This is a genomic window from Sphingobacterium corticis, from assembly GCF_042684745.1.
Taxonomy (GTDB): domain Bacteria; phylum Bacteroidota; class Bacteroidia; order Sphingobacteriales; family Sphingobacteriaceae; genus Sphingobacterium; species Sphingobacterium corticis.
Genome location: NZ_JBHUMA010000004.1, coordinates 460505 through 518175, shown reverse-complemented (window position 1 = coordinate 518175; position 57671 = coordinate 460505). Strand labels below are relative to the sequence as shown.

The following is a 57671-nucleotide window of genomic DNA, read 5'->3' as shown; positions in this document are numbered from 1 at the left end:
TAAGTAGACCAATCCCATACTCAAAAATACATAAGAAAACTGTAATTTGCTGAATATCGAACAATGATGTATTTTTGTTGCCCGCCTTGTTCCTAAGTTGGGAAAAAATTAAGCATATGATCTTATCTGATAAGCGAATAATGACAGAGATTGAGGAAGGTAGCATCGTCATCGAACCTTTTGATCGTTCCTGTCTGGGTACAAATTCTTACGATGTACATTTGGGTAAATATTTGGCTACCTATCGTGATCGCGTGTTGGACGCAAAAAAACATAATGAGATCGATCATTTCGAAATTCCGGAAGAGGGCTACATTCTTGAACCAAATACCTTATATTTAGGGGTTACATTGGAGTACACCGAAACACATAAACACGTTCCTTTTTTGGAGGGGAAATCCAGCACCGGAAGATTGGGGATTGATATCCATGCAACCGCCGGAAAAGGCGACGTTGGTTTTTGCAACACGTGGACCTTGGAGATCTCTGTGGCGCAGCCGGTTCGCATATATGCAGGAATGCCGATTGGTCAGTTGATTTATTTCGATGTTGAAGGCGATATCGAAACGTTGTACAACACAAAAGGCAACGCGAAATACAACAAGAAAACAGTACGTCCGGTAGAAAGTATGATGTGGAAAAACGCTTTTTAGGTTTTTTCACTGAATTGGCCGTACAAAAACTGATACATGATTTTACTATCTATAGCAAAACGTTTTCGTAAAGATAATCCGCGCTGGGTTATCCTATTGATCGATGCAACGATCGTATTGGTTTGCTATTACTTATCAAACTACGTAATCAACAGCTTCAAAGGGCGATTTGATTATGGGTTAATGCTACAGAAATCCTTTTCTGTAACGGTTTTATATACCATTTCTTTCCTATTCTTCCGAACCTACATGGGTATTGTTCGGCAAACGAGTATTTATGATGCGCGCCGCATCATGGCGGCAACATTTACAGCACTCGCCCTGCTCATGTGCATCTCCCTTGTCGCTCGGAATACGCTAACGCGGGAAGAATTACCTGGTCAATTTCTTCGGTTGTCCTACGCTGTAATTTTCATGCATGCGCTACTTACGACAATTGCTTTGATGGCGGCGCGGGTTTTCTACCGAACGATTTATGAGTCCATTTTCATGCAAGGGCGGAAGTTACAGCGCGTAATGATCGTCGGTGCAGGAAATATGGGGAGCATTACACTCAATATTTTGTGCAACGACATTAAACAAAAATATAAAGTGGTCGCTTTCGCGGATGATAACCCATCCCGAATTGGTAAACTAATCAACGGATATCATATTTTAAGTATCGATGCGTTGAACGATGAAGCGTTGCAGTCGATGGGTGTGGAAGAAGTGATTATTGCGTTGGATGATAACAACAAAGATCGCTTGAATCGTATTACGCAAGTTGTAGAAGCTTGTGACGTGAAACTTAAATTGATGCCTTCCACGGCAAAATTGTTGCAAGGACAGGTGGCGGTGGGACAAATCCGTCCGTTGCAAATTGAGGATTTGCTAGGGCGGGCAGCCATTCAGTTGGACAATCCGATTATTGCCGAAGCGCTTACTGGTCGGGTGGTGCTGGTTACTGGCGGAGCCGGATCGATTGGTAGTGAACTGGTTCGACAAATCGCACTTTCCAGTGATGCCAAGTTGATTGTCCTTGATCAAGCTGAATCCGCTTTGTATGATTTGCAGCAGGAATTGAAAAAAGTTCGAAAGAGTGGCGACAAATTCATTGTTGGAAACGTGCGTGATCGTCAGTTTATGGACAGTGTGTTTCAAAAATATCGTCCGCAGTATGTATTTCACGCGGCAGCATATAAACACGTTCCTCTGATGGAAGCCAATCCGTACGAATCCGTTCGCACCAATGTTTTTGGTACGAAGATGGTCGCCGATTTAGCGAGCCAATATGGCGTGGAGAAATTTGTGATGGTTTCCACGGATAAGGCAGTAAACCCGACCAATGTGATGGGTGCCACTAAACGTATTGCAGAGATTTACGTTTCCGCATTAAACGCGCAAAGTGCCACAAAATATATTGTTACCCGATTCGGTAATGTACTTGGATCTAATGGTTCTGTAATTCCGTTATTTGAGAAGCAACTGAGTGCAGGCGGGCCGTTGACGGTAACGCATGCGGATATCACGCGCTATTTTATGACGATTCCCGAAGCTTGTCAACTAGTACAAGAAGCTGCAATTATGGGTAATGGCGGAGAGGTTTTCGTGTTCGATATGGGCAAGCCAATGCGCATTGTCGATTTAGCTAAGCGGATGATTCGCTTGAAAGGTTATCGCTACCCGGAGGATATTCAGATTGAATTTACGGGTCTTCGTCCGGGTGAAAAAATCTACGAGGAACTGCTTGCTAACAATGAGAATACCATCCAAACGCATCACAAGAAAATTATGATTGCTTTGGTCAATGCACAAGACGCAGCGATCAGCATGATGAAGATTAACGAACTTTGTCAGTATGTAAAGGACATTGATCCCGAAAATGATCAGATGGAATTGGTTTCATATATGAAAGAAATCGTGCCAGAATTTGCTTCGCAGAACTCAAAATTTGAAGATTTGGACGTTCCCACGTCGACTGTAGAATCTGACCGCAAATAATAGTTTTTTCTTTTAGTTATCCTTTGTACATTCGAATATGATCAAGAAGGAGGTTATCGATAAAGTACTGGATGCCGCGCGTATCGATGAGGTGGTGGGGGATTTTGTGCCGTTGAAAAAGCGCGGAACCTCGTTGATCGGAAACTGTCCTTTTCACGATGAAAAGACGCCTTCTTTCCATGTTTCTGTAGGAAAAGGAATCTACAAATGTTTCGGGTGTGGCGCTGGTGGCGATTCGCTTAAATTCGTGATGGAAGTGGAAAAATATTCCTATCCAGAAGCTATACGTTATCTCGCCAACAAATACCACATCGCGATTGAAGAGGTGGAACGCTCGCCTGAGCAAATGGCAAAGCAAGACAAGCGCGAAAGCTTGTATGTGCTGAGCAAATGGGCAAGTCAGTTTTTTGTCGATCAATTATGGGAATCCGACGAAGGTAAATCCATCGGGCTATCGTATTTCAAAGAACGCGGATATCGCGAAGATATCATCCGAAAATTTGCGTTGGGCTATTCGCCCGATCAATGGGAAGCGTTGGTAAATGCTGCCCAGAAAGCAGGTTTTCAAAAAGAATATCTAGCAGAAATAGGATTAGCCATCCAGCGCGACGATAAAAGTATGTACGATCGCTTTCGTGGGCGTGTGCTTTTCCCAATCTTTAACGTCACAGGTCGTGTTATTGGTTTCGGCGGTCGTACGTTAAAAACGGATAAGAAGTTTCCAAAATACGTTAACTCGCCGGAGAGTGAGATTTATCATAAATCAGATGTGCTTTATGGCTTAAGTCTTGCAAAAAAAGCAATTGCCGACGCGGATGTTTGTTATTTGGTGGAAGGCTATGCCGATGTGATTTCCATGCACCAAGCTGGCGTGGAAAATGTCGTTTCTTCTTCAGGAACTTCTTTAACAAGCGGACAAATTCGATTAATATCTCGTTACACGAAAAATGTAATTATTCTTTATGACGGCGACGCGGCCGGAATTAAGGCATCGCTTCGCGGTACGGATATGTTATTGGAGGAAGGTTTGAACGTCAAGGTTTTGCTTTTCCCCGATGGTCACGATCCGGATTCCTACGTGCAAAAGTTTGGTTCATCGCATTTTCGGGAATACATCGACAAACATCCGGAAGATTTCGTTTTCTTCAAAACCAATATCTTATTGAAAGATGCGGGCGACGATCCCGTTAAAAGAGCGGGCGTCATTCGCGACGTGGTGGAAAGTATTGCGCTGATTCCCGACGAAATTAAGGTTTCTCTATATATTCGGCGATGCAGCACCTTGTTGGATATGGAGGAGCGCATTTTGCTTTCCGAGCTCAACAAAATGCGAATCAGCAAAGCGGCTGCCAAGGAGAAGAAAGCGGCGACATCCGCCAGCGAAGAACAACCTCCTGCAGATTTCTTTGCCGCGATGATGGGCGACGAGCTGCCGACCAATCCCGATTTCGCGGGGAAGGTGCTTCCACGTGAAACTAAGCTTTCTCCGGAAATCCTTCAAGAGCGCGAATTGATTCGCATTCTACTGAATTACGGCAATGAACCCGTTACTTGGGATGCGGAAGTGAATAATATGCCGATCGCACCTTATCTGATCAATAATTTCGACGATATCAGTTTCGAGGACAAAGCAAGTGCCTATATTTTTGAAACGTTCAAAACGAAAATGGCCGACTTTGAAATTCCGGAGCCAAAACATTTTATTGCCGATCAAACCGAAGGCGTTGCCGATTTAGCAGTAACACTTATCGCTAGCCGATATGAGCTTAGTCCGAACTGGAACGACGATAAACGCAAGATTTACGTAACTACCGAAAAGGACCATCTCAAAGATTTGGTGACGGAAACGGTGTATCGCTTGAAGAAACGGAAAGTGGAACGGGAGCTTTATAAGATTCGAGAAGAGTTGAAACAGCCGCAGTCGGCTGAGGATTTGGAAATTCTGATGGCCAACTATAAAAAGTACAAAGAAATGGAAATTATGCTGGGCGATTTTCTCGGCAATACCATTGTCAAATAACTACAACCTTAGGAATTTCACTTCGAATGACAACGCAAAAGGAAACAGGGAATTTCGGAGAACAGCAAGCACAAGCTTACTTGCAAAGTTGTGGTTACGAAATATTGGCTGTAAATTGGCAATACAAACATTTGGAAGCAGATATTATCATGCGCGATGGTGCGGTGCTGGTGTTTGTAGAAGTGAAGACACGTAGTTCGGTAAGTTTTGGTCATCCGCAAGAGTTTGTGGATGAAAAGAAGCAAGAACGATTGTTTCGTTTGGCAGAAGTTTACGTCGACGAAGTGGAACATCAGGGAGATATTCGTTTTGATATCGTTTCGATTATTTCAAAAAACGGATTACAAATTGAACATATTAAAGATGCCTTTTGGCACTATTAAATAACTTATATATGAAATTGAATTACTTGGTCGCAGGCTTAATGGCGTGTCTGATTTTCGTAGGTTGTAAAACCCAAAAAGGAAAGTTTGAATTTGTTACGCCGGAATCTGGAACATCCATGTCGAAAGGCGAAAAGGTAAGATTAGCATTGCGGTTCCCGACCGACGCACCGGATTCCGTTGTTTATTCGGTTGATGGCGATATATTGGCAAGTAAAACCGACACATCTTCTGTGGAATTCGATGCCGATAAATTCAATTATGGCAACCGAAGCTTAAGCGCGAAAGTGTATTACGAAGGCAAAGAAGATATTGCGTATACCAATATCCTTATTGTGCCAGCAGCACCAACTGCTTATCAATTTGAAGTCCTAAACACGTATCCGCACGATGAAAATGCATTCACGCAAGGTTTGCAGTACGAAAACGGCGTGCTCTATGAATCGACCGGTATGACAGGTCGTTCCTCGATAAGAAAAGTGGATTTGAAAACAGGAAAAGTGCTTTCGAAAACTGATCTTACTGGCGAAGATTTTGGAGAAGGAATGACGATTGTCGATGATAAAATCATCATGCTAACCTGGGTAAGTGGAAAAGGTTTTGTGTACAATAAGCAAAACTTGAGCTTGGTAAAAACTTTCGATTATGCTAATCCACAACAAGAAGGTTGGGGAATTGCTTATGATGGAAAGCGTTTGATCAAAACGGATGGTTCGGCCTTTCTGTATTTCTTAGATCCCGTTACGTTTCGCCAGTTAGATTCGATTGAAGTGTTCGATAACAACGGTGCTGTTGACTCGCTTAACGAATTGGAATATGTGGATGGAAAGATTTATGCCAATTTATATCACGCCGATCGCGACGAAGTTGTCATCATCAATCCAGAAACGGGCGTAGTGGAAGGACGTATCAATTTTGTAGGATTATATGATGGCAAACGTAAATCCACCGGAACTGAAATGAATGGAATTGCTTACAATCGCGACAGCAAAACCTTTTACGTAACCGGAAAAGATTGGAGCAAATTATTTGAAGTGCGCTTGTCGCCTAGGAACTAAGAAGTAAAATGGGAGATATTATGGGAGATATTAGAAGTTAAGATATCTGACTACTAATATCTAAATACTCACTTCTCAATACTCATATCTAACTTCTAAATACTCATCAAAGCCTCGGAGCATTTTCTTTAGCGGAAAACTTGGGATTACCGACAATCGGCTGAGAAGGATTGGTTTTTTGTTCATCCAAACGATCTGGAAATAAAATGCCTAACAAATGGTCGATCTCATGTTGGAAGATAACTGCCGTGAATCCTTCAACGTTTTCTTCTTTTTGTTCGCCATTCAGGTTTGCATATTGAATGCGAATAGCATAATGGCGCTCTACTTCTTCTCGGCGATCCGGAATGGATAAACATCCCTCCGCTCCGGTACGAATCAGCGTCGATCGCCAAACGATTTTGGGATTGATATAGGCCTCAAATGGCTGTCCTGATTTATCAAATCGTTGCACCCAAATCAATTTTTTATTGATACCCACCTGCGGCGCAGCAATGCCAACGCCGGGATGTGCTTCATCCTGCACCGTTGCCAACATCCGTTTTGCTAAAATGGCCAACAACGGATCCTTCGGATCAACTGTGTCCGATGGTTGCTGCAATACGTGGAGCTGTTTCTCGTCAGTCGTTTGATAAACCTCCATCTTTTCTGCGCTATTGCCGATTAATTCGCGTTCATTTTTGCTGAAAGAAACATAGGTGTTGTTTTGCTGTTGAGCCATGCTAATGCTGGATTGTGCGATGAATATTAAAATTGCGATATAAAATTTGATCTTATGCATGTTGATAAATTTACCTTATTCAAATGTATAGATTTTTTGTCGTATAGCTTCCTGCTCGATAAATCGTATTTTTGCAAAAAAGATATGCGAATACTGGCTTTCGATTATGGGACAAAACGCGTGGGCATTGCTGCAACGGATCCATTGCAAATGATTGCAAGTCCGCTGACTGCCGTGCATCCAAACGATATTTGGACATTCTTGAAGCAATATTTCCAAACAGAGCAAGTGGAAACTTTTGTTGTCGGAAAGCCACGTCAGCTCGACGGCTCCGATTCGGAATCTGCCCAACATGTTGTGGGATTTATTCGGCGATTACAGCGCGAATTTCCAGAAATCGCTGTTGTTGAGGTCGACGAACGGTTTACTTCGAAAATGGCCTCGGCGGCAATTGCACAAAGTGGTATGAGCAAAAAGAAAAGACAGCAAAAGGAAACGGTCGATACGCTATCGGCCACCATCATTTTACAAGATTATTTACAAAGCAAATCCTTTTTTTAATGGCGCTAAAAGACATTTCCTTCTTCGCTGAAGACCTTGATTTTTCCCTAAAGCAAAAACTGAAAGTTCGGCAATGGATCGGCGATACGATCAAAGCGGAAGGTTTTCCGAAGATCGGCGAGCTTAATTTCATTTTCTGTTCGGACGAATATCTGTTGGATATCAATAAACAATATCTGAATCACGATACCTTTACGGATATCGTAACTTTCGATAGTTCGGATGATGAGGATGTTATTTCTGGTGATATCTTTATTTCTGTAGAACGTATTCAAGAAAATGCGCAAAAGTTTGCTGTAAGCGAAGCGGATGAATTGCATCGCGTGATTATTCACGGCGTTTTACACCTTTGCGGTTATTTGGATAAAAAGCCAGCCGACAAGCAATTGATGACCGAAAAAGAAGATCATTATTTAGGCATGCGCGCTTTCTAGAACGCGCTTGAATGGCAAAATAAAACCCGAATAGCGCATCGCTATTCGGGTTTTATTTTTGCTTTATATCTAGCAATGCGATCTAGAAACGCTCGAATTGAGAGAAGAAGAAGTTACCTTCGATTTCTGCGTTTTCATCAGAATCCGATCCGTGAACAGCATTTGCTTCGATAGATTCTGCGTATTTGTTACGAATTGTTCCTTCGTCTGCTTTTTTAGGATCTGTAGCACCGATCAACGTACGGAAATCTTCCACTGCATTTTCCTTTTCCAAGATTGCTGCAACGATAGGTCCAGAAGTCATGAAAGTTACTAAATCATTGTAGAAAGGACGTTCCTTGTGTACTGCGTAGAAATTTCCGGCAGATACATCCGTCAAGTGCACGTATTTCATTGCTACGATCTTGAATCCACCTGCGATAATATCATTTAAAATCGCGCCGATATGACCATTTGCCACTGCGTCCGGCTTGATCATTGTAAAAGTTCTATTTGTTGCCATATAGCTTTAAAAATTTATGCAAAGGTATGAATTTGTTGTAAAAAGTAATGATCGCCCCGCGGAAAATCATTTCGCCTTATTGCAGCGTTGCATCAACTAGATGTGGAAGCATATCCTTTTGGAAAGAAATGAAATTCTTGCGTACATCCGCGTCAGAAACTGCCGTGAAGGCAAATGAAAATACGATGTTCTTGCTGCACTTAATGAGGAACGTTAATTTTTCCTCTGGAACTACAGCACCAATCGTATCATTTTGCATAAAAGAACTTAGCAGCAAAAACTCCAAATCGTCAGACAAAATTTTGAGGTATTCTTGCGCATTCGCGGATTCGCGAATGAATTCCCACCCGATAAATTCATTGCAAACCGTGTAAGTTACACGGCTCACACGTAATATGGTGTTTGCAAGAAAAGTATTTAGATCTCTTTCGCCAACATGCTTATTAAGAATATCCTGCACGTTTTCTTGGATGTAATCCATCAGCACGGCGTGCAGGATCAGCTCTTTGCTGGCAAAATGCTTGTAGAATGTTGCCTTCGCGATACGCGAATGCTTGGCTAATTCGTTGACGCTGGTTTTATTATAGCCATACTTACGAAACAGCTCGCGCGCTGCTTTTTTAATATTTCCTACAATAATATCCGTTTCCATAAGTATTTGACGTTACGTTGGCGGATGACCAAACTAGTTTTTGTTTCTCGTTGATGCTTGTTTACAGCATCTCCGTTTCGAACTGCGATAAGAAGCGCGTATCGTTTTCGGAGAATAAGCGTAAATCGCGGATTTCGTATTTCAAGTTGGTAATACGTTCAATACCCATTCCGAATGCAAATCCGCTGTATTTTTGGCTGTCAATTCCACAGTTTTCCAATACATTCGGATCCACCATACCACAACCTAAAATTTCTACCCAACCGGATTGTTTACACAGTTGACATCCATCGCCTTTACAGATGGTACACGAAATATCCATTTCGGCAGAAGGCTCTGTGAATGGGAAGTAGGATGGACGGAAACGTACTTTCGTGCCTTCCCCGTACAATTCTTGAACAAAGTGGAAAAGCGTTTGTTTTAGATCGGCAAATGAGACATTTTCGTCCACATATAAACCTTCCACTTGGTGGAAGAAGCAGTGTGCACGCGCAGAAATAGCTTCGTTGCGGTAAACTCTTCCCGGCATGATGGCGCGGAACGGTGGCTTTCCAGCTTGCATTAAACGCACTTGAACAGATGAAGTATGCGTACGCAAAGCGATGTCGTTGCCGTCTTGTTTTTTAATAAAAAACGTATCCTGCATATCACGAGCAGGGTGTTCAGGTGGGAAATTTAAAGCGGAGAAATTATGCCAATCGTCCTCAATTTCCGGTCCTTCTGCAACAATAAAACCCAGTTTCTTGAAAATCTCAACAATTTCTTTGCGCACCAAAGAAAGCGGATGTCTTGATCCCAATTGAAAAGCTTCGCCAGGCAATGTCATATCGCCATCGAAAGCTTGTTCTGTCGTTGGTTGATTATCTAAAGCATCCAACGCATTTTTCCATGTCGACTCAGCTAGCACCTTAAACTCGTTAAGTACTTTTCCAAGCGTGCGCTTTTCTTCAGTGGAAACGGTTTTGAATTCCTCAAATAAGGATTTAACAATTCCTTTGGAAACTAAAAATTTAAGACGGAATGCTTCTATATCGGCAACGTTGCTCAAAGAGCTTTGTTGAATTTCTTGCGAATACTGCGTTATTTTATCTTGCAACATGCGCCAAAGATACTGGAAAATATTAAAAATATTGGCAATCCCTTAAAAAGGAAGACCATCATTATCATCATCATTTTCACGGAAATCTACCTTCGATTCTTCAGGTTGCTCACCTGATTCTGAAGGCTTGCCGGAGTTTTGTGGCTCGAAATCAGATCTTCTGCCCAGTAAGTTGAAGCTGTCTGCTACAATTTCTGTTGCAAAGCGGCGAATTCCTTCTTTATCTTCGTAGGTGCGTGTCCTTAACTTTCCCTCGATGTATACCAACTTTCCCTTTTTCAAATATTTAACGGCCAAATCTGCCAATGCACGCCAAAGCACCACATTGTGCCATTCCGTTTGCTCGACTTTCTTGCCGTCTTTGTTGTAAAATTCGGAGGTAGCGAGTGGGAAACTGGCTACAGAAACGTTACCATCTAAATAGCGAATTTCTGGATCTTTACCCAGATGCCCGACTAAAATTACTTTGTTTACACTTGCCATATCAGATAATTTAGGGTTTACTTCGCAATATGATCCCTGCTCAGGAAAGAAAAGATCAGCTTGTGCATAGCTAATGTATCTAAATTTTCTGAGAATGTATAAAACCAGCTCGATTTTTTACTGCGGACTTCCAAGTTTTCAGGCATTTGGTAAAACTGTGCAAAAATATTTTGGTGACTCAAAACTTGTTTGATCGGCGTTGAAATCGGTTGAGGATGTGCGTCGCCGAAATGCGCCACAAATGAAGGGTGGAGTCTTATCTGCTCCGCGTCGGCAGGTTCGTCGGTTTCGATCAGTGGAAACTCGTGTAAGTTTGCCCAAATATCGCCTTCGGCTCGTTTACTCAGCATAATCTCATTGCCTTTTCGCAAAATAAAGTAATGGAAATAGCGATTACGACTTTTTCTGCTTTTGATCTTTTTAGGAAGCGTGTCGATTTGGTTGGTTGCTTTCGCGACGCAGGTATCTTCAAAGATGCAGGTTGGGCATAAAGGCTGTTTGGGTTTACATATTAAAGCGCCAAAATCCATGATCGCCTGATTGTATAATCCGGGCTCCTTTTGATCAATCAACTCATCCGCCAGTTGCTGAAATATTTTCTTTCCGGCCGAACTATTTGTATCTGTATCGATGCCGAAAACTCGTGCTAAAACACGATATACGTTGCCATCAACTACGGCTCGTGCTTCGTTGCTTGAAAAGGATGAAATCGCACTCGCGGTATAGGGGCCAACTCCCGGAAGTTGGATTACATCTTCATAACGCGTTGGGAAAGAACCTTCAAATGCGCTCATGACCATTTTTGCCGCTTTATGCATATTTCTAGCGCGCGAATAATATCCCAATCCCTGCCACAAGCGAAGGATAACATCTTCCTCAGCTTTCGCAAAATCTTCGATCGTTGGGAGCGTTGTTACAAAACTTTGGAAGTAGGGCATGCCTTGCTCGACACGTGTTTGCTGAAGGATAATTTCCGATAGCCAAATCACATAAGGGTCTTGAGTTTGCCGCCAAGGCAATTCTCGCCCATGATCGAGATACCATCCGATAAGTTTTGCTGAAAATGACATGCGGACAAAGGTCGAAAATTCCATGCCGAAATGTTAAACAAGATGTTAAAAAGTGTAAAATCGCCAACCTGCGGATACAGATTCATTAAGTTTGCAGCTGTGTAAAAAAATAGGAGCAAAAACTTATGCTGGAGAAGAAAACTTCTGTACTGATTGTTAGTGGAGACGGAAATCCTAACAAGAAGGTTCAGATTCCCACATTTTTATTGTCTTATTGGAAACATCTGGTGTTTTCATTCGTGGCTTTTATGCTGTTGGGCGTTGTGGGAATTGTGTATTTGGTAAATCATCGTAATGAAAAATTATACGCCGATGTTTATTTGGAAAAAATAGATCAGTTGCGTAAAAAAAATCAACAACTTTCGTTGGAGGAAGCGACTAACCAAACCAATATCAACGATGTCAGACGTTCATTGAATTCGGTGGACAGCACATTAAATCGTATTAACGCCAAAATGCGCAAGCGTGGATTAAAAGCTATCGCCATGAACAATGCCGGGGGGCCTGTAGTGGAGGAAGAAGAAAATCTAGAAGAGCTTGCTAAATTCTATGTGAATATGCTGGCAGATGTGGAAAGTAGGTTGGATGGAGCGCCGTTCGGCCGCCCGCATCACGGTCGTGTCACTTCTCGTTACGGTTATCGCAGAAATCCATTTACTGGTCGCGGTCGCGAAATGCATTCAGGTGTAGATTTGAAAGGGCGCACAGGAGAACCAATCAAGAGTACCGCACGTGGTACGGTGACTTTCGCCGGTTATCAACGTGGTTACGGAAATCTGGTTACTGTTCGTCACGCGAATGGTTACGAAACCAAATATGGACACTTATCGCGCATTCGCGTGAAACGTGGTCAGCGTGTTGATGTTGGCGCTACAGTAGGACTGCTAGGAAGCACAGGAAGAAGTACGGGGCCGCATTTGCATTATGAAGTATTGCTTTCTGGACGTACATTGAATCCTGAAAAATATTTCCAGTTTTAGTCTTACTGGTCAAACCATCAAAAATCGGATTGCATGTTTGCTGCCAAGAAAGATAAAATAAGAAAATTGCATCGCTCAGAAGAACTGTCCATAGAAACAGTGATTGCGCAGGATATTTCTATCGAAGGGCACTTGATAGGCAAAGAAAGCTTGCGCATTGACGGTAAGATAAAGGGTTTCATTCGTACGGCCAAGGGTGTAATTGTTGGTGAATCAGCGTATGTAGAGGGGGATGTAACCTGCGAAACGCTAATCGTTTATGGTCATATCGTCGGGAACGTGCGGTGCAAAACCCTCTTATTGAAATCTGTTGGTACGATAAATGGCGATATGGTAGTTGAGCGTTTCAACGTTGATATGGGTGGGAAGCTTGTCGGTGGTGTTGATGTCGTTACTGCCAACGAACCAAAATTATTAGAAAGCAAGGTAAGTTAAATATTTCTATCCATGTCAACTTCGGCGGCCGCTAATGAACAAACTGTTTTCACGTTACATACCCTGCATCGCGGACGCCTCATTCAAATTCTATTATCCTCATTATTTACGATAGGAATTACTGTTTCTTTAAGTGGAATTGGGGAGATTCCGAAAATCATAATTCTACTGATTTGTCTTCCCTTACTACTTTTCCTCAGCGTTAAATTTAGTCAACAGCCCTCTCAATGGTCGGTCGACGATCAATCGCTCATGGTCGTCAAAGGCTCAAAGCGATGGGTTTTTCCATTTGCTGAACTTACTTACGTTCAAAACCATATCAGATCCGGAGGAAACCTGATCGCCGTTCATAAAAAGGGCGCCTTTCAGCCCGTTCGCTTTTGGCGAAATAAACTTTTCCAATCTGTTGATGAGTTTGATGAACTCATGCAACATCTCCAAAAAATCCAAGTTCCTATTACATTTGGGTAAGTTGTATTGCCTCAGAAGGCAATATTTCATAGCACTTATTTTACGAAGTTCACTCCGCAGATGTATTTTTGTTTTGTAAGTTTGGCTTATGAAGCTACTTACCTCCATTTTCTCCTTATTGTTATTGATCTTCGTTGGAAACGCTGCGCAAGCACAACGTAAAGGTTATTGGCAGCAAGCTGTCGATTATACCATGAACATCGATGTGGATGAAAAGGCCTATCAGTATGATGGTGATATGACCTTATTATATACCAATAATTCTGGTCGATCTCTGCCAAAAGTGTACTTCCATCTTTATTTCAATGCGTTTCAGCCGGGAAGTATGATGGATCATCGTTTGCAGACAATTAGTGATCCGGACGGTCGGATGATGACGAAAGCAGTTGGAACGAATGCGCGCGAAAGTCGAATTTCCCTGCTAAAACCCGATCAAATCGGTTATCAAGAAATCAAATCCTTAACATATAATGGTGCGTCCGCGAAATTCAAAGTGAGCGGTACTATTTTGGAAGTGGAGTTGCCGGCAGTGCTGGCTGATGGAGCCACCGGCGAATTTAAGTTAACTTGGAAAGCGCAAGTGCCAGAGCAGATCCGTCGCAGTGGAAGAAATTCTAGAGAAGGGGTTGCTTTGTCGATGGCACAATGGTATCCGAAAATGGCGCATTTCGACGATTATGGTTGGCATTTGGACGAGTATGTTGCTCGTGAATTTATAGCTCCGTTTGGGAATTTTGATGTCACAATCCATTTAGACAAAGATTATGTTGTCGGAGCTTCCGGAAAGTTGCAGAATCCCAAGGCGGTGAAAGGATATGTTGCAGCAGCGAAGCCGAAGGCAGATAAATCAGGCAAGGTAGCTTGGCATTATAAAGCGAATCAGATTCACGATTTCGTTTGGGCTGCGGATCCGAAAATGCAAGTGGATTCCGCGAAAACGGATGGTGGCGTAACCGTTTACACGGTTTTTTTACCAACGGATAAAGCCGTAGTTGAGAACTGGAAAACGGCGTTGGGATTGGCCACACAATTCTTTGATTACTCATCCAGCAAGTTTGGCGCTTATCCGTGGCCAACTTACACTATTATTCAAGGTGGCGACGGCGGAATGGAATATGGAACGGCGACGCTGATCACCGGCGGTCGCGATTTGAAAGGATTGGTAGGCGTTATATTTCACGAAGCGGCACATTCTTGGTATCAACATCTTTTCGGAATCAATGAAACAGTCGATGAATGGTTTGACGAAGGATTTACCAGTTATGTAGAAGAATTAGCTTTTCAACATTTGTTCGAGAAAAAAGGTGCATCTCAAACAAACCCAATGATCGGTGCATATCGATCATATTATAAATTGGCTTTATCGGGCAAGGAAGAGCCGATGAGCTTGTTAGCAGATTACTACAAAACCAATTACGCGTATTCTAACGCTTCGTATACCAAAGGATCTGTATTGGTGGAGCAACTAGGATATATTATTGGTCAGGAGAATTTAGAAAAGACATTTCTACAATTTTATGAATTGTGGAAATTTAAGCACCCAACGCCGAATGATTTCAAACGCGTTGCTGAGGATGTTTCAGGGATTAATTTAAAGTGGTATTTCAACTTGTTCTTGAATACCACGAGAACGATTGATTATGCTATCGAAGCTACGGCTGATGGAAAATTTGCATTGCGTAACAAAGGCGATTTAGCGATGCCAGTGGATGTTTGGGTCGAATACGAAGATGGAAGTAGGGAATTGTTTTATATTCCGCTTCGCGAAATGCGTGGACAAAAGCCCGCAGAAGGATTTGCGATCTACAACAATATTAAAAGAACTGTTTTAGAAGATTGGTTTTGGACAAAACCAACGTATGCTTTGCCATTATCGAAACCCGCGAAAAGCATCATCATCGATCCATCTCAACGTTTAGCCGATATTGAATCCGGCGATAATATTTGGACAAAGTAATATTTCATAGAATTAGATAAAAGCAAAAGGCTGATTTCTCAATGAAATCAGCCTTTTGCATGTATTAAGAAGTTGGGTTGATTAGTTCAATCCTCTTTTCTTCATCAGATAAATCGGGTTTGGCTCTGCGCCGCGGAATGTGCGGTACATTTCGGCAGGATTTCCTGTGCCACCGCGCTCCAAAATGTTGCGGCGGAATGCACCAGCTGTCGACTGATCATATAAACCTTTTTCTTTAAATGCTGCGAAGGCATCCGAATCCAATACTTCTGACCAGATGTAGCTATAATAACCTGAAGAATAGCCACCCGAGAAGATGTGTTGGAAGTTTGTGGTTCTGTAGCGAGGAATAATCGCATCGATCAAACCAATTTTTTGCATCGCATTCTTTTCGAATACTTCCGCATCCACATCAATGGGTGAAGTAGCCGAATGATAATTCATATCTAACAAGGAAGCTGCTAAATATTCAACCGTTGCAAAACCTTGATCGAATGTGCCTGCTTTTTGCATTTTTTCAATTAACGCGTCAGGAATTACTTCGCCCGTTTCGTAATGCTTAGCATACGATTTCATCACTTCTGGATCAGAAGCCCAATTTTCCATAATTTGCGAAGGTAATTCTACGAAATCACGCGGGACGGAAGTTCCTGATAAGCTTTTGTATTTCACGTTCGACAACAATCCATGCAGAGCATGACCAAACTCGTGGAACAATGTACTTGCTTCATCAAAAGTCAACAAAGCAGGTTTGTCGCCAACCGGTTTCGTGAAGTTACAAACGATCGAAATAACTGGAGCCACGCGCTTTCCATCCTTGTTGTATTGAGAACGGTAAGACGTCATCCAAGCGCCCGAACGTTTAGAATCACGTGGAAAGAAATCGGCATAAAGTACGCCCAAATGCGATCCGTCTTTATCCTTCACTTCGTAAACTTCGACTTCTTCGTGGTACACAGGGACATTGTTCAGTGCAACGAATGTTAATCCATATAATTTATTCGCCGTTTCAAATGCACCTTCGCGCACTTGTGCTAATCCGAAGTAAGGTTTGATTTCCTCCTCGTTTAATGCGTAGCGTTTCACGCGAACTTTCTCGGCATAATATCTCCAATCGTAAGGCGCAACGGCAAATGTATCACCCGCTAACTTGATTTCTGCTTGCAGATCTGCTTCTTCCACCTTCGCTTTTGCTAAAGCAGGTTTCCAAAGTTTGTTCAACAAAGCAAAAACATTGTCTGGATTGCCCGCCATTGATTCTTCCAAAACATAAGCAGCATGTGAAGGATAACCTAAAAGTTTAGCTTTCTCCAAACGAAGGTTCGAAATTTCAATAGCATTTTTCTTGTTGTCGAATTCTCCTCCGTTGTTTCCGCGAAGCTGATAAGCATTCCAAATTTCTTTACGTAGTTCGCGGTTGTCTGCGTATTGCAAGAATGGCATTACCGAAGGATTTGAAAGTGTGAACACCCATTTACCTTCTTTGCCTTTTTGTTTCGCTGTTGCTGCTGCTGCGGCACGAACGTCCTCAGGAAGACCAGCTAGATCTTTTTCATCTTCAATAACCAATTCGTAATTTTTAGCTTCCGCCGGTAAATTTTCGCCGAAAGCATTGGTTAAGGTAGATAACTTCGAATTGATGGATTTTAATTTCTCTTTATTTTCGTCGGAAAGATTCGCTCCCGAGCGCACAAAACCTTTGTAGGTTTCTTCCAATAATTTGCTGTCTTCGGCATCTAAACCCAAATCATCTTTTTGGGCGTATACCGATTTGATGCGCGCAAACAATTTGGCATTTAGCTGAATTTCATCGCGGTGGGCCGAGAGAATCGGAGCCATTTCTGATGAAAGCGCTGTCAACGAGTCCGTTTTATTAGCGGAGTTAAGATTTCCAAAAATAGTTCCTACCTGGCTTAACGCAGAACCTGCATTTTCCAAGGCAACAATTGTGTTCTGGAACGTGGCTTCTTCTTCGTTGTTCGCAATAGAATCGATTTCGATGTTGTGCCTTTTTATCGCTTCATCGAAAGCTGGGCGGAAGTGTTCATCTTTGATCTTGTCAAAAGGAGGAACCTGAAATGGTGTGTCAAAGTTGCCCAACAACGGGTTGTTTGATGAATCACTACGAGTGGATTCTCCACAACCTACCACGATGGATGTTACCACCAAGCAGATAGGAAGTAAACGCTTTTTAATCATTTAACTTGTTATTTTAATGGTCGAAATTTTAAACACAAATGTACTTATTAATTTCAACTGTAACACGTTTGGCGATTAAAGCACATTCTTTCGTTACAACGTAAAAAAATTAGTGTGTTCCCACAAGTTGATAAATCTCCATCATGTAGCCGGCTTCCTCCAACGAAAGCATGAAATTGCCCCATTCAGGATAGGTAAACGTCAATGCTAATTCGGGCAACGGCGTGGGCATCAGCATACGAACGACGCCATCCGGACAAGTAAAAAATTGTTCACGACCTTTGTATTCGTGGACGCCAGCCACAAATCGTCGAAAATCGTCCGCATTAAAAGTAAGTAAAGAATTGTCTTGCCAAATATAATGCGCTTTACAATTTCGGCAATACGTGATGGTAGTTTGCCCGTTACAGGCGAGCAAAGTCGAATGGCACATATTTATATTTATTTAGATCAAATATAAATAATTCATTGGCGCTGTCAAAACATTTTCCACCACGGAGAAGAAATTCCAATATACCAATTACCATTCTTGAATTTTGTGGGATAAGTTCTAATATAATTTCCTTGTCCCGGATCGCCTTTTCCAGTTTCCACATCGAATTGATGTCGATGATAGGGGCAAACTAACTTTCCGTTTTCGCACCATCCTTGCGATAAATCGGCACCAGCGTGCGGACATTTGCTTGATGTTACCTGTAATTTCGCTTCCTCGTAAATCAAGCATAATTTTTTTCCTTCCACCTTCAGTGAAGAAAGACCGTATTCTGCGGGAAGATTAATTTTGTGCCATTTCATACGTAAACGATTTCTTTTGTCATGGTTATATAGAACGTCCTGCCTGTTTTTGTTTTGCAATCATAACCATTTCATATACGAATAAACAAAATCCCGACATAATCGTTCGTATCTATTGATTACCTTTGTTGTACTATGTCGAAGAACTTACAGGTCACCATTGACAAAGATTCCGGATTTTGTTTCGGTGTGGTGTATGCCATTGATATGGCGGAAGAGATTTTGGAGGATGAAGGGCAACTGTATTGCCTTGGCGATATAGTGCACAATGACGAGGAGGTGGCGCGTTTAAAAGCCAAAGGTTTGCAGATTATTGGTCATGAAGATTTGCCTCAACTTCAAAATGCTAAAGTGCTTATTCGCGCACATGGCGAGGCGCCGGAAACCTATCGAATTGCGTTGGAAAATAATATTACGCTTATTGATGCTTCTTGCCCGGTGGTGTTGAAGTTGCAAAATCGTATTAAAACATCCCACGATAGCAACGAAAAGATTTTGATTTTCGGGAAGCATGGGCACGCAGAAGTGATTGGTCTGAAAGGACAAACGAATGATGAAGCCTTGGTGTTCCAAGATATTGCCGAACTAGATGAGGTTGAATTGCCTGAATCATTTACGCTATATAGTCAAACCACGAAAAGCGTCGATAAATTTTATGCGATCAAAGAAGAGTTGATCAATCGCGGTTATCAAGTGAAGGCGAATGATACGATCTGTCGTCAGGTATCCAATCGTTATGAAGATTTGTTGGGTTTTGCTCAATCTTATAATAAGATCGTATTTGTTTCCGGTAAAAAATCTTCCAATGGAAAGGTGCTTTATGACGTATGCAAAAACGCCAATCCGAATAGCTATTTCGTATCGGATGTCGACGAGCTAGATCCGCAGGTTTTCGAAAACGACGATACGGTGGGGATTTGCGGAGCAACATCCACACCAATGTGGTTGATGAAAGCCGTGAAAGAGCGATTGGAAACCTTATAGCATAAGGTCATATTTCTATCAAAATATGGGAGCATTTCTGTCCTGTATTCGATTAATCTTAAATTTGTTTCCACATGGAGAAGAGTGCAAAAAAGGGCATATTGCTGGTGCAATTGGGTACACCCGACCAGCCTACTACGCGCGATGTAGGTCGATATTTAGATGAGTTTTTAATGGATGGTCGCGTGATTGATATCCCTAATTTCACTCGTGCGCTTTTGGTAAAAGGAGCAATTGTCCCACGTCGTGCTGCGCAATCTGCTGCAACCTACAAAACCATCTGGGATAAAGAAACCGGATCTCCACTGATGTACTATAGCGTTAAACAACAGCAAATGTTGCAGGAAGCGTTGGGTGAGGAATATCACGTAGCGTTAGCGATGCGCTATCAAAACCCGTCTTTGCCGGATGTTTTGGCAGAAATGGAAAACATGCTTTTGGATTCCATTCGTGTTATTCCGATGTTTCCGCAGTATGCGTCTGCCACGAGCGGGTCGGTAATCGACCGGGTAATGGAAATTGTGCGCAAGTGGCAGTATATTCCAAGCATCAGTTTTGTAAATAGTTTTTGCGAGGATGATCTTTTAGTAGAAACGATTGCCGAACATGCACAACGTCACGATCTATCTAGCTTCGACCATATTCTATTCAGCTACCACGGCTTGCCGGTTCGGCAGTTGGAAAAAATCAATCCACGCGCGGACAAAAGTTGTGGAGAAAGTGGGTGTGCAAGCTGTCGCGAAACGACGAATGCTTTCTGCTACGTTTCCCAATGTTACGCTACTACGCGCGCGCTGGTTAAACGACTGAACCTAGAAGAAGGAAAATATTCGGTATGCTTCCAATCTCGATTGGGAAAAACACCGTGGATACAACCATACACATCCGACGCGCTACACGATTTAGCAACAGCAGGCAAAAAACGTTTGTTGGTGTTTAGTCCGGCGTTCGTAGCGGATTGTATCGAAACCTTAGACGAAATTCAGGTAGAATATGCCGATGAATTTAAAGCTTTGGGGGGCGAAGAAGTTGCTATGGTGGAAAGCTTAAACCTCAATCCGAAATGGATTGCATCCTTGAAGCGCTTGGCGTTGAACGAAAGAAATTAAATATGATGATCATCTACAATACCATACTACTTTTCATTTTCGACTTATATATCTTTTTCGCGTTGCGAAGCTCGGGGATTAAGTTTGCAAAGAAAAAGTGGTTTGCTTGGGTTTGGTGGGGCTATAGTGCTGCGCTGGCTGCGGGCGTGGTTGTTTCCTACAAATTTAATATTCCGCTGGCTTACCGCTCGATTATTTTGGTGGCGTTTTTTATTACGGTAGTCTGCAAGTTGATTTACGTAATCATTTTGTTGGTAGATGATCTACGGCGCGGTGGCGTTTGGATTGCACGCTTGTTTAAAACTAAACCTGAAAATCCGGTCGTAGAAGAAAAACAAGAACAAGTGGAAGAACGTAAGCATGGAATCAGCCGTTCGGACTTTTTATTGAAATCGGGGATTGCAGTCGCTTCTATTCCTATCTTTCCATTCAGCTGGGGCGTTATTTCTGGTGCTTACGATTATCGCATCCGCCGGCAGAAGCTTTATCTTCCTAATCTTCCGAAGGAGTTTCATGGGATGAAACTAGGACAATTGTCGGACGTGCATTCCGGGTCTTTTTACAATAAGAAAGCAGTGCTTGGTGGTGTGGAAATGCTGTTGGGCGAAAAGCCGGATGTGATCTTTTTCACCGGAGATTTGGTGAACAACGAAGCTTCCGAAATGCGAAACTACCAAGATATCTTCTCGAAGGTGAAAGCGGAATTGGGTGTCTTTTCGGTGTTGGGAAACCATGATTACGGCGACTACAAATTTGGTCCGGAAGATTCGGCTGCGAAGCGAAAGAACTTTCAAGATTTGGTAGATACGCATGCGGTAATGGGTTGGGATTTGCTTCGTGATGAAAACCGCAAGATCACGATGGGTAACGAAAGCATAAGCATTGTCGGTGTTGAAAATTGGGGAACCGGTCGTTTTCCGAAGAAAGGCGATTTAAAGAAAGCTTTGCAAGGAACGGAAGAAGATGCGGTGCGATTACTGATGTCACACGATCCTTCACATTGGCGCGCTCAGGTTTTGGATACAAATGTGGACGCGATGTTCGCTGGCCATACGCACGGAATGCAGTTTGGTGTCCGCGGCGAACATTTCCAATGGAGCCCTGCGCAATACATTTATCAGGAATGGGCAGGTTTATATCAGGAAGGCGGAAAGCAATTATACGTGAATACCGGTTTTGGATTTTTAGGTTATCCGGGCCGCGTAGGCATCCTACCGGAAATCACGATTTTTGAATTATTGAGAGCATAAAAAAGGTGCTTTTTAAAGCACCTCCATTAATTTCTTGCGCAAATCATCGCCGTGTAAGTTTCGAGCGATAACTACACCATCCGGATCAATCAATAGGTTTTGCGGAATCGCTTTCACACCATACACCAAGCTTGCGTAGTTGTTCCAACCTTGTAGATCGGAAATGTGTTTCCAAGTGAGATTGTCCTCTTTTACCGCTTTTTCCCAATTTTCGAATTCCTTATCAAACGAAATACCTAATATTTCGAAGTTTTTGTCCTTAAATTCTTCATAAAGTTTGACCAGCTTCGGATTTTCCTCGCGGCATGGAGGACACCAGCTTGCCCAAAAATCAACCAATACATATTGTCCGCGAAGATCGGAAAGTCCGTATGGTGAGCCATCTAAATCGAACTGCGTAATGCTGGAAGCTTTCTTCCCTACGGCATTGTTCTCCAAGGCTTTCAAATAGCGTTCAAAAATCTGTCCTTGCGTCGTTTTACGCACTTTTTTGTCTAACGATTTAAAAAGCGGTACTAATTCTTTGTGATCTGGATCGTAACCGCCTACTTTCTGAATCAATGCAATGCTGCCTACATCTTTCGGATTCGCAGCAATTTTTTCTTTCAGTTCTTCCTTCGATTGCGCCGCCAAAAGAAAAGGCAAGCAGTATAAAAGCAATGCAATAGCGTTTTTCATAGTCCGTGTTTTTTGTAAAAATAAGATAAATGTTGGACTTCCATTTTCTATAAGGTTTAACTGTTGTAATCGTCGCTTAAGGAATTGGTTTTGCCCATCATGCACCAGCGCTAACACCACCGCATACGCGTTCTTTTTTTCGCATCGAGCAATCAGCCAAGCAATAAAGTATAAATTGAAGATATCGGCATCCTGTAGTTCTTTGCCCTGTTGGATTATCGATTGACGAAAAATTACGTCGTCGATTAATTGTGGATTGCTCAAGCATTTTTCTGGCAAGTTCGAATAGGTAAGCACTTTGTTTTCCGATGTTCTAAGTAATTACTTTTTATATCGGCGCGTCTTGGTTTGCGTTGCTAACGAGTGTGGTTAGTTGCTGTATTGGTTTGTGGAATGCCGATTTGTTACTCAGCGAGAAGGGTTTTTACGCAATATCTTTCCTATTGAGTGTGTTTTCCGCTATTGCCGTGAAAAAGAATACACGAGATGCTAAATTGTTTGATGATGAAAATAGTTAGCGATCAAAACATTTGCCAACTCTTCACATTTTGTGTGTTATTTATTCAAATCTGCAAAGTATTTTAGGCCATTTTAATTACATTTGTTATTCGACACGACCACGATTAAAACTTATTTGACAGAATGGCCAGATTAAATTTACTAGAAGAAACTAGGTTTGAAAAAGTGCCGGTTAAGGTATATCCAACGGCAGACGAAGCGTCGATAGATGTGGCTCACCGCATTTCACATCTAATCCAAAGCAAACAACACAACGGCGAAAAAGCTATTTTAGGTCTGGCAACTGGTGCCACACCGATCAAGGTGTACAAAGAATTGGTTCGTCTTCACCGAGAAGAAGGGTTAAGCTTTCAAAACGTTGTTACGTTTAACTTGGATGAATATTATCCTATGCATCCAACAGCCGATCAGAGTTATGTGACTTTCATGAAGAAACATTTGTTTGATTTGGTGGATATTCCTGCGGAGAATATTCATATTCCAGATGGAACGGTTGATGCGGAAAGCGTGCATGCATATTGTGAGAATTACGAAAGAAAAGTCAGTAGCTACGGCGGTTTAGACATCCAATTATTGGGTATCGGACGTACCGGTCACATCGGTTTTAACGAACCTGGATCTGCGCCAAACTCTGGTACACGATTAGTGACATTGGATGATCTGACGCGAAGAGATGCTTCTCGTGATTTCGGTGGTAAGGAGAATGTACCAACCAAAGCCATCACGATGGGCGTAGGTACGATCTTCAAAGCCAAAGAAATCATCTTAATGGCGTGGAATGAGAAGAAAGCCGAGATTGTTAAGAAAGCGATTGAAGGCGAAATTTCTGCGGAAATCCCAGCGACCTACTTGCAGTTGTCTGATAATGTCGAGTTTATTCTTGATCAGGATGCTGCTTCTTTGTTGACCAGATTCAATACACCATGGTTAGCGGAAGATGTTGTCTGGACAGATGATTTAGCAAAAAAAGCCGTTGTTTGGTTGTCGCTGGAACTGGATAAAGCAATCCTTAAATTGACAGACGATGATTATAATACGCACGGGATGGCGCAGTTGGTAACCGAAAAAGGACCAGCTTACGGGATCAACATCCGTGTGTTTAATGAATTGCAAAGAACTATTACGGGATGGCCAGGAGGTAAACCGGGCGTGGACGATTCCAATCGTCCGGAACGTGCCGAACCTGCATCTAAGCGCGTTATCTTATTTTCTCCGCATCCAGATGATGATGTGATTTCTATGGGCGGTACATTTATTCGCTTAGCGGATCAAGGACATCAAGTGCACGTAGCTTATCAAACTTCAGGAAACACGGCGGTTTGGGACGACGATGTATTGCGTTATCTAGAGTTCGTAATCGACTTTGCTACCGACGAAGCGGAGAAAGCACAAAAAACAAAAGTATACGAAGAAGCGCGTTCATTTTTCGCGAGCAAAAAACCGAATCAGGTTGATCCGGAAATCGTGCGCACCATCAAAGGGCTGATCCGTAAAGGCGAAGCGATTGCCGGAGCACGTTTTGTTGGTTTGCCGGATGATCGTATTCATTTCCAAGATTTACCTTTTTATGATCGTGGTAAATTTTCGAAGGAAATTGATTTCGAAGATGATATTCAACAAACGATGGAGCTGCTTCGTGAAGTGAAACCACATCAGGTTTTCGCTGCTGGCGATTTTGCTGATCCACATGGAACACACAAAGTTTGTTTCGATATAATTTTGCAGGCGATGTTGCGATTGCGCGAAACGGATGAATGGACAAAAGATTGCTGGTTGTGGTTGTATCGCGGAGCATGGCATGAATATCCAATCCACGAAATCGAGATGGCCGTACCATTGTCGCCGCAGGAAGTGAAACGCAAGCGTTTAGCGATTTTCAAGCATCAATCTCAAAAAGATTTGCCGGTTTTCCCTGGGGATGATCCACGTGAATTCTGGGTGCGTGCCGAAGATCGTACGAGTGAAACGGCCGGATTGTATCATCAGTTGGGATTGGCGAACTATGAGGCAATTGAAGCATTCGTTCGTTGGAAATTTTAAGAAGATGCAGAGCGTTTCGCCTGATGATAGGCAATTGAAATCAGCAAAGCTCAAAAATAACTGTAAAGCCTTTCGGAATTAATTTCTGAAAGGCTTTATTCTTGTGCGATAGTTGGTGCTGCGATGGTTTCCATCGCTTTCAAAATAAATCTATCATCGCGGTTTTTTACCTTGAAATAAGCTTCGCGACCGAAATAATAACGGCCAACCAACGCTTCAATATCAGTTTGAATCAAATCATGTAGGTCACGTTGCTGTTGCTGATCCAATGCAATTCCGCCATTTGCGTTCAAAAATTGGACAAATGCCAGGTATTCAGAATACGGTAAATTATATCCTTGCAAGAAGTTTTCGATAGAATAAGCCGGCAATCGTTTCGTGAATCGTTCGTACACAAATTGATCTAGATAACTGGATTTTGTAATTTGTTGATACAACAAGCTCAACTCATTATAGTTGCGCGGAATAAGTATATCTGGTACAATCCCGCCGCCGCTATACACCTCTCGTCCCATTCCAGTTTTGTAGGTTTGTCCGTGTGCATACAAGGTATCTAATGCCCACAATCCTTTATATAAATTGGTATTAGGATCCATATTGGACCAATTTGGACTGTATTTCTTCTGAATACTACGACCTAACGGGGTGAAATATTTGGCAATGCTGAGATTGATCGTTGAGCCATCCGAAAAATCGAATTGTTCTTGCACAATTCCCTTTCCATAACTGCGTCGGCCGATGATTGTTCCACGATCCCAATCTTGAATTGCTCCTGCAACCACTTCACTCGCGGAAGCTGTTTTATCGTTAACAAGTACTACTAACTTACCTTCGTTGAATTCGCCCGCTCGCTCAGAGTAATAATCTCTGCGTTGTTCGTGTGCGCCTTTCGTGTACACGATTAAACGTCGATCGTTAAAAAATTCGCCTGCCAATTGAATAGCAACATGGAAATATCCACCGCCGTTATCGCGCAAATCCAAAATCAAGTTTTGAGCGCCTTGCTTTTTAAGTTGGATAATCGCGGATCGAAACTCATCCGCTGTGCGCTGGCCAAAGCGACGAATTCGAATGAAACCAACCGTTGGCTCAATCATATAAGCCACATCCAAGGAACTTACATTGATTTGGTCACGAATTGCCTTAATGGGCACAGGAAGTTCAATATTGTCTCGTTTAATATGAAAGCCAACTTCCGATCCCCGGCTTCCACGAATCAACTTGTCCACTTCTTCTTTGGAGATGCCAACACCAGCAAGCAATTTATTGTCAATTCTTAAAATTCGATCGCCGACTTTAAATCCAGCTTTGTCCGCCGGGCCATTCGTAATCAATCCCACGATCATCAACGTGTCGTTTAGATTGAAATATTCCATACCGATCCCCTCGAAAGTTCCTTCCAGAATTTCCGTTTGCGATTGGGATTCTTTTGGAAGTAGATAAGCTGAATAGGGGTCCAAATGTGCAATAATGTGATTTATTGCACCATTTTGAATGGAATCGATGTTGATGCTATCAAGATATGCGGCAGAAACCAGATCCACTACTTGCTGAAGTTTATAGGTGTTGTCGGACATACCAATCGGAACTAACGAACTTCCAGGTTTATTGCCCTGCAAATCCGCATAGTTTTGTCCTAAAATTAACCCCAATATTAAGGTTGCCCCGTAGGTGGCTGCAACAAAAATATTTCTCTTGGTTTCCTTCTGCATCTGCGTGGTTTGGAATGCAAAATTACTTGCATTCTCACAATCTTAAAAATCTTATAACAATTATTTTATCCGCAAATTGCAGTCCAAGCTATTTCGATAAGAATAAATAATTCGTAATATTTGAAAAAGTTAAAAAATGCACGAGATAGAGCCCTTTTATAATTGGAGAGATGATTATATCGCATCGGAAGATGAGCGAAGTCCGTTCTTTGGGATCGAGTACAGTGAGTTTGAGTTCGACAAGAATGTGTACAACTTTCTACTGCATCCGCAATGGGACGATTTTGGTTCCAATACCATGTATTTAAAGATTCTTTACGCCGATTACGATAAGCGCTATGCGATTATTGAGTTGATTGGTGAATGGAATGATGCCATTTATAATGACATCATGACCTTGAAGCGTGAGCTTATTGATACGCTGATAGGTGAAGGTATCAACCAATTCATTCTGATCGGGGAGAATGTGCTGAATTTTCATGCGTCCGACGATTCGTATTATGAGGAATGGTTTCAGGATATTGAAGACGGATGGATTGCAGGACTAAATTTCCGGCCGCATGTGATTGAGGAATTTGTGCGCAATCAGATCGATTATTACGTCAGCTTTGGCGAATATTTGGATGATTTCCCTTGGCGGACGTTAAAGCCCAAACAACTTTACCATCATGTGCGCGAACACATGAGCCGTCGGCTGGGTATGTAACTCTTTTTAATTAACTTTGCTTAGTAACAACAAACATTAAATCACTATGTCATTCAGAATAGAAAAGGATACAATGGGTGAAGTGCAGGTTCCTGCAGATAAATACTGGGGAGCACAAACCGAGCGTTCTAGAAACAACTTCAAAATTGGTCCTTCGGCGTCCATGCCAAAAGAAATTATTGATGGTTTTGCTTATTTGAAAAAAGCGGCTGCTTACGCGAATCACGATTTGGGTGTTTTGCCGGTAGAAAAAAGAGATGCTATCGCTGCGGTTTGTGACGAAATCCTTGTTGGTAAGTTAGATGAGCATTTTCCTTTGGTTATTTGGCAAACTGGTTCCGGAACACAATCCAATATGAACCTAAACGAAGTGATCGCTAACCGCGCGCAAGTACTTGCTGGCGGACAAATCGGCGAAGGTGAGCCTGTTTTGAAAGCGAATGATGATGTGAACAAATCACAATCTTCGAACGATACCTATCCAACGGGAATGCATATTGCCGCTTATAAAGCAGTCGTAGAAACTACGATTCCTGGCGTGACGCAACTACGCGATACATTGGCTAAAAAGGCGGAAGCTTTTAAAGAAGTTGTGAAAATCGGTCGTACGCACTTAATGGATGCAACGCCGTTGACATTAGGTCAAGAAATCTCCGGATATGTTGCACAGTTAGATTATGGTTTGCGTTCGTTGAAAAGCAGTTTAGCACATTTATCGGAATTGGCATTGGGTGGTACTGCGGTAGGAACAGGATTGAATACCCCGGAAGGATATGATGTCTTGGTAGCAAAATATATTGCTGATTTCACAGAATTACCTTTCGTTACAGCGCCAAATAAATTTGAAGCACTTGCTGCACACGATGCGATCGTAGAATCACATGGTGCATTGAAGCAATTAGCCGTTTCTCTAAATAAAATTGCAAACGATGTTCGTATGTTGGCTTCCGGTCCGCGTTCGGGTATTGGCGAGATTATCATTCCTGAGAATGAACCAGGATCATCTATTATGCCGGGTAAAGTAAATCCAACGCAATGTGAAGCGCTTACTATGGTTGCGGCACAAGTGATGGGGAATGATGTAGCGATCACAATCGGTGGCACACAAGGTCATTACGAATTGAACGTATTCAAACCATTAATGGCGGCTAATTTCTTGCAATCGGCAAGATTGATTGGCGATGCATGTGTTTCATTTGATGAGCACTGCGCGCAAGGTATTGAGCCAAATTACAAACGCATTAAAGAATTAGTGGATAATTCATTGATGTTGGTAACCGCTTTGAATACAAAGATTGGTTATTATAAAGCGGCGGAGATCGCACAAACGGCACATAAAAACGGTACTACATTGAAAGATGAAGCGGTCCGTTTGGGTTACGTTACATCGGAAGATTTCGACGCATGGGTTCGTCCAGAAACTATGGTCGGAAGCATCAAATAATCGGAAATTTTTACGATGATAAAAGCATATCGTAGTTTAGCATGCCTGCTTTTGGTAGGCATGCTTTTCTTTTCATGGAGTTGCGTTCGCCAATCCGAAATGCAAGAACCTGGCGCCGATTTCTTTCAGGGAGAATGGGTGCAAGATAGCATTGCCGGACAAGATAATATGTTGCATTATACGTTGCACGAAATGAAGGTAACCTGTGATTCCATCTATGCCACATTGCGTGTGCATTCTACGGTGAAAAATATGCCAGATAGCTGTTTTGGTGATGGCGAATGGACGGAATATGCAAAGGGTGTATATGTCGTTCGCGGAGATAGTTTAATCGTGGATGGTTTATATACCAAACCTAATTGGAAACAAAAGATTTCGGGCTGTTATCGTCAAGGTCCTTTTGTGCCAAGATTCAAAATAACAGAAAAGCAAGCCGATCGTATTGTGTTGGAAAGCCGATTCGACCAGCGCCCAATCATCCTCCGAAAAACCGCAGATATTACTTGCGTGTTGAAACCGCGTTGGGAATACTAAAATTTTCTACAGTTTCACATCCGCCCAAATTGGGTAATGATCCGAAAATTTCTTCTTCACGACGCCATAATCAAGCACATCAAAATCCGAAAAGATGTAATCGATTTGAAGAATAGGGAATATTTCGAAATGCGTCAGGCCCCAGCCGTTTCCTTTTTGTTGGAAGGCGTTTTGCATGTTTTTTCCAATGGTGTTGACGCTGAATGACATCGGCGTATCATTGAAATCGCCCATTACCAACTTCGGATATTTCGTTTTTTCGAAATGTGCCAGCAAATACTCCACTTGTCGGCTACGGTAGTAAAACGCGTCTTTCAGTTTTCTTCCAACACGTTTAGTCGCGCCTTTCTCGTCCTCAGCGGCGGAAGGGTTTTTGATAAAATCTTTGTCTTCATCTTGCAACACGAACGAGCGTAAATGCACATTATACACGCGAATGGTATCCGTATTCTTAACAATATCCGTGTACACGATGCGATTGATGCCATACGAATAATCGTTAATTACGCCTGCATCAATAATGGGAAACTTCGAGAAGACGATGTGTCCGTAACCGTGATGCTCATTTTCTGTTGCTGGAGAGAAGTAGAAGTCTTCGAAGTGACAATCCTTTTTTAGCTTGTCGGTAAACTTCTGTTTTCCGGTAATTCTGCTATGAAATTCCTGCATGCAGAGCACGTCCGGTTGACGCTCGTTGATTAACTCAATAATGCTGTCCTGCGTTTTTATGGCTGGGTCTTGAATGGCTTCAAACAAATGTACGTTGTACGACATCACACGCAACGTGCTGTCAGAAGGATGGTCGACGGCTGAAGACGTGTTAAACGTCACATGTTTGGTCATTAATGGCCAACCGATTAATATGGCAACTAAAGAAGCTAAGGCGAAAATCGGTCTGCGGACGGCCCAATATAAGCACAAGATGATGTTGGCCAACAAAATCGGAAAGTACGCCAAACCAAAAATGGCCGTCGGCCAAAATAACGTCGGATTGATAAAAGAAGCAGAATAGCTAAACAACAACGCGAGAATAGCGAATACGTTCGCCAGCGCTACGATTTTACTAATAAAACCAATTTTTCGATTTCTTTTGGACATACTGCTTTATTTCTCCTGCTTACTTGCTTTAAAGAGAATTTCTTTTTCTAGATTGGTCAGGCTGTCGTAGCCATTGGAAGAAATTTTGTCTAGAATCTCATCAATAACTTCCTGATTCGGAAGATCCGAACGATAGCTTCTATAAGTCGGTCCTTTCGGACGATGATGGATTACTTTCAATGTGCGCTTCGGCCGACGGCGGAACAAATTGCTCCAATCGTTTCCTTCCTTTAATGCGTACATAAATCCGGCACCCAAAAATACGCCCGAAATATACGCTACGGCTGCTGCGTGATCAATCACCACGAAGTAACCCAATTGTAATGCCAAATATATCAAACCTATGGTCCGAAATGTCACGTTTCCAAATAGAAATAATCGAACCTCCGTATGCGGGACTAAAAGCAGCAAAGCGGTAATAATAGCGGCGTTTCCAATGGAGCCGCTATATAGAAATGAGAAGAAATTGCTTGATCCGGTGTGCAAAAATGATCCAATTGCTAGATAAGTTATTCCTCCGATGATTATTCCGGAAATGTATAAGCTAACTAACTGGCGCGTTTGAAGTAAATTTAGAAATATCCGTGATGTCCAATATAACCACAAGCAATCAAATAGTAATTCGAAGATCGTTCTGTTGACCAAGGAATACGTTAACAATGACCAAGGTTGGAGCAAAAATGCAGTCCAATCTTTCGGAAGGCTGAATAATGCTAGCGTTTCTTCGAAAAGCGGATTGATGATGACACCTGTTTCGTAGAGTAAATCCAAAGTATAAATTAGCACGAAAAATAATACTTTGGCGGAAATCACGTAAGGCACGGGAGAGCCGGAACGATAGGTCGTTCGCAAGAAATCTTTCAAAGTGCCCTCGTTATTCATTACAGTTGGTTAATACAAATTCGAACGACGGATTCCCCAAGTTTTCAATAATAGAAAACCAAAAAGAGCACCGCCAACGTGCGCCAAATGCGCAATAGAAGATCCGCTGTTAGCGAAGCCCAAATAAATTTCTATCGCTATGTATCCGCCAACGAAGTATTTAGCTTTAATCGGGACGGGAATGAATAGGAATTGTAGTGGCATATTTGGAAACAAATAAGCGAAAGCTAAAAGCAATCCGAATACCGCACCGGAAGCACCCACCATCGGCGTCGTATAAATGGAGCTTAAAACTTCGTAATCGTCGCGATTCATGTTTCGCGTAGCGCGGATGCTATTGTTAAACATATCAATATCTAACCAATCGTGCGCTCGAATGCTACCTGTAATTTGATAAACCTCTATGGCTTGAACGCCATATTGCAATACCAATGCGCCTAATCCACAAATCAGATAATAGTTTAAGAAACGTTTGTTACCAAGCACCTGTTCGATGATCGAACCAAACATCACCACTGCGAACATATTGAATACGATATGCATTAAGTTTCCGTGCATGAACATATACGTAATGGGTTGCCAAATCTTGAAAAACGGAGAATCCGGATAGAAGACGCCGAAAAAGAATGTCGATCCTGATGCGAAAATCGCCGAACCGATGAAGAAAATGACATTGATAATAAGCAGATTTTTGACAATCGGCGGCAAATTGTTAATTGGATTCATACAATATATCGTATATACTTTTTATTACATGGTTTTTGAAAATCGCTCTGCTAATTCCTGCAAAGTAACTGTTATAATAACGGGTTTCCCTTGCAAGGAAATATTCGGCACCGAACAAGCGAAGAGCTTGTCGATCAACTCGCTCATCGAGACATTATCCAGCGGACTTCCCGCTTTTAATGACGCGCTTCGGGCTAGGCTTCGCGCCAAACGATCGCGTTTGCCAACCTGAAGCTGATCTTTGCTGTTCTTAAAATCTTCCAACAATTGCTCGATCACTCGGCGTTCATCCAAATGACTGCCTACATCCGCAGGAATACCGTCTACAATATACGTCGTTTTTCCAAATGGGCGCAACTGAAAACCTAACGATAGCACATCTGGAAGAATCTCTTGCATCAGCTCCGCATCCGACGGACTTAATTCAATCGTTTGTGGGAACAAGCTCTGTTGACTTAAACCTTGTTGGTTGGCTAAATGTTCTACAAACTGCTCGTATAAGATACGTTCGTGCGCTGCTTGCTGATCAATCAGCATAAATCCAGAATGAATTTGCGAAACGATATATCGGTTATGCAATTGAAAAGGCTGCTTGCCAAAATTCGTTTGTCGGTTAACTTCTATAGTTCCCTTTTCCTCGATGGATTCCTCCGGGATCAAAGGTAACTGTGTTCCGGATTCTTCTTGCTCCGTAATTTGATATAAAGTATCCCAATTTTGCGGAATGCCTGATTTTTTCTCAAATCCAATCGCATAATCTGCATGGCGCGTCGATGTTCGTTTGCTCCCAGGTTCCGACTCAAATGGGTTGAAGCTTGGATTGAAAGAAATACTTGGTGCTTGAATTTCGTCCAACGGTTTTTGAGATATCAGGTGATTAAAACTGGTTTCCTGATCGAAATCCAGAGTAGGAGCAATGTTGTATCTGCCCAACGATCTTTTTACTGCAGAACGTAAAATGGCGTAAATCGATTTTTCGTCCTCGTATTTAATCTCCGTTTTCGTAGGGTGCACATTGATGTCGATTTTTGCAGGATCGATGTCGATATACAATACATATAACGGAAATGAATCCGCAGGAAGAATGTCTTCAAACGCATTCATCACCGCATGGTTCAAATACGGATCTTTTACAAAACGTTTGTTGACGAAGAAAAACTGTTCACCACGTGTTTTCTTGGCAAATTCCGGCTTTCCCACAAATCCCTGAATGCGGATAATGCTGGTGTCTTCCTCTACCGGAACCAAACGTTGGTTGTACGTGTTTCCAAAAAGATGCACAATCCGTTGTTTCAAGGTTTCTTTCGACAAACGAAATACCTCGTTGCCATCGCTATGAAGCGAAAATGCAATTCCTGGATTTGCTAGAGCTACACGCTGAAACTCATCAATAATATGACGCATTTCCACCGAGTTGCTTTTTAGAAAATTTCGGCGTGCAGGAATATTATAAAATAGGTTCTTGACACAGATATTCGTGCCGTCGGGTACGCTCTCCGGATGTTGGCTGATAACGGTCGATCCTTCAATCTGTATCACCGTTCCTAGTTCATCCTCAATCCGTTTGCTGCGTAATTCTACATGAGCAATTGCTGCAATGGATGCCATGGCTTCACCGCGAAATCCCATCGTACGGATCGCAAATAGATCTTCTGCTTTACGGATTTTGGACGTTGCGTGGCGCTCAAAACAAACGCGAGCATCGGTCACGCTCATTCCGCAACCGTTATCAATAACCTGAATGAGCGATTTCCCAGCATCTTTTACAATCAGCTTGATTTGATCTGCTCCAGCATCAATCGCGTTCTCCACAAGTTCCTTCACTGCCGACGCAGGTCGTTGTACGACTTCCCCTGCTGCAATTTGATTTGCTACAGCATCGGGTAGTAGTTGAATGATATCGGACATCATAACGCGAAGTTACGAAAATGCTTTATTATCACGCGCCGCTGGAAAATGAAAGTCGGACATATACCACGTATATATTACAAGCAAGTTGGAGTGATCGTGATCATGATTTACTATCTTGTCGACAAATAAGTAATGATATGAGATATTTAGCCGCGATGAGTTTGCTTTTTGTATTGGTAGGATGTGGGAATGCTTCAAAAAATGAACAGCGGGCAGAAAACGGCGTAGATCAGGATGGTTGGAATAATTTGCTGTCGAATGATTCCTTGAAAGGATGGCATATCTACGGTCAGGGCGCGGTATCGTCGAAATGGAAGATGGACGGAAGTGAGCTTGTTTGCGATCCACGGAAAACAGACGGAACCTTTGGCGATTTAGTGACCGATCGCAGCTATCAGGATTTTGAGTTGGAATTGGAATGGAAAGTGAGTAAAGGGGGGAATAGTGGGATTTTGATTAACGTAGAAGAAGATTCCAGTTACGCAGCAACCTTCGCGACGGGTTTGGAGATGCAATTGTTGGATAATGAATTTGCTGAAGCGCGCCATCAACGTGATTCTACGCATTGGGCAGGTTGCTTGTATTCTGTAGATTGTATCGCAGTCAATTCAAATCCTTTGCCTTACGGCGAATGGAATAAAGCGCGCGTAGTACAGAATAAAGGAAAGGTAAGTTTTTGGTTGAACGATAAATTGACGTTCGAGCGCGTAATCGATTCTGACGATTTCCGCGGTTTAGTAAATAAAAGTCCAATTAAAGCATATCCTGATTTTGGGAAATATTCTTCGGGAAAAATCGCTCTTCAAAATCACACGGATTCTGTGGCATTTCGAAATATCCGAATCAAGGAATTAATTTAGGTGTCGAGGCGTTTTATAGATTGCTTCGTCAACCTTCCTGCAACGATGACTTTAACGCGGAACGTTATTGCGAAGTTGAGGAACGAGACTGAAGCAATTTTTCTATCTTATATTATTACAATCTTCAAGGCTTTACGATGGATTGCTTCGCCATTTTTTTTGACAGGGATGACGAAGAAATCCATATGAAGTGAAGATTACTCAACCACTTCCGGCACAAACTTCATTGATATAGAATTCACACAATGACGTGTATTCTTATCTGTGAAACCTTCGCCTTCGAAAACGTGACCTAAATGCGCGCCACATGCGTTACAAAGAATCTCTACACGACGTCCGTCCGCATCCGTTTCTCGTGCTACTGCTCCTTCAATTTCGTCGTCGAAGCTTGGCCATCCGCAGAAAGATTCAAATTTATCTTCCGATCGATACAAAGGCGCGTCGCAACGCTTGCACAGGTAAGTGCCTTGTTGCTTGTTATCCAATAAGCTGCCAGTAAATGGGCGTTCTGTCCCTTTGTTTTCGATGACGTACTTCTCTTCCGCCGTCAGTTCGTTATATTTGTCGTCGTTCATTTCTATACTTTTTTTGTAAGGTTCATTTGCGCAACCGAAACAAATTATCAAATGGCAAACAATGCCTAGGTTTATAAGTTTTTTCATGCGCAAAATGTTTTTATTTGCCATCAAAAATACGAAATAAACCGCTTTAAATAGACTTTTAGCGCGTTTATTTAGAACGGTTATAAATTAAACTATTCAGTCACGAAATTGTCAGGGATTGTTTAAATAGTTATACTTTTGTGCAAAGTTTAGTGGGGTGGAAACTCCTCTGAAAAGAGATTTTGAATATATCATACACATTAAAATAGTATAAAGTGCTAAATATGAGAAATATCTCATCCGTTTTGGGAAAACTAGCGAAGTCAATATCAGTTGGTTTGGTGTTGTTATTTGCCGTTACGAGTGTATCAAATGCGCAGGACGCCACGAATGGTGGTGCCCTTTTTAAAGCAAACGCCTGTAATTCTTGTCACGCTGTAGGTCGTCAATTGACTGGTCCGGATTTGGCTGGACTATCAGAGCGTCGCGAAGAGTCTTGGATTATCAACTGGGTACACAATCCGCAAGGAATGGTGGATTCGGGCGATGCGCAAGCGGTGGAATTGAAAAGTAAATTCCCGACTATGATGGCGCCTTACGCGCATCTCTCAGATGATGATGTGCGTGATATTGTTGCGTATTTGCAGGCGGAAGAAACGAAAGCTGCGGCAAAGAAAGAGCAAGCGGCTGCGCAGGGTGGCGGTGCTGGTAGTGAAGGAGCAAGCGATTTAATGATAATCGTTGTTTCTTTATTGGTAGTAATCGTTGTCGGTGTTGCAATTGTTTTGACTCGCGTAACGAAGACCTTAGAGAAGTTGTTGGAAAACAACAAAGCAACTATCGATGCTTCTCAAGCAGAGTACGATGCGCGCGGCGCTTCTAAATTTGCTTTGTATGCTAAAGCATTCTTGCGCAACAAGAAGATGGTTGGTTTTGTGGTTCTGATGATTGTAGCGCTTTTGGGCGTTGTGGGATGGAAAACAGGTTGGAATGTTGGTGTTCACCAAGGTTATCAACCGGTGCAACCAATTAAGTTCTCGCACCAAATTCACGCTGGTGTAAACCAAATTGAATGTCAATACTGTCACGGCGGTGCATTCAAATCGAAAAACGCATCTATTCCTTCGGCTAACGTATGTATGAACTGTCATAACACGATTACTGGCGGTGAGCACTACGATAACGAGAGTGGAATCTCTCCTGAGATTGCAAAATTGTATCGCGCGGTGGATTGGGATCCAGAAACACGTTCATACGGTAATGATACGAAGCCAATCGAATGGATTAGAATTCATAATCTTCCAGATTTCGCGTACTTCAACCACTCGCAACACGTTACAGTGGCTGGTGTAGAATGTCAGACTTGTCACGGTCCAATCGAATCGATGGAAGAAGTGTACCAATATTCTCCATTAACTATGAAATGGTGTATTGATTGTCACCGCGAAACTTCGGTAAATACCGACAATCAATATTATGATCAATTGATCGAGGCACACGAGAAATTGAAAAAAGGAGAGAAAATGACAGCCGCAATGATCGGTGGTCTAGAATGTGGTAAGTGTCACTATTAATCAAATTAGAAAAACGCAATCTTAATATACAGCTTTACATGGATAGCAACAAAAAATATTGGAAAGGGTTAGAAGAGCTAAATCAAACTCCTGCATTCGTTCAGTCGAGCAAGGGTGAGTTTTCTGAGCCTATTCCCGTAGAGGATGTGTTGAGTGAAGAAGGATTGAGCACCAAAACTCCACGCCGCGACTTCTTGAAAGTTTTAGGTTTTGGAGTAGGAGCTGTTTCTTTGGCTGCTTGTCAAACTGCACCGGTTCATAAAGCCGTGCCTTACTTAATTAAACCGGAAGAGGTAACTCCGGGTATCCCTAACTATTACGCTTCTTCATTTAACGGACAAAGTGTTTTGGTTCGTACACGTGAAGGTCGTCCTATTTTAGTGGAAGCAAATCCAAACAGTGTTGGTTTGGTACAAGGTACAGAATCTGCAACCGTAGCGTCGGTTTTGGATTTGTACGATATGACGAACAAACTACAGAATCCTCAAGTTGATGGGAAAGATGTAGAATGGGCGAAACTTGATGCTACAGTTTCTGCAGCGCTAAACAAAGCGGTTCAAGCTGGTAAGCGTGTAGCTATTGTTTCTAGAACATTAAATAGTCCAACCGCGTTGGCAACTATTACGGAGTTTACCGCTAAATATCCAGGCACAGTACACGTGCAATTGGATGCGATTTCTTACTCAGGTATTCGCGCAGCAAATCAAGCAAGTTTTGGAACAGCTGTTATTCCTTCTTACGATTTCGAGAAGGCGCTAGTAGTTCTTTCCGTAGGAGCTGATTTCTTGGGTACTTGGTTAGATGGCGAAGAGCATACGCAAGATTACATTAAGAACAGAAATTATAAATCTTTAGAGGCAGGCAAAATGTCCCGTCACATTCAGTTCGAAACTGGATTGAGCATGACCGGTACAAACGCGGATGTGCGTATTGCTATCAAGCCTTCTGAAGAAGCAGCTGTATTAATCAGCTTATACAACGAGGTTACCGGATCATCCTTAGCTGGAGGAATTCAACAAGCGAATGCTGCGAAAGCAATTAAATTAGCTGCGCAGGAATTGTTGAAGAATAAAGGTCAAGCGGTCGTAGTGGCTGGCGCAAACGATGTAAACATCCAAACGTTAACAAATGCTATCAACGTAGCTATTGGCGCTTATGGAACGACCATCGATTTGGCAAACTACTCGAAAAAATATCAAGGCTCAGAAACGGAATTTGCAGAACTATTGGGCATGGCAAATGCTGGTCAGGTAGGAGCAGCAATTTTCTGGAACAGCAACCCGGTTTATGATTACTATAATGGCGAAGCGGTTAAGCAAGCTTTAGCGAAAATTGACTTTACGATCTCATTCTCTGATCGCGCGGACGAAACTTCGTCTGAACTAAACGCCATAGCTCCTGCTAGTAATTACTTAGAGTCTTGGGGCGATGAGTCTTCGAAAGTAGGTTATTATACAATCGTACAACCTACCATAAATCCGGTATTTAATACCCGTCAACCTGAAGTAAGCTTATTAACTTGGTCAGGAAACAATACAGATATTTATACATACGTTCGCAACATTTGGGAAACGCAAATTCTAGCTGGTAGCACGAAGAGCTGGACAGATGTGTTGCAAACAGGTTTTGAATATAAAGGTAATGCTGCTGCTGCGTCTTATTCATTCGCTGGAAATGCAGGCGCTGCTGCTGCTGCGGCAACGAATGCTGCTCAGTCTATTAAAGCGGGCGACGATTTCGAATTAGCATTATACGAATCGGCGGCAATTCGCGACGGACGTTATGCAAATAACGCGTTCTTGCAAGAGCTTCCGGATCCAGTATCTAAAGTAACGTGGGATAACTACGTTGCCCTTAACCCGAAAGATGCAGAGCGCTTAGGTTTCGGCGAGAAAAGCACGGCAACTGTAAAAGCGGGTGATTTTGAAGTAGAACTTCCAGTTTTGGCTCAGCCGGGTCAGGCGTTAGGAACAGCTTCTATCGCAGTGGGATACGGTCGTACGAAAGTTGGTAAGGCTGGAAATAATGTTGGTGTCAACGCTTTCCCATTTGCACAAGTGAAAGACGGTTCTTTACAGTATGTAAATAAAGTGTCTATCACGAAAGCTTCTCGCATTTACGAATTAGCTCAAACACAAACACACCATACCATTGAAGGTCGTAATATCGTTCGTGAAACGACATTTGCGAAATTCTTGAAAAACCCGGGATCTGAAGCAGGTAAATTCTCTGACGATCACAAATCTTACGATTTGTGGAACAAGTTTGAGCAACCTGGCCACCGTTGGGTTATGGCGATCGACTTGAACGCTTGTACAGGTTGTGGTGCTTGTATCGTAGCTTGTAATATCGAAAATAATATTCCTGTTGTTGGTCGCGACGAGGTTCGCCGTCGTCGTGAGATGCACTGGATGCGTATCGACCGTTACTACACGATCGAGGAAGATGGTCAGGATTACACAAAAGAAGATGATATCGCAAACCTTTCTTCTTTCGAGAATGTAAAAGTTGTTCACCAACCGATGATGTGTCAACACTGTGAACACGCTCCATGTGAGACTGTATGTCCGGTATTGGCTACTGTTCACTCTTCGGAAGGTTTGAACCATATGGCTTACAACCGTTGTTTCGGTACACGTTACTGCGCGAACAACTGTCCATACAAAGTGCGTCGTTTCAACTGGTTCAACTACTGGAATGATAGCCGTTTCGATAACTACTTGAACAACGAGTTCACACAGCTAGTATTGAACCCGGATGTAACAACACGTTCACGTGGTGTTATGGAGAAATGTTCGATGTGTATTCAACGTATCCAAGCAGGTAAGCTTCATGCGAAAATGGAAGGTCGCGCTTTGAAAGAAGGAGATATCAAAATGGCATGTGAAGGCGTATGTAGCGCAAATGCTATGATCTTCGGTGATGCTAACGATCCAAACTCAGAGGTTTCTAAAGCATTGCGTAGCGAGCGTATCTATTACGTACTAGAAGAGATCAACGTTCAGCCAAACATTGGTTACATGACGAAAGTTAGAAACTCTTTTGAAGCTTAATCTTGTTTAAATTTTTGAAATAAACAACTATGTCATCGCATAACGAATCAATATTAAGAGAACCATTAGTAACCGGAAAAAACATCACCTATGCGCAGGTAACAGATGATGTATTACTTCCGGTTGAAAACAAGCCTAATAAAGCTTGGTGGATAGGATTTATCGTGGCTGTCTGCGGCGCCATGCTTTGGGTTATCAGTGTCGGTTACACATTCTGGACTGGTATTGGTGCCTGGGGTTTGAACAAGACCGTAGGTTGGGCATGGGATATCACCGACTTCGTTTGGTGGGTAGGTATCGGTCACGCCGGTACGTTGATCTCAGCTGTACTATTATTATTCCGCCAAAACTGGCGTAACTCCATTAACCGTTCGGCAGAGGCGATGACTATCTTCGCCGTAATCTGTGCCGCTACGTATGTAGTTGCTCACATGGGTCGCCCTTGGTTGGCTTATTGGATTTTCCCATTACCAAATCAGTACGGTTCTCTTTGGGTAAACTTCAACTCGCCGTTAGTTTGGGATGCATTCGCGATCTCGACATACTTCACGGTATCCTTAGTATTCTGGTATGTAGGTTTATTGCCGGATATCTCTTCGGTACGTGACCGCGCTACTGGACTAAAAAAGAAAATCTATTCTACCTTGTCATTCGGTTGGAATGGTTCGGTTAAAACTTGGCAACGTTTCGAAATTGTATCTTTAGTTTTAGCTGGTATATCTACGCCATTAGTACTATCTGTACATACGATTGTATCCATGGACTTTGCGACATCCGTAATTCCAGGATGGCACACCACGATCTTCCCTCCATACTTCGTTGCGGGAGCGATCTTCTCTGGTTTCGCAATGGTGCAAACCTTATTGTTGATCCTTCGTAAAGTGATGAACTTCGAGCATTACATCACGATGTTCCACATTGAGTCGATGAACAAAATCATCATGACCACAGGTTCTATCGTAGGTATTGCTTACTTGACAGAGTTATTCGTTGCTTGGTACTCAGGTTCAGAATATGAGATGTATGCGTTCGCCAATCGTGTAGCTGGTCCATACGCTTGGGCATATTGGGCGATGATGACGTGTAATGTAATCTCTCCTCAGTTATTCTGGTTCAAGAAAATTCGTACGAGTATCCCAATTTCTTGGGTTTTGTCTATCGTCGTGAACATCGGTATGTGGTTCGAGCGTTTCGTAATTATCGTAACTTCTTTGCACCGCGATTACTTGCCTTCATCTTGGGCAATGTTCTACCCAACTTGGGTAGATGTAGGTATCTTCGTTGGTTCGATCGGTTTGTTCTTTACGTTATTCTTGTTGTTCATTCGTTTCTTACCAAGTATTGCGATGGCTGAGGTGAAATTGTTACTGAAGAGCGCTTCGTTGCAACAAAAAACTAAATTGGTTCAAGAGGGAGCATTCCCAGAAGAGCAAGTGGAATTCTTTAGAGATTCCTTGACTAAGTATGATTCCGTTTCGGAAGAGGATATTAACGCTTTACGTAAAAAATAATAGCAATGAGCGACACAAAATATATATTAGGTAGTTTTGCGGATCCCGATGAAATGATGCATGGGATCGAAAAATTGCAAGAGAACAATATCAGTATCTACGACTGTTATACACCGATGCCGATTCACGGTATCGAAGCAAAATTGGGTGTTAAACCATCGCGTTTGCCAATTGCAGCTTTCTGTGCCGGAGCTACTGGAACAATTTTAGGCTTTAGCTTATTGTTTTATACAACAGCATACGATTGGCCAATGAACGTGGGTGGTAAGCCATCTTTGCCTTTGCCGAACTTTGTTCCGGTAACTTTTGAGGTAACGATTTTATTATGTGCGTTGGGTATGGTAGCGACTTTCTTTTTCCGCAACCACTTGTTTCCGGGACGTGCACCGCGCGTTATGGATCTTCGTGCATCGGATGATCGTTTTATCATCGCTATTGACGCTAAAGAAAATACAGACCATGCGCTTATCGACGGTTTATTGAAAGATGCCGGAGCTGTAGAGGTTAAATACAACGAAAGGAAATATGTTAGCTATGAATAAGAAGAATTTTCTTGGAACTGTATGTGCAGCTGTTGCATTGGCGGCTGTAGTCTCTGCTTGCGGAGATGGTACTACTCGTAGTACAGGGTGGGAATTCTCTCGTAATATGTATGATCCGATTGCATTTAACCCGGATCAACCGAACAAAAATTTTAAAAACGGGATCACGGCTCAAACGCCTCCTACAGGTACAACACCAATAGGCTTTACACGCTTTGAGTTCCCGAATACAACAGAAGGTTACGAAGCAGCCGGTGCACAAATCACGGTAAATCCTTTGGAGCGCACCGAGCAAAATCTAAAAGATGGTCACGCTTTGTACGTAACGTACTGTGCAGTTTGTCATGGACCTGAAGGTAAAGGCAACGGGGCGATAACAAAAGATCGTGAAGTAGACGATTCTAGAGGTAAACGTACATTGGAAAACTTCCCTGAGCCACCATCATATGGTCAATCAGAGGGTACGCCATCTTCACGCGGTGGAAAAATGTCGGAGTTGACTCCAGGTAAAATCTATCATACGATTACGTACGGTTGGAATGCTATGGGGCCTCACGCATCACAAATTACGCCGGAAGACCGTTGGAAAGTTGTTATGTACGTGCAAGAATTACAAAAGAAATAATTAAACATCAAGTTAATAAATGGGAACTCACAATCATCATCACGATTATAATTTTAGCGAGCAGTTTCAATTTGGTGGCGTAGCCAAAATGTTGAGTATTGTCGCTGTTGTAATTGGTATTGCAAGTATCGCATGGGGTTTGTTGTCGCATGATCACATCATCCAAGAGCGTACTTACGCCAATTTATTATTGATGGGCTATTATTTTACTTGTGTATGTGCTGCTGGTGCGTTTTTCGTAGCCTTGCAGTTAGTTACACAGTCAGGTTGGTCAGCAGGTTTACTTCGTATTCCACAAGCGATGGCCAGTGTATTGCCGATTGCCGCTTTGATTCTATTAATCATTGTTGGCCTAGGTCTGTACACGCACAACCTTTACCATCACTGGCATGCAGAAGGTCTTACTGATCCAAATAGTCCAAACTATGACGCTTTAGTAGCTGGTAAATCAGCCTTCTTGAACGTACCTGGATTCTTGATTCGTCAGATCTTATTCATGGGATCATACAGCATCTTCGCATTCATTCTTACGAAACTATCTTACAATGAAGATTTAGCAGGTGGATTACATTCCTACAAGAAGGCGTTCAAGCTGTCTGCTTTATTCTTAGTAATCTTCGGATTTACTACACCGATTTGGTCATTCGATACGATCATGTCGTTGGAAGCACACTGGTTCTCTACGATGTTCGGTTGGTACAACTTCGCAGCAATGTGGGTAAGCGGTATTGCGGTAATTGTTTTGATTCTTACGCTTTTGAAGAAAGCTGGATATATGGCTTGGGTGAACGAAAATCACTTGCACGATTTGGGTAAGTTGATGTTCGGTTTCTCGATCTTCTGGACATACGTTTGGTTCGCACAATTTATGTTGATTTGGTACTCTAACATTCCGGAAGAAACCGTGTACTTCTACAAAAGATGGGAACCGGAGTACAAGCCTTGGTTCTGGTTAAGCATTGTTATCAATTTCTTAGCGCCATTGTTGTTGCTAGTTGACCGCGACGCAAAACGTAAAGAAACATTCATGATGTTGGTAGCGATCTTGTTATTGCTAGGTCACTGGTTAGATTATTATATCATGATTATGCCGGGTACAGTTGAATCGCACCGTGGTTTTGGTATCATCGAGGTTGGTACGGCAGTTGGTTTTGCAGGGTTGTTTACCTTCTTGGTGTTGTCCAAGTTGAGCAAGCATGCATTAGCTCCGAAGCATCATCCGTTCTTAGATGAAAGCTTACACCATCAGATTTAATTCGTCAAGTAGCGCATTACGTAATAAACGTTTTTATAGAAAATGAAGTTTACAACATATAACAAATTCAAGACAGTATTCAGTTTTCTACTGTTGTGCAATATGCTATTGGCGTTGCCGGTATTTGCATCTATCCAAGATTCAGTAGTTACTACGAATGTTCAAGCAGATCCAGCCACAACTCCAGGCAATGAGCAAGTGGATAGCGTTGCTGTAGCGACCGACGATGTTTCTTCGGACACGACCACTTCTGCCGTTGTTGGAAAGGATGAAGAAGCGGGCGTAAGTGGTACATCAGCTAGTACTTCTGCTCCAGAAGAAGTGAAAAAAACCGATCCACAAGTTTATAAGAACATCACGTACTATGTGATGTACTTCTTGTTAATCTGTATTATTATCGCTGTAGTTGGTAAGATTCACCACATTTATACGCTTTCTCGTCGTATTAACGGTAAGTACAATCCCCTAGCGAACAACAATCTGCAAGCAGCGCTTTTCTTAGTGTTCTTGGTGTTGTTTTTAGGAGGTGTTTATTATTCCTATGCGGTATGGGGTGTATGGTCATGGCGTGATGCTGTTACCGAACATGGTAAGGACATCGACCGCATGTTCATCATCACCTTAATCATCACGACCTTCGTTATGATTTTGGTACACATCTTATTGTTGGTTTTCGCTTACGTTTATCGTATGCGTTTAAATCGCAAGGCGTATTTCTACCCACATAATGACGCGATCGAGCGTTTGTGGACTATTATCCCAGCATTGGTATTAACGGTATTGGTGTTGTTCGGTTTCTTCACTTGGAGGAAAATCACCAACGTTCCAGAGGAATTGCAGAAATCAGCGCTTCAAGTAGAGGTACTAGGGGAGCAATTTATGTGGACCGTGCGTTACCCTGGAGCAGATGGACAAATTGGTAAACGAAATTACAAGTTGACTACGCCAACAAATCCATACGGTATTGATTTTACAGACAAATCATCTTGGGATGATGTAAAAGGTGCAGATATTGTATTGCCTGTAAATAAGCCAGTACGTTTCCACATTATTTCTAAGGATATTATTCACTCTTTTTATATGCCTGATTTCCGTGTTCAAATCAATGCGGTACCGGGTATGACCAACTATTTTCAATTTACACCAACGACTACTACTCGTGAAATGCGTGATAAGTTGAACGATCAGTCGTATGATTTCGTGATGTTATGTGCGAAAATCTGTGGAGAAAGTCATTACAATATGCAGAAGAAGGTAGTTGTAGTTACGGAAGCGGAGTACAAGGAGTGGTTAGCGAAGCAACAAAAATTCTTTACGGAAGATATCCAGAAAGAATTTGCTAACGCGGGTAATGAAGAAGAAGTGTTGAACACGGCTTCATTAAATTAATTGTTTAAAGAGTTTTAAATTAAGATATGTCAACTACAGTTATATCGCACGGCGCAGCAGATCACGATTCGCACGATCATCACCATCATCATGAGACATTTTTGACTAAGTACGTATTTAGTCAAGATCACAAGATGATCGCGAAGCAGTTCTTGATCACAGGTATCATTATGGCAGTTTTCGCGATGGTACTTTCTATCTTGTTTCGTATACAATTAGCTTGGCCAGATGCAGAATTCCCAATCTTAGAAGTATTCTTAGGAAAATGGGCAGAAGGCGGTCGTATTAAAGCCGATTTCTTTCTTTCATTGGTAACCATCCACGGTACCATGATGGTGTTTTTCGTATTAACAGCGGGTTTATCAGGTACTTTCTCCAACTTACTGATTCCTTATCAAATTGGAGCTAGAGATATGGCATCGCCGTTAATGAATATGCTTTCATACTGGTTCTTCTTTGTGGCTTGTGTGATCATGATTGCATCATTCTTCATCGAATCCGGACCAGCTTCAGCAGGTTGGACGATCTATCCTCCATTATCGGCTGTTCCTACAGCGATTTCTGGCTCGGGATTGGGTATGACGCTTTGGTTGGCAAGTATGACGTTGTTCATCGCTTCTCAAGTTTTGGGTGGTGTGAACTACGTGAGTACGATCTTGAACATGCGTACTAAGGGAATGGATCTTTGGAAAATGCCTTTGACTATTTGGGCATTCTTCTTAACAGCCATTGTAGGTTTGCTTTCCTTCCCAGTTTTGGTTTCAGCTGTTGTTCTTTTGATTTTTGATAGATCAGCGGGTACTTCTTTCTACCTTTCCGATTTAGTTGTTGGTGGTCAGATTTTACCAAACGAAGGTGGTTCGCCAATCTTGTTCCAACACTTATTTTGGTTCTTGGGGCACCCAGAGGTTTACATCGTCGTAATGCCGGCTTTAGGTTTAACTTCTGAAGTTATTTCAACTAATGCGCGTAAGCCAATCTTCGGTTACCATGCGATGGTTTACTCCTTAGTTGGTATCACGGTATTATCGTTCATCGTATGGGGTCACCACATGTTCGTAACAGGTATGAGCCCGTTCTTAGGGGGTGTATTTATGATCACAACATTGATCATTGCAGTTCCTTCCGCAGTAAAAGCGTTTAACTATATCGCTACGTTGTGGCGCGGAAATATTCGTTTCACTCCGGCTATGATGTTCGCAATCGGTATGGTTTCGTTCTTCGTATCAGGTGGTGTTACTGGTATCTTTTTAGGAAATGCAGCGTTGGATATTAACTTGCATGATACGTACTTCGTAGTTGCCCATTTCCACTTAGTAATGGGTTCTGCTTCTATCTTCGGAATGCTTTGTGGTGTTTATCACTGGTATCCGAAAATGTTCGGACGTATGATGGATGAACGTTTAGGATATTTCCACTTCTGGTTAACCTTCGTAGGTGCTTATCTAGTATTCTTCCCGATGCACTTTATGGGTATCGATGGTGTTCCACGTCGTTACTACTCGTTTACAAACTTTCCTTTTATGGAAAAATGGGTGTCGGTTAATATTTTAGTGACTTGGGCGGCAATTATTGCAGCATTAGGTCAGGTAGCGTTCTTGTGGAACTTCTTCTCATCCATTTGGTTAGGTAAGCGTGCTCCTCAGAACCCTTGGAATGCAAATACTTTGGAGTGGACTACTCCGGTAGAACACATCCACGGAAACTGGCCGGGTGAAATTCCTCCAGTTTACCGTTGGCCATACGATTATTCGAAACCTGGTCACGACGAGGATTTTATTCCTCAACACATTCCGTTCTCGCAAACGATGAGTTCGAATCAATTGCACGATTTTGAAGGCGATGAAGAAGCGATTCAACTTCAAAAGGCTTGGAATAGAGAGAACAATCGCGAAGAGACAGTAGTACATTAAAATAACTATTTCAGTCTGATCATTCGCGAGGAATAATCAGACTGAAGTTTTTTAGGTCAATATTAAGGTATGTATCCCGCCGCCGAGAGGAGATTTATTCTAAGTAATCGCATTACCATTATCTTTTTGTTTTTGGTAATTACCGCTGGTGGGATTGTACGTAGCACCGGTTCCGGGATGGGTTGTCCAGACTGGCCAAAGTGCTTCAACCGTTGGGTTCCGCCGACGCATATTTCTCAATTGCCGGATGGCTATGAGCAGCAATACGTGGACGGAAGACAACGTAAAAACGATCGCTTTGCAAAGATGGTGGATGCGTTCGGCTTCAAAAAAGAGGCAGATGAGATTCGGAATGATCCTTCCATATTGGTTCACGAAGAATTCAACGCAGCAAAGACCTGGACAGAGTATGTAAACCGTTTGGTTGGTGTTCTAGTAGGTTTTTGCCTTTTAGCTACCGCAATACTTGCATTCAATTACCGGAAATCCAAGCCCGCAATTTTAGCTTGGAGCGTTCTTAATCTTTTTGTAGTGATGGTGCAAGCTTGGTTGGGTTCCATCGTGGTTTCTACCAATTTGATGCCTTGGATTATTACCATTCACATGGTTTTAGCTTTGGTTATATTGGCAATCGCGATTTACACCTATTATCTGGCTACCACGTTCAGAAATAAATCGTTGCTCAGCAATCACCGCTTTAGCGGAATAAAATGGCTTTCGATCATTTCTCTTTTAATCCTTTTTATCCAAGTGATCTTGGGTACGGAAGTTCGGGAGTTGGTCGATAGTTTGCGAGGTAAAGGAGTTTTACGCGAAGATTGGATTGATGCGCTAGGTCAAGCTTATGAGTATCATCGGTTTTTGGGTTACCTGACCTTTGTAATCACATTAGTGTTATTTTGGTTAGTTAAGAGCCGATTCGGTGCGCTTACTATACAAAGCAAGTTTGCTTGGATCATTATTATCCTTGCGCTAGTGCAGATGGGATCCGGGATTGTTTTAGCTCGTTTTGCTTTGCCTCCTTATATGCAAACTACACATTTGGTAGTTGCAAGTTTATTCTTTGGAGCGCAATACTATCTTATGTTGATGTTATCTAAAGCAAAACTTTGACGCGCATATTACAGATATTACGGTAATTTTGCGGCGGATAATTTGATCAAGAATCATGGGTACGTTTATTTCGGATTTTAATAAGTTGGTGAAGTTGAGGTTGACACTTACCGTGGTGTTATCGGCTTCGATTTCATTTCTTATAGGAGCGGTGCAGCAGGGCGATGTGGTTTGGACAAATTGGTTGTTGCTCACGTTAGGCGGCTTTTTGGTTACTGGAGCAGCAAATGGTTTCAATGAGATCATCGAGAAGGATTTGGATAAGCTGATGGACCGTACCAAGGACCGTCCGCTTCCGTCAGGTAGAATGACGAACGGACAAGCTTTGGTGCTCAGCGTATTTATGGGGATTACTGGAACGCTTGTATTGGTGCAATTAAATTTTATTGCCGGTTTGCTATCTGTATTCTCTATCTTTCTTTATGCGTTCGTTTACACGCCACTGAAGCAGAAATCACCGATCGCTGTATTTGTTGGGGCATTTCCTGGAGCGTTGCCACCATTGATCGGCTACTATGCTGCTTTTGAATCCGCTGGGTTTGGGCTGGCATATAGCGAGGTGAGTGAGGCGGCCGTGGTTATTACGCCTTTGATATTGTTTATCATCCAGTTTGTATGGCAGTTTCCTCATTTTTGGGCAATTGCTTGGGTGGCAGACGAAGATTATAAAAGAGCTGGTTTTAGGCTGTTGCCGACAACTAGAAAAGATAATGCCTCTGCATGGTTGCTGTTTTTATCATGCATAGCGATGATACCGGTAGGTTTTCTGCCTATGTATTTCGGATTCGGAGGATGGATTTACACAGTGGTAGCGCTGTTAGGTGGATTATTATTCACTTGGTATGGTTACCAACATGTGCGTACGCCAGAAGATAGTACCGCGCGTAGAATTATGTTTACGTCGTTCGCATACCTTCCGGTGTTACAATTAGTATTATTATTTGATTTTATACCTTTTCAATAGGGAATGAGTACGATGATGATGGATAGCAACGAACAATTACTACAATCTCGCAAAGCCAAAAAGTTTAACCTTTGGTTGGGCATGATTGGTATGTTCATGATGTTCGCGGCGTTGTCAAGTGGATTTATTGTGTATACAGCGAGCGGGGTAGATAAAGGAATTAAAACAATTCTTCCCTACGCGTTTATTTATAGCACAGTAGCTATTGTGTTGAGCAGCTTGACGATACATTTGTCCTATAATGCAGCGCGAGCGGAACAATGGAGTAAGCAGAAGCTATTCCTGTTGATCACGATCGTTTTGGGAATTTTATTTTTTGTATCACAAATAAATGCTTGGTCGACATTAATAGAACGAGGAATTTATTTCCAAAACCCGAATGCTTCGCAATCATTCATCTATGTGTTTACATGGTTGCATTTGATGCACATTATTGCAGGGCTGATCATTTTGATAAGATGTTATATCGGAGCGGCGAAACGTATCCCTACTTCGAACAATCAATATAGAATGGAATTGGCCACAATTTTCTGGCATTTTCTAGATCTATTGTGGATATATATTTATGTTTTCTTACTTTTGAATCAATAAAACTAAACAATGAGTACAACAACTGTATCGCAATTGGATAAGGTTAAAGACGGACCTTGGAGCGGTGGTAAATCACCTTGGAACCTGGAATACGGGAAAATCATGATGTGGTTTTTCTTGGTATCTGATGCGTTCACCTTTTCTGCGTTTTTAATTTATTATGGAGCTCAAAAGTTCGCTAATGCAACTTGGGTAGATGCCGATAAAGTATTCCAATCCGTTCCAGGTATTGCAGAATCTGGACAACCTTTGGTTTTCGTAGGTATCATGACGTTCATTTTGATTATGTCATCGGTAACCATGGTATTAGCAGTAGATGCCGGTCATCGTAATGATAAACCTGCGGTTATAAAATGGATGTTATGGACGATCTTGGGTGGTTTGATGTTCGTAGGATGTCAGGCTATTGAGTGGACACACTTACACCATTTAGGATTCTGGTTTGGTCGTAATCCAGCGACTGGTTTAGAAGGTGAAACGGCGATTGTAGATGCACTAGCACCATATTTCACAAAGGATATTTCCTATACGGCTGCCTTGCAGTTCTCCAACTTGTTCTTCACGATTACCGGTTTTCACGGTTTCCACGTTTCAGTGGGTATCTTGCTGAACATCATTATTTTGTTCATGACCATGAATAATACATTCGAGCGTCGTGGAACATATTTAATGATCGAGAAAGTTGGTCTTTATTGGCACTTTGTGGATTTGGTATGGGTGTTCGTATTTACGTTCTTCTACTTGATTTAAATTAAATAGTTAAAAATTAAAACCAGTATTTTGGGGAGTAGGTGAGAAGTACTTCGTCTCAATACTCAATACTCAATACTCAATACTACTTATAAAATGGCACATCACGATCATACAGCAGGAGCGCACGAGGAACACCACGAAGGAATGGGAGCAAAACAAATTTGGTCCGTATTCTTTGTTCTATTAGCACTTACTGCATTAGAATTCTTAATCGCCTTGGGATTCGTTCACCACTGGCAAATTCTTGCAAAAGGCATGTTTGTAAATATTATTTACATCTTGCTTACGCTAGTTAAAGCATACTATATCGTTGCATTTTTTATGCACTTGAAGTTTGAAAAATCTAGTTTCATTGTTTGCAGCACGATTGTCTTTATTTTTATCGCGTATTTTATAGTGTTGATGCTTACCGAAGGTTCTTACTTAGGTGGTGCATTGCAAGATCACGCGATATATCCAAATAAATAATACGGATACATAGATGAATAAAGTTATTCGTCCAAAAAGTATATCAAAAATCATAATCCTGGCCATCGTTCTCTTTGTGCCGGGATTTTTGTATTTAGCGATGGAGAATTTGGGCACGCACGAGTATGTGAAATTGCCTGTATATGGCGAGAAGAAATTGTCAGGTGAAATGCGCCGCGTAATGGGGCGCGAGAGGCCAGATACCATCTTTCACACGCTTAGTCCGCTGACGTTTACCAATTGGGACGATAAGCAAGTTCCTTTTTTAGATAATGATACAACAGTATCTGTCGCACATTTATTCTATACGAAGGATGCAGCTTTTTCTAAAATCGCTTTGGATTATATGGACAAGCTTGCGACAAAATTTGGAAGCAAAAGTGGTGTTCATTTTTATTCGATTTCGGTAGATCCAAGTGATGATGCATCTGCATTGGCACCTATTGCAAAGCAATACGAAAATATGGAGGCACGTCAGTGGCATATTGTTGGAAATCCTTCCAGGGATATTTTTCATTATGCACAGCAAGAAATGTTGTTGAATGCGGCAAAGGACACGCAGGATTCGACCAGATTCCTGATTGATGATCAAGTGATTTTAATAGACGGCAAGCATCGCATTCGTGGATTTTATCCAATGAGCCAGCATTCGGAAATGAAGCGCTTGGAAGATGAAATCAAAGTACAATTAGTAGAAGAAGTAAGAGATAACCCCATGCGGGTAGAGAAAAAATAGGTTGTTATGGCAATGACTGCAGAAGAGAAGAAATATAAGGGCATTATTTGGACCTTATCCATCGTGATTCCAATCGCGGTAGCTGTTTTGTTCGGAGTGAACTTGCAAAAGTTGGGGTACGATGTGAAACCGTTGAGTTTCCTTCCTCCCATTTATGCTAGCATCAATGGGTTGACCGCAGTATTACTAGTTTGGGCAGTATCTGCCATCAAGAAAGGAAAGATCAAACTGCATGAAAACTTGATAAAAGTGTGTATGCTTTGCTCATCTTTGTTTCTATTGATGTATGTCGCCTATCACATGACGTCGGTTTCGACACCATACGGTGGGGAAGGCGCTTTACGTTATGTTTATTTTTTCATCCTGATCAGCCATATTCTGTTATCCATTATAATTATTCCATTTGTGCTTTTCACATTTGTTCGCGGTATTGCCGGAGCATACGAACGTCACAAACGCTTAGCTCGCATTACATACCCAATGTGGTTATACGTTGCAGTAACTGGAGTAATCGTATATTTGATGATATCTCCTTATTACACACACTAAAACGAAGGTTGCGATGAAGAAGGTTTGGATTTATCAGGCAAGTCGGTTTTTTACGGAAGCGGAAGAAGCAAAAGCGTTGGCTGTATTGCAGGATTTTGTAAGAAGTTGGACAGCCCATGGCGATCAGTTAGCTGGAACTGCAACAATTTATCACCACTTATTTATTGTTTTAGAAGTGGATGAATCTGTAGCCAACGCGAGTGGTTGTTCGATTGACAAATCTGTTCGCACATTAAAAGCGTTGGAGCAAGAACTTCAAATTGATCTATTTGATCGTCTGAATGTCGCTTATCGTGACGAAGCCGGAGATTTGCACCTTGTTTCGCGAAATGCATTCGCGGATTTAGTGAAATCTGGTATGGTAAATCAGGAAACGGTGGTTTTCAATAATGCCATTGTATCTGGTGAAGAGTTCCCGGAAAAGTGGGAATTGCCTTTCCGCGACAGCTGGCATGCAAAAGTTTTTGTAATATAATAACGACATAGTATTGTGTTCATAGGTTTTTAGTAATTTGGGAACTGCTAATTAGTGTCCAAATAGCTATTACTTATGAAACGTTATTTATTCTCCTTTATCTTATTTTCTTTCGTTGCTCAATCTACGTTTGCGCAAACCAGCGTACCAGCAGATTCCATCATTAGCACGAAACACAGCACTACTATTCTCGGGCAATCCATTAAGTACACGGCGCACAAAGGCACGCAACCGGTGTGGAATGATGCTGGTAAAGCTATTGCTACATTGGATTACACCTATTACGAGCGCGATGGATTGCAGAACCGAGAGAATCGACCTTTGGTTATATCCTTTAACGGTGGTCCGGGTTCGGCATCGGTTTGGATGGAAATCGCGTATACTGGTCCAGCTTTATTGAACATCGACGACGAAGGTTATCCGGTACAACCTTATGGTATTGGAAAAAATCCGTATTCCATATTGGATGTAGCAGATATTGTTTTTATCAATCCCGTAAACACTGGGTATTCACGTATCTTGGATAAGGAAGCGAATAATGCTACTTTTTTCGGCGTCAATGCGGATGTGAAATACTTGGCTTCGTGGATTAACACCTTCGTAACGCGCCGCAATCGTTGGAATTCTCCCAAATATTTGATTGGTGAAAGCTACGGTACCACGCGCGTTTCCGGTTTGGCGCTAGAACTGCAAAGTGCGCATTGGATGTATTTGAACGGTGTGATTTTGGTTTCGCCAACCACATTAGGTATTGAGCGCGGTGGTCCGGTGGATATGGCTTTGCGATTGCCTTATTTTGCCGCGACAGCTTGGTATCATAATAAGCTTCCCGTGGATTTGCAGAGTAAAGACTTAGATCAGATTTTACCGGAAGTGGAAGCTTTTGCGGTTGATCAATTATTGCCAACATTGGCAAAAGGCGGTATGCTTTCCGCGGATCAACGTCAAACAATGGCTACCAAGATGGCGCGTTATTCCGGATTGCCCGAGAAGGTAATCCTACAGAATAATCTGGATGTTTCTACGAATTTATTTTGGAAAGAATTGCTTCGCGATAGCGGTTACACGGTCGGTCGTTTGGATTCGCGCTACCGTGGGATTGACCGAAAGGATGGAGGAGATCGACCGGATTTCAATGCAGAGCTTACCGCTTGGTTACACGCATTTACGCCAGCCATCAATCATTATATGCGCAACGATTTGAATTACACAACGGATGTAAAATACAACATGTTTGGATCGGTGCACCCATGGGATCGTAGCAATGATCGGACAGGTGAAAACCTGCGTCAAGCGATGGCACAAAATCCATTTCTTCATCTGATGGTGCAATCCGGTTATTACGATGGTGCTTGTGATTATTTCAATGCCAAATACACCATGTGGCAGATGGATCCTTCCGGTCGTTTGCAAGATCGAATGTCTTTCAAAGGTTATCGCAGTGGACACATGATGTATTTACGCAAACCTGATTTAGAACAAGGCAACGCCGATATTCGCGCTTTTATCAAAGCAAGTACGCAGGAAGCAGGAACGCCAGCGAAGTATTAAATGAAGTATGGCTTGCCCTCGAGCCGGGCAGGCTTTTACTTTTTTGAGTAAACAAAACCCCGAAGGGCTCAACGAAGTTAAACTCGCCGCTTACCGTATTGGCACAACGTTCGTGCATCCTTGTGCTATTGCCAATCCGCTCAGGCGGCATTGTTCGTAAATGGTAGGTTGATGCGACTTAGATGATAATGTTAATAGCATAAGGCATATCAAGCGCGAGATTGCTTCACCACTCGTTCCTCGGGTTCGCAAGGACGAAAATTTTAAGCTATTGCAAATCATGGCGCCGCGTCATTGCGCGGAGGTACGACAAAGCAATCTTCCAATTATGGCAATCAAGTCATAAAGTTGATAGGGCTTCGACAGGCTTAGCCTGACATCTTATCTAGCAGTTGTCCCCCTTTCACTATTTTCTGCTATAAAATCATTATCTTGCTATTCCACCGGCGAGACAACGACGTTATGATGTCTACTTGTCGCCATCAGCGAATGTTTACATATGATTATTGGATTAGATATTGGTACATCATCTACGAAAGCCGTTGCGTTTGATCATCAAGGTAATGTGATGGCTCAACATGCTGTGCCATATCCTATTTTAACCCCACAAGAAGGTTATTACGAGCAAGATTCTGAAACTATTTACCAAGCTTGTGTGACATCCGTTTCGGAAGTTATGACACAACTTCAAACCTCAGACCACGAGATGCAACCGCTTTGTATTTCGGTGAGCAGCGCTATGCATGCATTGATTGCAGTGGACGAAATCGGACAGCCGCTTACCAATTGCATTATTTGGGCAGATAGACGAAGCGAACAGATTGCTTCCGATTTGAAAGCGAGTGAGCAAGGCGAAGCCTTATACATGCAAACTGGAACACCTATTCATCCGATGTCTTTGCTATGTAAGTTGATGTGGATGGGAACCCAAAACGCTACGGTATTTAACAAAGCCCATAAATTCATTGGTATCAAGGAATACCTGTTTTTCAAACTATTTGGGCATTATGTCGTCGATCATTCGATCGCTTCAGCTACCGGATTGTTCGATATTCATCAACTGAAATGGTCGGAGGTGGCTTTACAGCTCGCTGGAATTAGCGCAAATAAATTGTCTTTGCCAGTCGATGTACATCACACGTCGACTTTAACGCGAGAAGATTTAGCTGGCCGAATGCGTATTCCTGTTGGAACTAAGTTTGTGATCGGTGGGAGTGATGGCTGTTTAGCCAATTTAGGTGTTGGTGCAGTACAGCCCGGCGTTGCTTCGGTGACGGTCGGAACAAGCGGAGCGGTTCGCGTAATGAGCGCGAGGCCAAGTGAAGACAAAAAGCAACGCGTTTTTAGTTATGTGCTACGACCGAATGAATATGTGGTGGGTGGAGCGGTAAACAATGGCGGTGTGTTGCGCAATTGGTTTCGCGATACATTTATGCAGGAGTTGTCTCACTTTCCGGATGAGATCAATACATCGGATCTTTTAAACGAAGTAATTCAATCTGTGGCGCCGGGTTCAGAAGGGCTTATTTTTCTTCCTTACTTAACCGGCGAACGTGCGCCACATTGGAATGCGAATGCAAAAGGCGTCTATTTCGGTATTCAAATTCAGCATAACAAATCGCATTTCGCTCGCGCTATGATGGAAGGTATGTTGTTTGCGATTTATAGCGTTGCGCTAGCGCTTGAGGAAACGACCGGGCCCATACATACAGTTTACGCAAGTGGTGGATTGGCTCGTTCACCCATTTGGGTACAAATGCTATCCGACGTTTTTAATAAACCTGTTTTCGTAAAAGATACGATCGAAAGCTCGGCATGGGGAGCGGCATTGATCGGTATGGAGGCGCTTGGACTTCAAGTGGATGCTGAGGGAGGTCAGGTCGACATGCCATCATCTTCGGAAAATATACGCGATCAGTCTTTTGTTCCAAATAAAGAATACCACGAAATCTACATCAAAAACTTTCAGCAATTCGAACGATTGTACGATAAGTTGAAGGAAGAATTTTAACCAAAAAATCAATTATGCCATTACTCATTGTTTTCTGCGGAGTACTTCTGTTATTGGTCTTAGTCACTGTCGTTAAATTAAACACGATTATTTCCCTTCTAGTCACTTCTATCGCGGTAGGATTTGCGATGGGAATGGATAGTTTGGCGATTGTCAAATCGGTGGAGGGAGGCGTAAGCAGCACGATGGGACAACTCGCTCTTTTGCTGGCTTTCGGGTCAATCTTGGGAAAGCTCATGGCAGATGTTGGAGCCGCTGAACGGATAACGCGCGTTTTGACGGATGTTTTTGGCGTACGGAATTTGCCATGGGCGATGGTGCTGACCGGTTTCTTGGTCGGCATTCCGTTGTTTTACAATGTTGGTTTTATTGTTCTGGTGCCATTTGTGTTTATGGTATGCGCGGCAAATCGCGTACCGATGTTTTACGTCGCGATACCGCTATTAGCTGCGCTGTCGGTTACGCACGGCTATTTACCTCCACATCCTGGCGCCACGGCGATTGCCATTACATTTCAAGCAGATATCGGGCTGACGATGGTTTATGGTATTATCGTGGCAATTCCTGCCATTATTATCAGTGGACCATTTTTCGGGAGAACCTTAAAAGGAATTGCCACAAATCCGCCAGCAGAACTATTCACTGTTCCAACGCATACGGAAGGTCGACCGATGCCAGGATTTGGTATCAGTTTGTTTACCGGATTGTTTCCTGTATTTCTAATTGCATTGGGATCATTTGCGCATCTGTTTCTGTCGGAAGATGCTAGTTTACTGGAAGTACTACGTTTTATTGGTGATCCGGTTATGGCGTTGATGATTGCCGCTTTGGTCGCGATGTACACGATGGGAATTCGGCAAGGCAGAAGTTTGAAACAGCAAGCGGATGGTATTGAGGAAGCGGTAAAAGGAATCACCATGATATTATTTATCATCGGTGCTTCCGGTGTTTTTAAACAAGTATTGGTGGATAGCGGAGTGGCCGTATACATTGCGGAAATTACAGCCGACTTTCCGCTGTCGCCACTCGTTTTGGCTTGGTCGATTGCGGCAGTGATTCGTTTAGCCATCGGCTCGGCAACCGTTGCAGG

56 protein-coding genes (2 of these 56 running past the window's edge) are annotated in these 57671 nt (G+C 42.4%); 39 read left to right on the top strand and 17 right to left on the bottom strand.

Annotated elements, in window-relative coordinates; all coding sequences use genetic code 11:
- Window positions 1-18, bottom strand: partial view of a 4'-phosphopantetheinyl transferase family protein gene (locus ACFSQ3_RS03595; protein WP_380867538.1) — the 5' end (the start) only. It extends 633 nt beyond the left edge of the window; 18 of the gene's 651 nt are visible here — the first part of the coding sequence; the start codon lies at window positions 16-18; the stop codon falls past the left edge of the window.
- Between the two features lie 98 nt (window positions 19-116).
- Here ACFSQ3_RS03595 and dcd point away from each other — a divergent pair, with 98 nt between their 5' ends.
- The 5 genes from dcd to ACFSQ3_RS03570 are packed head-to-tail and all read left to right on the top strand — an operon-like array spanning window position 117 to window position 6094.
- Complete coding sequence (gene dcd, locus ACFSQ3_RS03590) at window positions 117-653, top strand: dCTP deaminase (protein WP_380867536.1); 537 nt, start codon at window positions 117-119, stop codon at window positions 651-653.
- Between the two features lie 36 nt (window positions 654-689).
- Entirely contained in the window at window positions 690-2633 is a 1944-nt protein-coding gene (locus ACFSQ3_RS03585) for a polysaccharide biosynthesis protein (RefSeq protein ID WP_380867535.1), read from the top strand.
- 37 nt (window positions 2634-2670) lie between these two features.
- A complete protein-coding gene (gene dnaG, locus ACFSQ3_RS03580) occupies window positions 2671-4653 on the top strand; it encodes a DNA primase (RefSeq protein WP_380867534.1) in 1983 nt (660 codons plus the stop codon).
- Between the two features lie 26 nt (window positions 4654-4679).
- The gene (locus tag ACFSQ3_RS03575) at window positions 4680-5036 is read left to right on the top strand and encodes a YraN family protein (protein WP_380867532.1); all 357 of its coding nucleotides are present in this window, start codon (window positions 4680-4682) and stop codon (window positions 5034-5036) included.
- Between the two features lie 11 nt (window positions 5037-5047).
- On the top strand, window positions 5048-6094 hold the full coding sequence (locus ACFSQ3_RS03570) for a glutaminyl-peptide cyclotransferase (RefSeq protein WP_380867530.1): 1047 nt from the start codon (window positions 5048-5050) through the stop codon (window positions 6092-6094).
- A 106-nt stretch (window positions 6095-6200) separates the two neighbouring features.
- On the opposite strand, the gene def is transcribed toward ACFSQ3_RS03570, so the two are convergent.
- The gene (def, locus tag ACFSQ3_RS03565; protein ID WP_380867529.1) at window positions 6201-6875 is read right to left on the bottom strand and encodes a peptide deformylase; all 675 of its coding nucleotides are present in this window, start codon (window positions 6873-6875) and stop codon (window positions 6201-6203) included.
- Between the two features lie 84 nt (window positions 6876-6959).
- On the opposite strand from def, the gene ruvX reads away from it, so the two are divergent.
- Complete coding sequence (gene ruvX / locus ACFSQ3_RS03560; protein WP_380867527.1) at window positions 6960-7376, top strand: Holliday junction resolvase RuvX; 417 nt, start codon at window positions 6960-6962, stop codon at window positions 7374-7376.
- Complete coding sequence (ybeY, locus tag ACFSQ3_RS03555) at window positions 7376-7810, top strand: rRNA maturation RNase YbeY (RefSeq protein WP_380867525.1); 435 nt, start codon at window positions 7376-7378, stop codon at window positions 7808-7810. Before ruvX ends, ybeY begins: the two co-directional genes overlap by 1 nt.
- Window positions 7811-7892: 82 nt before the next feature.
- Here ybeY and ACFSQ3_RS03550 read toward each other — a convergent pair whose 3' ends face one another.
- The 5 genes from ACFSQ3_RS03550 to mutY all read right to left on the bottom strand — a co-directional run bounded on the left by ACFSQ3_RS03550 (window position 7893) and on the right by mutY (window position 11616).
- The gene (locus ACFSQ3_RS03550) at window positions 7893-8312 is read right to left on the bottom strand and encodes a nucleoside-diphosphate kinase (RefSeq protein ID WP_380867523.1); all 420 of its coding nucleotides are present in this window, start codon (window positions 8310-8312) and stop codon (window positions 7893-7895) included.
- Window positions 8313-8388: 76 nt separating this feature from the next.
- Entirely contained in the window at window positions 8389-8964 is a 576-nt protein-coding gene (locus ACFSQ3_RS03545) for a TetR/AcrR family transcriptional regulator (protein ID WP_380867521.1), read from the bottom strand.
- A 61-nt stretch (window positions 8965-9025) separates the two neighbouring features.
- Window positions 9026-10063 carry a phenylalanine--tRNA ligase subunit alpha gene (pheS, locus tag ACFSQ3_RS03540; protein ID WP_380867520.1) on the bottom strand — a complete coding sequence of 346 codons (1038 nt, stop codon included), beginning with the start codon at window positions 10061-10063 and terminating at the stop codon, window positions 9026-9028.
- Window positions 10064-10105: 42 nt separating this feature from the next.
- A complete protein-coding gene (locus tag ACFSQ3_RS03535) occupies window positions 10106-10546 on the bottom strand; it encodes a single-stranded DNA-binding protein (RefSeq protein ID WP_380867519.1) in 441 nt (146 codons plus the stop codon).
- Between the two features lie 17 nt (window positions 10547-10563).
- Window positions 10564-11616: an A/G-specific adenine glycosylase gene (gene mutY, locus ACFSQ3_RS03530; RefSeq protein WP_380867517.1), complete on the bottom strand. Its 1053-nt coding sequence runs from the start codon at window positions 11614-11616 to the stop codon at window positions 10564-10566.
- 125 nt (window positions 11617-11741) lie between these two features.
- Here mutY and ACFSQ3_RS03525 point away from each other — a divergent pair, with 125 nt between their 5' ends.
- The 4 genes from ACFSQ3_RS03525 to ACFSQ3_RS03510 all read left to right on the top strand — a co-directional run bounded on the left by ACFSQ3_RS03525 (window position 11742) and on the right by ACFSQ3_RS03510 (window position 15459).
- The gene (locus ACFSQ3_RS03525) at window positions 11742-12596 is read left to right on the top strand and encodes a M23 family metallopeptidase (protein WP_380867515.1); all 855 of its coding nucleotides are present in this window, start codon (window positions 11742-11744) and stop codon (window positions 12594-12596) included.
- 33 nt (window positions 12597-12629) lie between these two features.
- Window positions 12630-13031 (top strand): bactofilin family protein, encoded by a 402-nt coding sequence (locus ACFSQ3_RS03520; RefSeq protein ID WP_380867513.1) that lies wholly within the window; start codon window positions 12630-12632, stop codon window positions 13029-13031.
- Between the two features lie 12 nt (window positions 13032-13043).
- A complete protein-coding gene (locus tag ACFSQ3_RS03515) occupies window positions 13044-13502 on the top strand; it encodes a hypothetical protein (protein ID WP_380867512.1) in 459 nt (152 codons plus the stop codon).
- Window positions 13503-13590: 88 nt separating this feature from the next.
- Window positions 13591-15459 (top strand): M1 family metallopeptidase, encoded by a 1869-nt coding sequence (locus tag ACFSQ3_RS03510; RefSeq protein ID WP_380867510.1) that lies wholly within the window; start codon window positions 13591-13593, stop codon window positions 15457-15459.
- An 81-nt stretch (window positions 15460-15540) separates the two neighbouring features.
- On the opposite strand, the gene ACFSQ3_RS03505 is transcribed toward ACFSQ3_RS03510, so the two are convergent.
- From ACFSQ3_RS03505 to ACFSQ3_RS03495, 3 genes are all read right to left on the bottom strand, one after another.
- Window positions 15541-17658 (bottom strand): M3 family metallopeptidase, encoded by a 2118-nt coding sequence (locus tag ACFSQ3_RS03505; protein ID WP_380867508.1) that lies wholly within the window; start codon window positions 17656-17658, stop codon window positions 15541-15543.
- A 109-nt stretch (window positions 17659-17767) separates the two neighbouring features.
- Entirely contained in the window at window positions 17768-18091 is a 324-nt protein-coding gene (locus tag ACFSQ3_RS03500) for a hypothetical protein (protein ID WP_380867507.1), read from the bottom strand.
- A gap of 44 nt (window positions 18092-18135) precedes the next feature.
- Window positions 18136-18453 (bottom strand): Rieske (2Fe-2S) protein, encoded by a 318-nt coding sequence (locus ACFSQ3_RS03495; protein WP_380867505.1) that lies wholly within the window; start codon window positions 18451-18453, stop codon window positions 18136-18138.
- A gap of 135 nt (window positions 18454-18588) precedes the next feature.
- Between ACFSQ3_RS03495 and ACFSQ3_RS03490 the strand changes: the two genes are divergently transcribed.
- The 3 genes from ACFSQ3_RS03490 to ACFSQ3_RS03480 all read left to right on the top strand — a co-directional run bounded on the left by ACFSQ3_RS03490 (window position 18589) and on the right by ACFSQ3_RS03480 (window position 21796).
- Complete coding sequence (locus tag ACFSQ3_RS03490) at window positions 18589-19437, top strand: 4-hydroxy-3-methylbut-2-enyl diphosphate reductase (protein WP_380867504.1); 849 nt, start codon at window positions 18589-18591, stop codon at window positions 19435-19437.
- 74 nt (window positions 19438-19511) lie between these two features.
- A complete protein-coding gene (gene hemH, locus ACFSQ3_RS03485) occupies window positions 19512-20546 on the top strand; it encodes a ferrochelatase (RefSeq protein ID WP_380867502.1) in 1035 nt (344 codons plus the stop codon).
- 2 nt (window positions 20547-20548) lie between these two features.
- A complete protein-coding gene (locus ACFSQ3_RS03480; protein ID WP_380867500.1) occupies window positions 20549-21796 on the top strand; it encodes a metallophosphoesterase in 1248 nt (415 codons plus the stop codon).
- 12 nt (window positions 21797-21808) lie between these two features.
- Here ACFSQ3_RS03480 and ACFSQ3_RS03475 read toward each other — a convergent pair whose 3' ends face one another.
- On the bottom strand, window positions 21809-22474 hold the full coding sequence (locus ACFSQ3_RS03475; RefSeq protein WP_380867498.1) for a TlpA family protein disulfide reductase: 666 nt from the start codon (window positions 22472-22474) through the stop codon (window positions 21809-21811).
- A 320-nt stretch (window positions 22475-22794) separates the two neighbouring features.
- Between ACFSQ3_RS03475 and ACFSQ3_RS03470 the strand changes: the two genes are divergently transcribed.
- Window positions 22795-22992: a YiaA/YiaB family inner membrane protein gene (locus tag ACFSQ3_RS03470; RefSeq protein WP_380868472.1), complete on the top strand. Its 198-nt coding sequence runs from the start codon at window positions 22795-22797 to the stop codon at window positions 22990-22992.
- A gap of 124 nt (window positions 22993-23116) precedes the next feature.
- On the top strand, window positions 23117-25033 hold the full coding sequence (gene nagB, locus ACFSQ3_RS03465; protein WP_380867496.1) for a glucosamine-6-phosphate deaminase: 1917 nt from the start codon (window positions 23117-23119) through the stop codon (window positions 25031-25033).
- A gap of 95 nt (window positions 25034-25128) precedes the next feature.
- On the opposite strand, the gene ACFSQ3_RS03460 is transcribed toward nagB, so the two are convergent.
- Window positions 25129-26745, bottom strand: a complete 1617-nt coding sequence (locus tag ACFSQ3_RS03460; protein ID WP_380867495.1) for a S41 family peptidase — start codon at window positions 26743-26745, stop codon at window positions 25129-25131.
- 136 nt (window positions 26746-26881) lie between these two features.
- Between ACFSQ3_RS03460 and ACFSQ3_RS03455 the strand changes: the two genes are divergently transcribed.
- From ACFSQ3_RS03455 to ACFSQ3_RS03445, 3 genes are read left to right on the top strand one after another with little or no spacing between them, the layout of a single operon-like run.
- Window positions 26882-27451 carry a hypothetical protein gene (locus ACFSQ3_RS03455; protein ID WP_380867493.1) on the top strand — a complete coding sequence of 190 codons (570 nt, stop codon included), beginning with the start codon at window positions 26882-26884 and terminating at the stop codon, window positions 27449-27451.
- Between the two features lie 46 nt (window positions 27452-27497).
- Complete coding sequence (gene fumC / locus ACFSQ3_RS03450) at window positions 27498-28895, top strand: class II fumarate hydratase (protein WP_380867491.1); 1398 nt, start codon at window positions 27498-27500, stop codon at window positions 28893-28895.
- Between the two features lie 15 nt (window positions 28896-28910).
- A complete protein-coding gene (locus tag ACFSQ3_RS03445; RefSeq protein WP_380867490.1) occupies window positions 28911-29429 on the top strand; it encodes a fumarate hydratase in 519 nt (172 codons plus the stop codon).
- Window positions 29430-29435: 6 nt separating this feature from the next.
- Here the strand turns inward: ACFSQ3_RS03445 and ACFSQ3_RS03440 are convergent, their stop codons facing one another.
- The 4 genes from ACFSQ3_RS03440 to mutL are packed head-to-tail and all read right to left on the bottom strand — an operon-like array spanning window position 29436 to window position 34043.
- Complete coding sequence (locus ACFSQ3_RS03440) at window positions 29436-30527, bottom strand: endonuclease/exonuclease/phosphatase family protein (protein ID WP_380867489.1); 1092 nt, start codon at window positions 30525-30527, stop codon at window positions 29436-29438.
- Between the two features lie 6 nt (window positions 30528-30533).
- A complete protein-coding gene (locus ACFSQ3_RS03435) occupies window positions 30534-31409 on the bottom strand; it encodes a DUF6576 domain-containing protein (protein ID WP_380867487.1) in 876 nt (291 codons plus the stop codon).
- 9 nt (window positions 31410-31418) lie between these two features.
- Window positions 31419-32135: a rhomboid family intramembrane serine protease gene (locus tag ACFSQ3_RS03430; protein ID WP_380867485.1), complete on the bottom strand. Its 717-nt coding sequence runs from the start codon at window positions 32133-32135 to the stop codon at window positions 31419-31421.
- A 24-nt stretch (window positions 32136-32159) separates the two neighbouring features.
- Window positions 32160-34043, bottom strand: coding sequence for a DNA mismatch repair endonuclease MutL (mutL, locus tag ACFSQ3_RS03425; protein ID WP_380868470.1), 1884 nt, complete (start codon window positions 34041-34043; stop codon window positions 32160-32162).
- Between the two features lie 140 nt (window positions 34044-34183).
- Here mutL and ACFSQ3_RS03420 point away from each other — a divergent pair, with 140 nt between their 5' ends.
- Window positions 34184-34906: a 3-keto-disaccharide hydrolase gene (locus tag ACFSQ3_RS03420; protein WP_380867483.1), complete on the top strand. Its 723-nt coding sequence runs from the start codon at window positions 34184-34186 to the stop codon at window positions 34904-34906.
- 197 nt (window positions 34907-35103) lie between these two features.
- Here ACFSQ3_RS03420 and ACFSQ3_RS03415 read toward each other — a convergent pair whose 3' ends face one another.
- Window positions 35104-35481 (bottom strand): methionine-R-sulfoxide reductase, encoded by a 378-nt coding sequence (locus ACFSQ3_RS03415; RefSeq protein WP_380867481.1) that lies wholly within the window; start codon window positions 35479-35481, stop codon window positions 35104-35106.
- 311 nt (window positions 35482-35792) lie between these two features.
- Between ACFSQ3_RS03415 and ACFSQ3_RS03410 the strand changes: the two genes are divergently transcribed.
- From ACFSQ3_RS03410 to ACFSQ3_RS03320, 19 genes are all read left to right on the top strand, one after another.
- Window positions 35793-37082 carry a c-type cytochrome gene (locus ACFSQ3_RS03410; RefSeq protein WP_380867479.1) on the top strand — a complete coding sequence of 430 codons (1290 nt, stop codon included), beginning with the start codon at window positions 35793-35795 and terminating at the stop codon, window positions 37080-37082.
- Window positions 37083-37120: 38 nt separating this feature from the next.
- Window positions 37121-40135 (top strand): TAT-variant-translocated molybdopterin oxidoreductase, encoded by a 3015-nt coding sequence (locus ACFSQ3_RS03405; RefSeq protein ID WP_380867477.1) that lies wholly within the window; start codon window positions 37121-37123, stop codon window positions 40133-40135.
- Window positions 40136-40164: 29 nt separating this feature from the next.
- Complete coding sequence (nrfD, locus tag ACFSQ3_RS03400) at window positions 40165-41646, top strand: NrfD/PsrC family molybdoenzyme membrane anchor subunit (RefSeq protein WP_380867475.1); 1482 nt, start codon at window positions 40165-40167, stop codon at window positions 41644-41646.
- Window positions 41647-41651: 5 nt separating this feature from the next.
- Window positions 41652-42188, top strand: coding sequence for a DUF3341 domain-containing protein (locus ACFSQ3_RS03395; protein WP_380867474.1), 537 nt, complete (start codon window positions 41652-41654; stop codon window positions 42186-42188).
- Entirely contained in the window at window positions 42181-42813 is a 633-nt protein-coding gene (locus tag ACFSQ3_RS03390; RefSeq protein WP_380867472.1) for a c-type cytochrome, read from the top strand. The genes ACFSQ3_RS03395 and ACFSQ3_RS03390 overlap by 8 nt, the downstream gene beginning before the upstream one ends.
- 19 nt (window positions 42814-42832) lie before the next feature.
- Window positions 42833-44068: a quinol:cytochrome C oxidoreductase gene (locus ACFSQ3_RS03385; RefSeq protein WP_380867470.1), complete on the top strand. Its 1236-nt coding sequence runs from the start codon at window positions 42833-42835 to the stop codon at window positions 44066-44068.
- Between the two features lie 42 nt (window positions 44069-44110).
- On the top strand, window positions 44111-45457 hold the full coding sequence (locus ACFSQ3_RS03380) for a cytochrome c oxidase subunit II (RefSeq protein WP_380867468.1): 1347 nt from the start codon (window positions 44111-44113) through the stop codon (window positions 45455-45457).
- Window positions 45458-45483: 26 nt separating this feature from the next.
- A complete protein-coding gene (locus ACFSQ3_RS03375; protein ID WP_380867466.1) occupies window positions 45484-47370 on the top strand; it encodes a cytochrome c oxidase subunit I in 1887 nt (628 codons plus the stop codon).
- A gap of 69 nt (window positions 47371-47439) precedes the next feature.
- Window positions 47440-48483, top strand: coding sequence for a COX15/CtaA family protein (locus tag ACFSQ3_RS03370; protein WP_380867462.1), 1044 nt, complete (start codon window positions 47440-47442; stop codon window positions 48481-48483).
- A gap of 55 nt (window positions 48484-48538) precedes the next feature.
- Window positions 48539-49447 (top strand): heme o synthase, encoded by a 909-nt coding sequence (gene cyoE / locus ACFSQ3_RS03365; protein WP_380867461.1) that lies wholly within the window; start codon window positions 48539-48541, stop codon window positions 49445-49447.
- A 3-nt stretch (window positions 49448-49450) separates the two neighbouring features.
- Window positions 49451-50038, top strand: a complete 588-nt coding sequence (locus tag ACFSQ3_RS03360) for a cytochrome c oxidase subunit 3 (RefSeq protein WP_380867459.1) — start codon at window positions 49451-49453, stop codon at window positions 50036-50038.
- A gap of 9 nt (window positions 50039-50047) precedes the next feature.
- Window positions 50048-50788, top strand: a complete 741-nt coding sequence (locus ACFSQ3_RS03355; protein WP_380867458.1) for a cytochrome c oxidase subunit 3 — start codon at window positions 50048-50050, stop codon at window positions 50786-50788.
- A 96-nt stretch (window positions 50789-50884) separates the two neighbouring features.
- Window positions 50885-51259 carry a cytochrome C oxidase subunit IV family protein gene (locus ACFSQ3_RS03350; protein ID WP_380867456.1) on the top strand — a complete coding sequence of 125 codons (375 nt, stop codon included), beginning with the start codon at window positions 50885-50887 and terminating at the stop codon, window positions 51257-51259.
- Window positions 51260-51272: 13 nt separating this feature from the next.
- Entirely contained in the window at window positions 51273-51995 is a 723-nt protein-coding gene (locus tag ACFSQ3_RS03345) for a photosynthetic protein synthase I (RefSeq protein WP_380867454.1), read from the top strand.
- A 6-nt stretch (window positions 51996-52001) separates the two neighbouring features.
- Window positions 52002-52544, top strand: coding sequence for a DUF420 domain-containing protein (locus tag ACFSQ3_RS03340; RefSeq protein ID WP_380867453.1), 543 nt, complete (start codon window positions 52002-52004; stop codon window positions 52542-52544).
- A gap of 13 nt (window positions 52545-52557) precedes the next feature.
- Complete coding sequence (locus ACFSQ3_RS03335) at window positions 52558-53019, top strand: ABC transporter ATPase (RefSeq protein ID WP_380867451.1); 462 nt, start codon at window positions 52558-52560, stop codon at window positions 53017-53019.
- Window positions 53020-53094: 75 nt separating this feature from the next.
- Window positions 53095-54570, top strand: a complete 1476-nt coding sequence (locus tag ACFSQ3_RS03330; RefSeq protein WP_380867449.1) for a S10 family peptidase — start codon at window positions 53095-53097, stop codon at window positions 54568-54570.
- Window positions 54571-55069: 499 nt separating this feature from the next.
- Window positions 55070-56581, top strand: a complete 1512-nt coding sequence (locus ACFSQ3_RS03325) for a gluconokinase (protein ID WP_380867447.1) — start codon at window positions 55070-55072, stop codon at window positions 56579-56581.
- Between the two features lie 14 nt (window positions 56582-56595).
- Window positions 56596-57671: the 5' portion of a gluconate:H+ symporter gene (locus ACFSQ3_RS03320; protein ID WP_380867446.1), read on the top strand. It continues 247 nt past the right edge of the window; 1076 of the gene's 1323 nt are visible here — the first part of the coding sequence; the start codon lies at window positions 56596-56598; the stop codon falls past the right edge of the window.

Excerpts from the sequence above, each read along its gene's own strand:
- dcd (WP_380867536.1), top strand. The coding sequence starts at position 117 with ATGATCTTATCTGATAAGCGAATAATGACAGAGATTGAGGAAGGTAGC.
- ACFSQ3_RS03585 (WP_380867535.1), top strand. The coding sequence starts at position 690 with ATGATTTTACTATCTATAGCAAAACGTTTTCGTAAAGATAATCCGCGC.
- dnaG (WP_380867534.1), top strand. The coding sequence starts at position 2,671 with ATGATCAAGAAGGAGGTTATCGATAAAGTACTGGATGCCGCGCGTATC.
- ACFSQ3_RS03575 (WP_380867532.1), top strand. The coding sequence starts at position 4,680 with ATGACAACGCAAAAGGAAACAGGGAATTTCGGAGAACAGCAAGCACAA.
- ACFSQ3_RS03570 (WP_380867530.1), top strand. The coding sequence starts at position 5,048 with ATGAAATTGAATTACTTGGTCGCAGGCTTAATGGCGTGTCTGATTTTC.
- def (WP_380867529.1), bottom strand. The coding sequence starts at position 6,875 with ATGCATAAGATCAAATTTTATATCGCAATTTTAATATTCATCGCACAA.
- ruvX (WP_380867527.1), top strand. The coding sequence starts at position 6,960 with ATGCGAATACTGGCTTTCGATTATGGGACAAAACGCGTGGGCATTGCT.
- ybeY (WP_380867525.1), top strand. The coding sequence starts at position 7,376 with ATGGCGCTAAAAGACATTTCCTTCTTCGCTGAAGACCTTGATTTTTCC.
- ACFSQ3_RS03550 (WP_380867523.1), bottom strand. The coding sequence starts at position 8,312 with ATGGCAACAAATAGAACTTTTACAATGATCAAGCCGGACGCAGTGGCA.
- ACFSQ3_RS03545 (WP_380867521.1), bottom strand. The coding sequence starts at position 8,964 with ATGGAAACGGATATTATTGTAGGAAATATTAAAAAAGCAGCGCGCGAG.
- pheS (WP_380867520.1), bottom strand. The coding sequence starts at position 10,063 with ATGTTGCAAGATAAAATAACGCAGTATTCGCAAGAAATTCAACAAAGC.
- ACFSQ3_RS03535 (WP_380867519.1), bottom strand. The coding sequence starts at position 10,546 with ATGGCAAGTGTAAACAAAGTAATTTTAGTCGGGCATCTGGGTAAAGAT.
- mutY (WP_380867517.1), bottom strand. The coding sequence starts at position 11,616 with ATGTCATTTTCAGCAAAACTTATCGGATGGTATCTCGATCATGGGCGA.
- ACFSQ3_RS03525 (WP_380867515.1), top strand. The coding sequence starts at position 11,742 with ATGCTGGAGAAGAAAACTTCTGTACTGATTGTTAGTGGAGACGGAAAT.
- ACFSQ3_RS03520 (WP_380867513.1), top strand. The coding sequence starts at position 12,630 with ATGTTTGCTGCCAAGAAAGATAAAATAAGAAAATTGCATCGCTCAGAA.
- ACFSQ3_RS03515 (WP_380867512.1), top strand. The coding sequence starts at position 13,044 with ATGTCAACTTCGGCGGCCGCTAATGAACAAACTGTTTTCACGTTACAT.
- ACFSQ3_RS03510 (WP_380867510.1), top strand. The coding sequence starts at position 13,591 with ATGAAGCTACTTACCTCCATTTTCTCCTTATTGTTATTGATCTTCGTT.
- ACFSQ3_RS03505 (WP_380867508.1), bottom strand. The coding sequence starts at position 17,658 with ATGATTAAAAAGCGTTTACTTCCTATCTGCTTGGTGGTAACATCCATC.
- ACFSQ3_RS03500 (WP_380867507.1), bottom strand. The coding sequence starts at position 18,091 with ATGTGCCATTCGACTTTGCTCGCCTGTAACGGGCAAACTACCATCACG.
- ACFSQ3_RS03495 (WP_380867505.1), bottom strand. The coding sequence starts at position 18,453 with ATGAAATGGCACAAAATTAATCTTCCCGCAGAATACGGTCTTTCTTCA.
- ACFSQ3_RS03490 (WP_380867504.1), top strand. The coding sequence starts at position 18,589 with ATGTCGAAGAACTTACAGGTCACCATTGACAAAGATTCCGGATTTTGT.
- hemH (WP_380867502.1), top strand. The coding sequence starts at position 19,512 with ATGGAGAAGAGTGCAAAAAAGGGCATATTGCTGGTGCAATTGGGTACA.
- ACFSQ3_RS03480 (WP_380867500.1), top strand. The coding sequence starts at position 20,549 with ATGATGATCATCTACAATACCATACTACTTTTCATTTTCGACTTATAT.
- ACFSQ3_RS03475 (WP_380867498.1), bottom strand. The coding sequence starts at position 22,474 with ATGAAAAACGCTATTGCATTGCTTTTATACTGCTTGCCTTTTCTTTTG.
- nagB (WP_380867496.1), top strand. The coding sequence starts at position 23,117 with ATGGCCAGATTAAATTTACTAGAAGAAACTAGGTTTGAAAAAGTGCCG.
- ACFSQ3_RS03460 (WP_380867495.1), bottom strand. The coding sequence starts at position 26,745 with ATGCAGAAGGAAACCAAGAGAAATATTTTTGTTGCAGCCACCTACGGG.
- ACFSQ3_RS03455 (WP_380867493.1), top strand. The coding sequence starts at position 26,882 with ATGCACGAGATAGAGCCCTTTTATAATTGGAGAGATGATTATATCGCA.
- fumC (WP_380867491.1), top strand. The coding sequence starts at position 27,498 with ATGTCATTCAGAATAGAAAAGGATACAATGGGTGAAGTGCAGGTTCCT.
- ACFSQ3_RS03445 (WP_380867490.1), top strand. The coding sequence starts at position 28,911 with ATGATAAAAGCATATCGTAGTTTAGCATGCCTGCTTTTGGTAGGCATG.
- ACFSQ3_RS03440 (WP_380867489.1), bottom strand. The coding sequence starts at position 30,527 with ATGTCCAAAAGAAATCGAAAAATTGGTTTTATTAGTAAAATCGTAGCG.
- ACFSQ3_RS03435 (WP_380867487.1), bottom strand. The coding sequence starts at position 31,409 with ATGAATAACGAGGGCACTTTGAAAGATTTCTTGCGAACGACCTATCGT.
- ACFSQ3_RS03430 (WP_380867485.1), bottom strand. The coding sequence starts at position 32,135 with ATGAATCCAATTAACAATTTGCCGCCGATTGTCAAAAATCTGCTTATT.
- mutL (WP_380868470.1), bottom strand. The coding sequence starts at position 34,043 with ATGTCCGATATCATTCAACTACTACCCGATGCTGTAGCAAATCAAATT.
- ACFSQ3_RS03420 (WP_380867483.1), top strand. The coding sequence starts at position 34,184 with ATGAGATATTTAGCCGCGATGAGTTTGCTTTTTGTATTGGTAGGATGT.
- ACFSQ3_RS03415 (WP_380867481.1), bottom strand. The coding sequence starts at position 35,481 with ATGAACGACGACAAATATAACGAACTGACGGCGGAAGAGAAGTACGTC.
- ACFSQ3_RS03410 (WP_380867479.1), top strand. The coding sequence starts at position 35,793 with ATGAGAAATATCTCATCCGTTTTGGGAAAACTAGCGAAGTCAATATCA.
- ACFSQ3_RS03405 (WP_380867477.1), top strand. The coding sequence starts at position 37,121 with ATGGATAGCAACAAAAAATATTGGAAAGGGTTAGAAGAGCTAAATCAA.
- nrfD (WP_380867475.1), top strand. The coding sequence starts at position 40,165 with ATGTCATCGCATAACGAATCAATATTAAGAGAACCATTAGTAACCGGA.
- ACFSQ3_RS03395 (WP_380867474.1), top strand. The coding sequence starts at position 41,652 with ATGAGCGACACAAAATATATATTAGGTAGTTTTGCGGATCCCGATGAA.
- ACFSQ3_RS03390 (WP_380867472.1), top strand. The coding sequence starts at position 42,181 with ATGAATAAGAAGAATTTTCTTGGAACTGTATGTGCAGCTGTTGCATTG.
- ACFSQ3_RS03385 (WP_380867470.1), top strand. The coding sequence starts at position 42,833 with ATGGGAACTCACAATCATCATCACGATTATAATTTTAGCGAGCAGTTT.
- ACFSQ3_RS03380 (WP_380867468.1), top strand. The coding sequence starts at position 44,111 with ATGAAGTTTACAACATATAACAAATTCAAGACAGTATTCAGTTTTCTA.
- ACFSQ3_RS03375 (WP_380867466.1), top strand. The coding sequence starts at position 45,484 with ATGTCAACTACAGTTATATCGCACGGCGCAGCAGATCACGATTCGCAC.
- ACFSQ3_RS03370 (WP_380867462.1), top strand. The coding sequence starts at position 47,440 with ATGTATCCCGCCGCCGAGAGGAGATTTATTCTAAGTAATCGCATTACC.
- cyoE (WP_380867461.1), top strand. The coding sequence starts at position 48,539 with ATGGGTACGTTTATTTCGGATTTTAATAAGTTGGTGAAGTTGAGGTTG.
- ACFSQ3_RS03360 (WP_380867459.1), top strand. The coding sequence starts at position 49,451 with ATGAGTACGATGATGATGGATAGCAACGAACAATTACTACAATCTCGC.
- ACFSQ3_RS03355 (WP_380867458.1), top strand. The coding sequence starts at position 50,048 with ATGAGTACAACAACTGTATCGCAATTGGATAAGGTTAAAGACGGACCT.
- ACFSQ3_RS03350 (WP_380867456.1), top strand. The coding sequence starts at position 50,885 with ATGGCACATCACGATCATACAGCAGGAGCGCACGAGGAACACCACGAA.
- ACFSQ3_RS03345 (WP_380867454.1), top strand. The coding sequence starts at position 51,273 with ATGAATAAAGTTATTCGTCCAAAAAGTATATCAAAAATCATAATCCTG.
- ACFSQ3_RS03340 (WP_380867453.1), top strand. The coding sequence starts at position 52,002 with ATGGCAATGACTGCAGAAGAGAAGAAATATAAGGGCATTATTTGGACC.
- ACFSQ3_RS03335 (WP_380867451.1), top strand. The coding sequence starts at position 52,558 with ATGAAGAAGGTTTGGATTTATCAGGCAAGTCGGTTTTTTACGGAAGCG.
- ACFSQ3_RS03330 (WP_380867449.1), top strand. The coding sequence starts at position 53,095 with ATGAAACGTTATTTATTCTCCTTTATCTTATTTTCTTTCGTTGCTCAA.
- ACFSQ3_RS03325 (WP_380867447.1), top strand. The coding sequence starts at position 55,070 with ATGATTATTGGATTAGATATTGGTACATCATCTACGAAAGCCGTTGCG.